Annotated in this window: 38 protein-coding genes and 2 pseudogenes; 20 read left to right on the forward strand and 20 right to left on the reverse strand. The window is 69.4% G+C overall.

The features are described from left to right. The first annotated feature begins 42 nt into the window (after positions 1-42). The 9 genes and pseudogenes from ACSNOH_RS05965 (at position 43) to ACSNOH_RS06005 (ending at position 8,913) form a co-directional block, all read left to right on the forward strand. Positions 43-1,074 carry a response regulator transcription factor gene (locus ACSNOH_RS05965; RefSeq protein WP_436720129.1) on the forward strand — a complete coding sequence of 344 codons (1,032 nt, stop codon included), beginning with the start codon at positions 43-45 and terminating at the stop codon, positions 1,072-1,074. Positions 1,075-1,849: 775 nt separating this feature from the next. Next, positions 1,850-2,269: an NUDIX hydrolase gene (locus ACSNOH_RS05970; protein WP_436720130.1), complete on the forward strand. Its 420-nt coding sequence runs from the start codon at positions 1,850-1,852 to the stop codon at positions 2,267-2,269. 21 nt (positions 2,270-2,290) lie between these two features. Beyond that, on the forward strand, positions 2,291-3,217 hold the full coding sequence (locus ACSNOH_RS05975; RefSeq protein ID WP_436720131.1) for a helix-turn-helix domain-containing protein: 927 nt from the start codon (positions 2,291-2,293) through the stop codon (positions 3,215-3,217). Positions 3,218-3,660: 443 nt separating this feature from the next. Next, positions 3,661-4,800, forward strand: coding sequence for a polyprenyl synthetase family protein (locus ACSNOH_RS05980; protein WP_436720132.1), 1,140 nt, complete (start codon positions 3,661-3,663; stop codon positions 4,798-4,800). A gap of 42 nt (positions 4,801-4,842) precedes the next feature. Then, positions 4,843-5,706: an SAM-dependent methyltransferase gene (locus ACSNOH_RS05985; RefSeq protein WP_436720133.1), complete on the forward strand. Its 864-nt coding sequence runs from the start codon at positions 4,843-4,845 to the stop codon at positions 5,704-5,706. Between the two features lie 35 nt (positions 5,707-5,741). After that, on the forward strand, positions 5,742-6,788 hold the full coding sequence (locus tag ACSNOH_RS05990) for a polyprenyl synthetase family protein (protein WP_436720134.1): 1,047 nt from the start codon (positions 5,742-5,744) through the stop codon (positions 6,786-6,788). Positions 6,789-6,867: 79 nt separating this feature from the next. After that, positions 6,868-7,827, forward strand: coding sequence for a terpene synthase family protein (locus tag ACSNOH_RS05995; RefSeq protein ID WP_436720176.1), 960 nt, complete (start codon positions 6,868-6,870; stop codon positions 7,825-7,827). Beyond that, positions 7,733-8,275 (forward strand): annotated as a pseudogene (locus ACSNOH_RS06000) (class I SAM-dependent methyltransferase); the annotation flags it as partial. The gene ACSNOH_RS05995 and the pseudogene ACSNOH_RS06000, both read left to right, overlap by 95 nt. Before the next feature lie 71 nt (positions 8,276-8,346). Continuing rightward, a complete protein-coding gene (locus ACSNOH_RS06005) occupies positions 8,347-8,913 on the forward strand; it encodes a hypothetical protein (protein WP_436720177.1) in 567 nt (188 codons plus the stop codon). Here ACSNOH_RS06005 and ACSNOH_RS06010 read toward each other — a convergent pair. The 7 genes from ACSNOH_RS06010 to ACSNOH_RS06040 all read right to left on the reverse strand — a co-directional run bounded on the left by ACSNOH_RS06010 (position 8,888) and on the right by ACSNOH_RS06040 (position 20,026). Beyond that, positions 8,888-10,195, reverse strand: coding sequence for a flavin monoamine oxidase family protein (locus ACSNOH_RS06010; protein ID WP_436720135.1), 1,308 nt, complete (start codon positions 10,193-10,195; stop codon positions 8,888-8,890). The genes ACSNOH_RS06005 and ACSNOH_RS06010 overlap by 26 nt on opposite strands. Positions 10,196-10,241: 46 nt before the next feature. Then, positions 10,242-11,477 carry a beta-ketoacyl-[acyl-carrier-protein] synthase family protein gene (locus ACSNOH_RS06015; RefSeq protein WP_436720136.1) on the reverse strand — a complete coding sequence of 412 codons (1,236 nt, stop codon included), beginning with the start codon at positions 11,475-11,477 and terminating at the stop codon, positions 10,242-10,244. Beyond that, entirely contained in the window at positions 11,474-11,740 is a 267-nt protein-coding gene (gene acpP, locus ACSNOH_RS06020) for an acyl carrier protein (RefSeq protein WP_436720137.1), read from the reverse strand. The genes ACSNOH_RS06015 and acpP overlap by 4 nt, the downstream gene beginning before the upstream one ends. Continuing rightward, positions 11,737-14,283 carry an aminotransferase class III-fold pyridoxal phosphate-dependent enzyme gene (locus ACSNOH_RS06025; protein ID WP_436720138.1) on the reverse strand — a complete coding sequence of 849 codons (2,547 nt, stop codon included), beginning with the start codon at positions 14,281-14,283 and terminating at the stop codon, positions 11,737-11,739. The genes acpP and ACSNOH_RS06025 overlap by 4 nt, the downstream gene beginning before the upstream one ends. 53 nt (positions 14,284-14,336) lie before the next feature. Next, complete coding sequence (locus ACSNOH_RS06030) at positions 14,337-16,817, reverse strand: hypothetical protein (protein ID WP_436720139.1); 2,481 nt, start codon at positions 16,815-16,817, stop codon at positions 14,337-14,339. 225 nt (positions 16,818-17,042) lie between these two features. Further along, positions 17,043-19,298, reverse strand: a complete 2,256-nt coding sequence (locus tag ACSNOH_RS06035) for an MMPL family transporter (RefSeq protein WP_436720140.1) — start codon at positions 19,296-19,298, stop codon at positions 17,043-17,045. Between the two features lie 152 nt (positions 19,299-19,450). After that, positions 19,451-20,026 carry a TetR/AcrR family transcriptional regulator gene (locus ACSNOH_RS06040; RefSeq protein ID WP_436720141.1) on the reverse strand — a complete coding sequence of 192 codons (576 nt, stop codon included), beginning with the start codon at positions 20,024-20,026 and terminating at the stop codon, positions 19,451-19,453. Positions 20,027-20,212: 186 nt separating this feature from the next. Between ACSNOH_RS06040 and ACSNOH_RS06045 the strand changes: the two genes are divergently transcribed. Together ACSNOH_RS06045 and ACSNOH_RS06050 are read left to right on the forward strand one after the other, a co-directional pair. Next, positions 20,213-21,349 carry an MFS transporter gene (locus ACSNOH_RS06045; protein ID WP_436720142.1) on the forward strand — a complete coding sequence of 379 codons (1,137 nt, stop codon included), beginning with the start codon at positions 20,213-20,215 and terminating at the stop codon, positions 21,347-21,349. A 50-nt stretch (positions 21,350-21,399) separates the two neighbouring features. Further along, positions 21,400-22,482 carry a sugar ABC transporter permease gene (locus tag ACSNOH_RS06050; protein WP_436720143.1) on the forward strand — a complete coding sequence of 361 codons (1,083 nt, stop codon included), beginning with the start codon at positions 21,400-21,402 and terminating at the stop codon, positions 22,480-22,482. On the opposite strand, the gene ACSNOH_RS06055 is transcribed toward ACSNOH_RS06050, so the two are convergent. The 4 genes from ACSNOH_RS06055 to ACSNOH_RS06070 all read right to left on the reverse strand — a co-directional run bounded on the left by ACSNOH_RS06055 (position 22,443) and on the right by ACSNOH_RS06070 (position 29,203). Beyond that, complete coding sequence (locus tag ACSNOH_RS06055) at positions 22,443-23,678, reverse strand: acyl-CoA dehydrogenase family protein (RefSeq protein WP_436720144.1); 1,236 nt, start codon at positions 23,676-23,678, stop codon at positions 22,443-22,445. The genes ACSNOH_RS06050 and ACSNOH_RS06055 overlap by 40 nt on opposite strands. 89 nt (positions 23,679-23,767) lie before the next feature. Then, positions 23,768-25,420 (reverse strand): class I adenylate-forming enzyme family protein, encoded by a 1,653-nt coding sequence (locus tag ACSNOH_RS06060; protein WP_436720145.1) that lies wholly within the window; start codon positions 25,418-25,420, stop codon positions 23,768-23,770. Beyond that, positions 25,417-27,384, reverse strand: a complete 1,968-nt coding sequence (locus ACSNOH_RS06065; RefSeq protein WP_436720146.1) for a CoA transferase — start codon at positions 27,382-27,384, stop codon at positions 25,417-25,419. Before ACSNOH_RS06065 ends, ACSNOH_RS06060 begins: the two co-directional genes overlap by 4 nt. A 151-nt stretch (positions 27,385-27,535) precedes the next feature. Beyond that, a complete protein-coding gene (locus ACSNOH_RS06070) occupies positions 27,536-29,203 on the reverse strand; it encodes an AMP-binding protein (protein ID WP_436720147.1) in 1,668 nt (555 codons plus the stop codon). A gap of 371 nt (positions 29,204-29,574) precedes the next feature. On the opposite strand from ACSNOH_RS06070, the gene ACSNOH_RS06075 reads away from it, so the two are divergent. The 3 genes from ACSNOH_RS06075 to ACSNOH_RS06085 all read left to right on the forward strand — a co-directional run bounded on the left by ACSNOH_RS06075 (position 29,575) and on the right by ACSNOH_RS06085 (position 34,780). After that, entirely contained in the window at positions 29,575-31,038 is a 1,464-nt protein-coding gene (locus tag ACSNOH_RS06075) for an MFS transporter (protein WP_436720148.1), read from the forward strand. A gap of 753 nt (positions 31,039-31,791) precedes the next feature. Then, entirely contained in the window at positions 31,792-33,132 is a 1,341-nt protein-coding gene (locus tag ACSNOH_RS06080) for an alpha/beta fold hydrolase (RefSeq protein ID WP_436720149.1), read from the forward strand. Between the two features lie 13 nt (positions 33,133-33,145). Beyond that, positions 33,146-34,780: an alpha/beta fold hydrolase gene (locus tag ACSNOH_RS06085; RefSeq protein ID WP_436720150.1), complete on the forward strand. Its 1,635-nt coding sequence runs from the start codon at positions 33,146-33,148 to the stop codon at positions 34,778-34,780. A 36-nt stretch (positions 34,781-34,816) separates the two neighbouring features. Here ACSNOH_RS06085 and ACSNOH_RS06090 read toward each other — a convergent pair whose 3' ends face one another. Beyond that, positions 34,817-38,446, reverse strand: coding sequence for an nSTAND1 domain-containing NTPase (locus tag ACSNOH_RS06090; RefSeq protein ID WP_436720151.1), 3,630 nt, complete (start codon positions 38,444-38,446; stop codon positions 34,817-34,819). Between the two features lie 234 nt (positions 38,447-38,680). On the opposite strand from ACSNOH_RS06090, the gene ACSNOH_RS06095 reads away from it, so the two are divergent. Beyond that, complete coding sequence (locus ACSNOH_RS06095; protein WP_436720152.1) at positions 38,681-39,118, forward strand: hypothetical protein; 438 nt, start codon at positions 38,681-38,683, stop codon at positions 39,116-39,118. A 144-nt stretch (positions 39,119-39,262) separates the two neighbouring features. Beyond that, positions 39,263-39,886 carry a hypothetical protein gene (locus ACSNOH_RS06100; RefSeq protein WP_436720153.1) on the forward strand — a complete coding sequence of 208 codons (624 nt, stop codon included), beginning with the start codon at positions 39,263-39,265 and terminating at the stop codon, positions 39,884-39,886. Positions 39,887-39,947: 61 nt separating this feature from the next. On the opposite strand, the gene ACSNOH_RS06105 is transcribed toward ACSNOH_RS06100, so the two are convergent. Further along, positions 39,948-41,180, reverse strand: coding sequence for an FAD-dependent monooxygenase (locus ACSNOH_RS06105; RefSeq protein WP_436720154.1), 1,233 nt, complete (start codon positions 41,178-41,180; stop codon positions 39,948-39,950). Continuing rightward, positions 41,177-44,164: a LodA/GoxA family CTQ-dependent oxidase gene (locus tag ACSNOH_RS06110; protein ID WP_436720155.1), complete on the reverse strand. Its 2,988-nt coding sequence runs from the start codon at positions 44,162-44,164 to the stop codon at positions 41,177-41,179. Before ACSNOH_RS06110 ends, ACSNOH_RS06105 begins: the two co-directional genes overlap by 4 nt. 851 nt (positions 44,165-45,015) lie before the next feature. On the opposite strand from ACSNOH_RS06110, the gene ACSNOH_RS06115 reads away from it, so the two are divergent. After that, positions 45,016-45,402, forward strand: a complete 387-nt coding sequence (locus ACSNOH_RS06115; protein ID WP_436720156.1) for a hypothetical protein — start codon at positions 45,016-45,018, stop codon at positions 45,400-45,402. A 480-nt stretch (positions 45,403-45,882) separates the two neighbouring features. Here ACSNOH_RS06115 and ACSNOH_RS06120 read toward each other — a convergent pair whose 3' ends face one another. Continuing rightward, positions 45,883-46,950 (reverse strand): YihY/virulence factor BrkB family protein, encoded by a 1,068-nt coding sequence (locus ACSNOH_RS06120; protein ID WP_436720157.1) that lies wholly within the window; start codon positions 46,948-46,950, stop codon positions 45,883-45,885. A gap of 199 nt (positions 46,951-47,149) precedes the next feature. Here ACSNOH_RS06120 and ACSNOH_RS06125 point away from each other — a divergent pair, with 199 nt between their 5' ends. Both ACSNOH_RS06125 and ACSNOH_RS06130 read left to right on the forward strand, forming a co-directional pair. Continuing rightward, positions 47,150-47,524, forward strand: coding sequence for a VOC family protein (locus ACSNOH_RS06125; protein WP_436720158.1), 375 nt, complete (start codon positions 47,150-47,152; stop codon positions 47,522-47,524). Positions 47,525-47,733: 209 nt separating this feature from the next. After that, complete coding sequence (locus ACSNOH_RS06130) at positions 47,734-48,159, forward strand: peptidase inhibitor family I36 protein (protein ID WP_436720159.1); 426 nt, start codon at positions 47,734-47,736, stop codon at positions 48,157-48,159. A gap of 86 nt (positions 48,160-48,245) precedes the next feature. Here ACSNOH_RS06130 and ACSNOH_RS06135 read toward each other — a convergent pair whose 3' ends face one another. The 5 genes from ACSNOH_RS06135 to ACSNOH_RS06155 all read right to left on the reverse strand — a co-directional run bounded on the left by ACSNOH_RS06135 (position 48,246) and on the right by ACSNOH_RS06155 (position 56,408). Further along, complete coding sequence (locus ACSNOH_RS06135) at positions 48,246-48,986, reverse strand: hypothetical protein (RefSeq protein ID WP_436720160.1); 741 nt, start codon at positions 48,984-48,986, stop codon at positions 48,246-48,248. A gap of 138 nt (positions 48,987-49,124) precedes the next feature. Then, the gene (locus ACSNOH_RS06140; protein ID WP_436720161.1) at positions 49,125-49,715 is read right to left on the reverse strand and encodes an EF-hand domain-containing protein; all 591 of its coding nucleotides are present in this window, start codon (positions 49,713-49,715) and stop codon (positions 49,125-49,127) included. A gap of 599 nt (positions 49,716-50,314) precedes the next feature. Then, a complete protein-coding gene (locus tag ACSNOH_RS06145; RefSeq protein WP_436720162.1) occupies positions 50,315-50,974 on the reverse strand; it encodes an EF-hand domain-containing protein in 660 nt (219 codons plus the stop codon). Further along, positions 50,934-56,159 (reverse strand): type I polyketide synthase, encoded by a 5,226-nt coding sequence (locus tag ACSNOH_RS06150; protein ID WP_436720163.1) that lies wholly within the window; start codon positions 56,157-56,159, stop codon positions 50,934-50,936. The genes ACSNOH_RS06145 and ACSNOH_RS06150 overlap by 41 nt, the downstream gene beginning before the upstream one ends. A gap of 15 nt (positions 56,160-56,174) precedes the next feature. After that, positions 56,175-56,408: a DUF5988 family protein gene (locus ACSNOH_RS06155; protein WP_436720164.1), complete on the reverse strand. Its 234-nt coding sequence runs from the start codon at positions 56,406-56,408 to the stop codon at positions 56,175-56,177. Between the two features lie 401 nt (positions 56,409-56,809). Between ACSNOH_RS06155 and ACSNOH_RS06160 the strand changes: the two are divergent. Beyond that, positions 56,810-57,130: pseudogene (locus tag ACSNOH_RS06160) on the forward strand (transposase); the annotation flags it as partial. Positions 57,131-57,671 lie beyond the last annotated feature (541 nt).

Consider the following 57,671-nt stretch of genomic DNA (forward strand, 5'->3'; position numbering starts at 1 on the left):
CCCCCGTTTGACGCCCTGCCCCCGGGTGATCATTCTGACCGGATGAAAGCCGAGCCGACGACGCCCATGACAGCGCAGCCGAGTACCACGGACATCCTGAGCGCCGCCCTGGACGTGCGGGAGGCCGCGCGCCACGCCGTCCGCGGGAAGGGCGCCGCCGACAACGTCCTGGCGGCGCTGTCCGCGGTGATCGACCACGACCACGCGTCGCTGTCCCGCTGGGACCCGCTGCTCCGCCGCCACGTCACGCTGGCCGGCAGCTACCCGGCGGGCCCCACCCGGTACATCGAGACCCGCCTGCACGACGACCCGGCCTTCGCGCTCATCCGGCACACGCCGGGCACCACGAGCTGGTGGCACGACGTGCCCGCGCCGGTACGAGGCGCCTCCACCGGTTTTCAGGAGGTGCTCGAACCCCTGGGCGTGCAGGACGGCGTGGCCCAGTGCCTGTACTCCGCGGACGGCCGGTACGTGGGCATCCTCAACCTCAGTACGACCCGGGCTCGGTGCGACCAGCCGGCCGTCCGCGCCGTGATGACCCTGCTCGGCGAATGCCTCGCGGCCGTCGCCGACCCGCTCGCCGGGCACCGCTCCCCGGGGCCCGGCAGCTCCGGACACACCTGTGCCGTACTCCTGCCGGACACCGGGGACGCCGAGGGCGCCGGAGATCCGGCTCCGGTGACGGTGAGCGGGGAGCCGCTGCCCGGCCTCACCGAGGCCGGCTCCCCGCTCGTCGCCCTGCTGCGGCGCACGGCCGCCCGGCGGACGCTGCCGGCCACGGTGTTGGTGCCGTACCGGCAGCGGATGCTCGAACTGCACCTGTCCCGCCAGGGGGACCGTACGGTCGTCGTATGCCGTACGGTCGCCCGGCCCGCGGCCCTCTCCCCGCGCGAACTGGAGGTGCTCGCGGAACTCACCCAGGGCCGTACGAACCGCGAGATCGCCGACCGCCTGTACGTCAGCCCGCGCACCGTCGCCACCCACATCGAGCACATCCTCGCCAAACTGGACGTCCCCAACCGCGTCGCCGCCGCGGGCCGGGCCGTCGCCTGGGGCCTCGAACCGGCGCCCTGATATGAGTTGATCATGAGTATCGAAATTCTTGACCCGATGGAGCGTCTGCTCGCCGAGCGGGGGCTGAAGCGGGCGAGGCCGTCGAGCCTGAGCCGCACGGACACCCGGCCGTCAGGATGTTCGGTGAACACCTGTGCCGGGTGACCGTCTCCGCCGCCGAAGAAGGCCGTGCGCTCCTCGCTCAGTGCGACGATGGCTTCTCGGCGGCGTGCCGCGATATCGGCGTAGACCGCGCGGCCGTCGGTGAGCAAGCAGTCGCCGCCGACGGGGGGCGGGGGTGCCGCAGACCAGCAGCATGAGCCGGGGCGGGCTCGGGACGCTGGAGCGTTCGGTGTGCGGGGCCAGTTCGCCGTTGCCGAAACCCCCGTATCCGGCAAGGTGGGTGTGGCGTCGGGTGTCGCGGATGGTGGTCAGCCCGTCGGGGTTGCTGTCCCGGTGCGGAGTGATGTCCATGATCCGGGAGTGCGCAGTCGCGGACGGTACGGGAGGTGAAGCCCGTCAGGGCGATCAGCCCGGTGTCGCGTAACTGCTCCCGGACCTCGCCCTCGGCCCGCGGGGACTGAACGTCGACGTAGGGCCGTGAAGGGCTGGGCCTCTCGTATCGGCGTACTCCTCTCGTCATGGACAGTGCGGCCAGGGTCAGCGGCTTCGGGCGGTGGGGTACAGCGACGGATTGTCGACTCGGACAATTCGCTCAACCCAATGGCCAGTTGCCTGTCACGTGCTAGGTTCCGCACGGCCGTGGACCGGCGATGCACCGCGAAGGACAGCAGCGATGACCTACACGCCTCCGACCTGGCCCGTCTCCATCAAGGCCGTCGCCCTCGACATCCGCCAGCGTGTGCTGCTGCTGAAGAACGAGAGGCAGGAGTGGGAGCTGCCCGGCGGCCGCCTCGAGTCCGCTGACGACAGCCCGGAGACGACAGTCGAGCGGGAGCTGCTGGAAGAGACCGGCTGGGAAGTGAAGACCGGACCGATCATCGACGGCGGCGTATGGATCTACGAGCCGATCCCCGGCCGGCGGGTCCTCATCGTGACCTACGGCTGCACCGTGCTCACCCCGGACCGGACACCGGTCATCAGCCACGAGCACAAGGCGATCGAGCTGTTCACCGCCGACGAGGTACCGGGCCTCAACATGCCCGACGGATACAAGCGCGCGATCGCTACCTGGTACGGACAGCGGCAGAGCTGACCGGGCTCCAGGACTGACGCCATGACGCTGCCGACGCCCCGACCCGCCGCCCCTCATGTGGTGTGGCACTGGGCGACGCCGCAGGCTGAGGCCGTGCTCGCGAGCCGTGACCTTGGGACCATCTTGCGGTTCCACCGAGCGGTGCACCGGCTCAACCAGACCGAACTCGGCGAGACCCTGGGATACGACAAGACGTACGTCAGCGCGTTGGAACTGGGCAAACGCTCTCTGGATGACGTTGGCTCCCGGCGTCGCGTCGCGGCATCCCTCGGTCTGCCGCCACATGCCCTCGGGATGACCGACGTCGCCGACACCGACCACCGGGCGATGGTGCAGTTCGGCGAGTCCACCGTCCGGCTCGCCGAGATCGCCCGCCAGACCGGCCACGCCTCCGAAGCGATGGCCGAGTTGTGGCCGCTGGCCGCCCGCCTCGAAGCCCGCGTCGAGGACGGGCACAGCGCACGCGACGTCGTACGCCTCCTCGCGCACGCCCGTCTGGGCCTCGGAATCGCGCTCGGCAATGTACCGCCTGAAGAACGCCTGGCGACCGCTGCTCGCTGGACCGCCTGGAGTCTCGAAGCGGCTCGCCATCTCGGTGATGACCCGGCCCTGATCTCGGGCGTCCTGCGCATGCACGGCAACGAGATCCGCAAGGCCCGCGTCCGTGGCGCTGCCGTCGAACGCCTGCGCCAGGCGGCGGCCATCGCGCCCACGATCGACGACCGCGCCGCTGGCGCGCTTGGCGACCGGGAACTGTTCGACCGGGTGATGCGCGAGGCCGACGGCCTTCTCGACCGCTCTGTGCACACCTCGCTGTTCAACCCGTACTCGCTCCACGAGATCCGCCTGCGCGGGCTCCTGGCCACCGGCCGCGCGCAAACGGCCATACGGCTCGTGGAGGAGCAGCCGGCACCCGATCAATGGCCTGAACCGGCCCCCGCTGAGTAACCGCCTAACCGCTCAGCGTTGGATCAGCTGCGGCCCCCCTGTACTGGTCGGATGGTTTCCGCCCGGGGCATGTCCGGTCCCGCGCCTCTGCCATTCTCGTGATGGCGCCGGGTGGCGAACTGGTCGAACAGCGCACGGAGTGGTGCCACGGGAGCGTTGTCGTGCCACACTGCCATGGCCGTGCCCGAGTCGATTGACCGTTCGGGGGTGCTGCGAAGTGCTCCTTAAATGATCTTGTTCCTCGGTTGCTGGATGAGCTCAGCGGCTATGCCGCGTTCAACGCCGGACGTGACCAAGGCGTTCGCCGGATCGAGACATTTTTGCGGGGCAGTTGCTGTTGGTTGACGATTCCCGCGTACGCTCCGGAGCTTCGTCGCAGTGTCGCGGCTGATCGGTATGCGATGGGGTTCCCTCCGTGGAATCGACCAGGTCAGGGGGCGCGTGTGGCTCAGGAATCTGCACATGGGCGTCGCCCGGTTGAGCTCGGCCTCCTCGATGCGGGGGCATCCGCCACAGTGGCCGGCGACCTCCCCGGTCTGGAGATCGTGCGCGCCGCAACGAGCCGGCTCGTAGGCAGCCTGGTCACTGGTGAGACGGAGCGGCTTGATCGTCTGGGACTGACGGAGCACTCCGCGACGCTGCGCTCGTTCCTGCTCGGCGGCAGAGGAAAGCACATGCGGGCCTTGTTCTGCTATTGGGGCTGGCGAGGGGGCGAGGGCAAGGGGCCACGCGAAGCGGTCGAAGCCGTCGCGGCAGCCTTGGAGCTGAACCACGCGGCCTTCCTCATCCACGATGACATCATTGATCGCTCGGACACGCGTCGCGGCCGGCCTTCCGTGCACCATCGCTTTGCCACCCAACACGCAGCGCATTCATGGTGCGGAACGAGTGCCGCCTTCGGTGATGGCATGGCCCTGACCCTGGGGGACCTGTGTTTTGACTGGGCCAGAGGGCTCATGGCCCAGCACACGCCCACCGGGCACCTGCCCGTGGTGATGGACATCTATCACCGCATGGTCACCGATGCCTGCTACGGCCAGCTGTTGGAGGCACAGATTCAGGCGGACCGAGGGTACGAGGTGGACCGGTGTCGAGCCGTCGTCATGCACAAGGCCGCCCGTTACATGGTCGCGCCGTCACTGTCCGTCGGAGCAGCTCTTGCCAGTGCAGACAGAGAAGTGCGCAATTTTTACTGGGAATTCGGTATGGCGCTCGGGGAGGCATACCAACTGCGCGATGACCTTCTCGGGATGTTCGGTGACCCAGAGGTAACCGGCAAGTCGAATCTGGACGACCACCGTGACGGAAAGCCCACAGTGTTGTTTGCAACAGCGCTTGCACAGGCCAGCGCTGCCCAGCGAGCCAGGCTGCTGGCTCTGTACGGCTGTCGCGATCTCGATTCAGCAGGAGCGGACGAACTGCGGGCTCTTCTTCAGGAGACCGGGGCTGCGGAAAACATCGAAACAGCGATCTGTTCTCTCAGCCGGCAAGCTTCCCGTGCCCTGGAGGCCGCGGCAGTCAGTACGGAAGTGAAATCCGCGCTTGGCAGGCTGGCCGCATACGCCCTCTTTCGCGATCGGTAGATGAATCGCAGCGGCAGGCTTGCACGTCCATGGAGGACTCATATGCCCGTCGGCCCCGGACCACATCTGCGAACCCCACGTGAGCAGGCGGCCTTTGCCTACTACGACAACAAGCGCAACGATGCGCTCAACCTCGGCCTCGGCGAAATCGACGGCTTCTACCACCATCACTTCGCCGTCGGCGACTTCAACCGTCAAGTCCTCCAGCTGACAGGCGAAGAACGCGAACGATCCGTCAACGCCGAGATGCACCGGATGGAAACCCGACAGGTCCAAGCTCTCGTCGAAGCCCTCAGACCGGTCTCACCTCAGGAACGCGTCCTGGACGCAGGTTCTGGCAGAGGTGGCACAGCGTTCCTGCTCCACCAGGAGTTCGGCTGCCGCATCGACGGCGTCAACATATCCACCTATCAGAACCAGTTCGCGCGGGAGCAAGCCGTCCGGCACGCATGCGCAGATCGCGTTCGATTCCATGATCGAAACATGGCCTTGACAGGCTTCCCCGAAGGATCCTTCGACTACGTGGTCACCAACGAGACCACCATGTACGTCGAGCTGAACGAGACCTTCGCCGAGTTCACCCGACTTCTCAAGCCCGGCGGCCGCTACGTCCTGCTGACGTGGTGCATCAACGACGCCGTCGCGCCGCACAATCCGGAATCCGAAGCGATCGACCGGCACTACCACTGCCATACCCACCGCCGCAGCAGTTACCTGCGAGCTCTCCTCAACTCGCGGCTCATTCCCTACCAAATCGATGACCTCACTCGATCCGCCACGCCCTACTGGGAACTACGCAGTCACTCGAGTCTCGCCACCGGCATCGAGAAACACTACCTGGACGGCTACCGCAACGACCACGTCAACTACATGCGCATATCCGCCCGGAAAGCTATCGACTCATGACGGATCACACCACAGAGATCCCTCCCGTCCCCGCAGTGATCACCCGCGCCCGCGAATTCGTCCGCCCTTCCTTGGAGCTGGCGGTCAGCCGGTTGCATCCTGACCTCGCGAAGGTCAGCGGTTACTACTTCGGCTGGTACGACGCCGAAGGCAAGGCCATCAAGGGCAGAGGAAGCCGCTCGCTACAGGCATGCATGGCGATGCTCGCCGCGGAGGCCTGCGGCGCGAACCCTCAAGCGGTCCTTCCTGCTGCCGTCGCCGTCGAACTCCTCCACAACCTCTCTCTCCTGCACGACGACATCATCGACCGTGACGCCATCCGCCGCGGACGGCCTGCGGCCTGGGTCGTCTTCGGCACCGGAACCTCCCTCATCGCCAGCGACGCCCTGTGGACCGCCGCCATCGAGGAGCTCCTCAAGGTTCCGCAGCCGGACATGGCCCTGAAGGCCGTGACCGAACTCAACACCTCCATGAGCCGGATCATCCACGCAGCGGCCAGCGAAGCCACCTTCGACCGCACAGCAGCCACCGACATCGCCCTCAACGAATACATGGACATCTGCGCCATCAAAGGAGGCGAGCTCCTGGGAGTGGCCGCCGCCACCAGCACACTGCTGGCCGGCGGGCCGGAAAGCACCGCCGAGGGCCTTCGCAGGGCCGCACACCACGCGGGAGCCGCCTGGCAAGCCACCAATGACCTGGAAAACATCTGGGGCGACACCACCCTGGTCGGCAAACCGGGATTCCAGGACCTACGCCAGCGCAAGCACACTCTCCCGATCATCGCGGCCCTCAAGAATGACCATCCGGCGGCACGGGAACTGGCTCGCCTCCTGGCGAGACCCGACCTCGACGAGGCCGGTATGAACCAGGCCGCCGAGATGATCGAAGAACTCGGCGGCCGGGCAACAGCCGAACAAGAGATACAGAAGCACCTCACCTACGCCCTGCGCGAGCTCGGTCAACTCGAGTTGGATCCATCCGCTCACCAGGACCTGACCGACCTCTTGGAATTCGCAGTCACACGTCACTCCAAGGGAAATGAAGCGACCGCGAGTATGCCGAAACTTCGCACGTTGTGACCACTTGTTATTTGATCTGCACTCTCGCCCCCGAGAATCACACCAAGGGTACCGAAATTTCCTGATCCGGACGGTGACCATGGAAAAACAAGCCTTCACCCTAGCCGATTTGGATGGCGCGCAGCTTCCCGCCCTGCGACCGCCATGCCCTGTCCGGAAAAACCCATTCCATGAGTCGGTCCGTGAAGAGTTCCATCACTGGCTGTTCTCTCACGGCCTTTTTACGCCTGAACAGGCGAGGCGATTGAAAGAGTACGACCTGCCCCTGGGTGCAAGCCTGATGTGGCCAGCCGGAGACCGTCGGAGCTGTTGGGCGGTCGCTGCCGTCACCGTCATCGTGAGCCTGCGTGATGACGAAATAGACAGCTCTTATCAGGCTAACCTGCCAGCGCTGGAAGATTGGCTAGCTGAAGCGCAGAATGAATTTCACACCGCTCTCGATTCCCGCTGGGGCCCTATTTTCTCGCATGTGTGGAGACGGCTGGCCGAGCATCTCTCAGCATCTCACATGCAACGTTTGTCCGATGCTATGATTGACTATTTACAAGGATGTCTAGGCATGGCCGGCCGCCTGGCCGTCGAGCGAGGATTCGACGACGTCCAAGACTACATCCGCCTGCGCACCCGCTGTCTCGGCATGCGAATGGCTTGGTTATTCGTAGAGATTAGCCGAGGTGTCGACATCGGAGACGTGCGTGATCATGACTTGCTTCAAGACCTCGTTCGGGCTGATTCGGAGCGGCATGTTGCCGCACAGGACATACTTACTCTCCGCAAAGAGCTCGCTCACGGAAATTACGAGGAGAATCTCGTCGTCATCACAGCCAAGATGGAAAAATGCCCTCTCGTGGATGCCGTCGGATCAGTGCATCGTATCTACCAACAAGCTTGCGCCCGCTACACAGGTCTTGCTGCCGAGATTGCAAATTCCGAACTGGGGAAGCATGCAGAGGTTCGGGAATTTATTTCCGGAGTGGACGAAATGGCTGCGGGGGTCCTCGCCTACTACAACTCGTCGCCTCGCTATACCAGCTCCTGAGGTAGCTTGTACTACTTGCCCCAGGCCGAGCCTCCGTGCCGTCTCCGGCCGAACGCTTGTGAAGCCGCATGCCCATGAGGCACCCTCGGCACGGAGAACGCCCGCAACTCCGCGTCCTCTCCGCCCTGGTAGCGCCTGCCGCAAGCGGGCTTCCTCGGGGGCATCGGGGTTACGCAGCGGCGAGCGTGTGCTGGACATCGGCTGCGGCGCGGGCCAGACCTCACGGCTGGCCGGGCGCCGAGCGGCAGGCGGGCGGGTGCTCGGCCTCGATCTGTCCGGCCCCGAGCTCCGGCTCGCCCGCGAACTCGCCGATCGCGAGGGGCTTGCACACCTCACTTTCGAGCAGGGGGACGCCCAGGACCACCACATCCCGCAGGGTGAGTTCGACGTTGCCATCAGCCGGTTCGGCATCATGTTCTTCGCCGACCCCGTCGCTGCCATCGGCAACATCCGCCGCGCCCTGCGACCTGGCGGGCGACTCGCCTTCGTCACGACGGCCGAGCCGGCGACAACGACTGGGTGCGGGCGGTCGGCGTCCTGCGCGAGCACCTGCCCATGCCGTATTTCCATGCCGGCGCCGACGAGCCCAGCATGTTCTCCTTCGCCGACCCGGACCGCATCCACGACGTCCTGGGCGGTGCCGGCTTCCGGGGCGTGACCGTCGCCCCGGTGGAGGCGCCGCAGGACTGGGGCTGCGATGCCCGGGACGCGGCGGACTTCATCCTCGGCTCGGGGCCCCTGCGGTTCCTCCTGGACCAGGCCACCCCGCATATCGCCCACCGTGCCCCGGAGTCGCTCACTGCCGCTGTGCGGCCGTTCACTCAGCCGGACGGTGTCCGCATGCGCGGCGTCGCCTGGCGGCGGCCGGCCGCCGCTGGGCTCAGGCAGGAAGCGTGCGGGTATCACAAGCCACCTTGCTCGAGGCGCGGTTACTTTGCCTCCAACGGTCTCTCCCGAGGTATCCCTGTCACTGACGTCGCGGAGTGGATGGGTCACTCGAGCATCCAGCCGACGTTCAAGATCCGCCGTCACCTGATGCCGGCGTCTCTCGACCAGGCTGTCAGGGTCCTCGGTGAGGGGCTGTAACCCCTGCCGCTTGCCGGGCGGCGCGCAGCCCTGATTCCACGGCTCCGTCGATACAGCCGGCCCACCCACCGGCGATGTCCGCACCGGCGAAGACGATCCGGCCGTGGGGCTCCTGCAGCCCTCGGTGCAGCGTGGTCAGCTGGCCGGGACGCCGGATTCCCCAGCCACCCTGCGAGAAGGCGTCGCGGCCCCAGTCGTGGGCGCGGTAGTCGATGAGCTCGGCGTCCGGCACGAGGTGTCGCAGGGCCTTCCCGACCTCCGAGGCCTCGGCGATGTCGAATGCGGGGTGGACGCTGAACCCGGTCACGAGCTCGCCGTCGCCGAGTTCGCAGTGGGGCAGCAGGGTCGACAGGAGGGAACCTTCGGCGCCCTGCGCCATGAACCGCCCGGGCCCACCCTTGATGTGGAGCCACATTTTGATGCTGTTCGGCACCCCGATCCCCATGGCCCCCGCGGCAGCGTGCGCGTCGGGCAGCGTGGGCGAGAAGTCGATCAGTGGCCACATGTTGACCGGCACCGCCACCACCACTGTGCCGGCCGAGAAACGCTCACCTGCCCGGGTCGTCACGTGGACGCGCGCGCCATCGTCGCTGATCGCCGCGGCAGGCGTGTTCAGACGCACTTCGGGCCGGGCATCGGCCAGCATGGCCTCCAAGACCGCGAGCGTGCCCGGCTCGGGGCGCAGGCTGACGAGGGAGTGGTAGCCGTTCCGGTCCAGTCCGCCCAGGGCCCACCACTGGGCCAGCATCGACGCTGCTCCCCGGTCGGCGGAGCCTCCCAGCTCCGTCGACAGGGCGCTGGTGACCATGTTCCGCTCCTCGGCGGTGAGGTTCGTTCGCTTCAGCCAGTCGGCCAGCGACAAGCTGTCGAACTCTGCCAGCAGGTCCTCGCGGAACAGCGGATCGTAAGGCCGGGGAAAGTAGGTGTCGGCTCCTTTGAAGACCTTGTTGAGCAGGTCGCTGACCATGGAGAGGACATCGTCGGCCGGGAGCGCCAGCGGTTCCTCCTCCGTGGGTGCCAGAGCTTCCTCGGGCTCGGCGTCGGTGACGACGGGTATGCCGTAACGGGTCAGCTCTGCCCAGATGTGAGGCTGGTTCCAGTGGATCCATGCCCCGCCGAGCTCGATGCGGCGTCCCGCGAAGTCGTCGGTCCATGTGCGTCCGCCGAGACGGTCACGTGCCTCGAGCAGCAGCGTTCTCCGTCCCCGGGAGCACAGTTCTCGTGTCGCGGTCACGCCCGCGAAGCCCGCACCCACGACGATCGCGTCGAACTCGGTGCTCATGTTCTCTTCTCCCTCGGCGGAGTCATGGGCGGAGCAGTGCGTGGAGTCACGGGCGGGTGAGGGCTAGAACGACGTTGTGGCCGCCGAAGGCGAACGAATTCGAGAGAACGGCCGTGACATCGGCCTTGACGGGCTGCCGGCCGATGACGGTGAGGTCTAGCCGGGGATCCGGCTCGTCGAGATTCGCGGTGGGAGGCAGCACTCCGTGCATGATGGCCTGCACCCCGGCCACGGCTTCGATCGCGCCCGCGGCGCCCAGTGCGTGGCCGGTCATCGACTTGGTGGCGGACACGGGAATGCCGGAGGCGTCCTTGCCCAGAGCGGAGTTCAGCGCTTGGGCCTCGGCCGCATCGTTGAAGGCGGTGCCAGTGCCATGGGCGTTGACGTAGGAGATGTCCCGTGCGCTGAGCCCGGACGAGCGCATGGCTGCTGTCACGGCCCGGGCCGCGCACGCGCCGTCCGGGCGGGGCGCGACGACGTGGAAGGCGTCGCAGGAGCGTCCGTAGCCGCTGAACTCCGCCAAGGGCGTGGCGCCGCGCGCTGCCGCGTGTGAGGCCTCTTCCAGGACCAGGACGGCCGCGCCCTCACCGAGCACGAACCCGTCCCTGTCGGCACTGAACGGCCGGCTGGCCCGCTCGGGGGCTTCGTTCCGTGTGGACAGTGCCTTCATCCGGGCGAAGCCCCCGACGATGACGGGCGTGAGCGGTGCCTCCGTCCCGCCTGCGAGGACCACGTCGGCCTCGCCGGCAGTGATCATTTGATGGGCGGCGACCAGTGCGTCCGAGCCGCTGGCACAGGCCGTGACCGGGGTGGCGCAGGGGCCGGTGAGCCCGTAGCGGATGGCTATCCAGGATGCGGTGCTGTTGGCCATGGACATGGGAACGAATCTGGCTGTCAGGGCGGTCAGACCCCGTTCGATGAAGGCGCGGGAGTTCTGTTCGATGCTCTCCGCTCCTCCGCAGCCGGTGCCGATGGACACCGCGACCCGGCTCCTGTCCTCCGTGTCGAGATCGATGCCGCTGTCCCGCAGCGCCAGCTGTACTGCCGCGGCGGCGAGCTGGGTACATCGGTCGGTCGCCTGCACCTCCCGCCGGGAGAGCACCAGCTCTTCCGGCAGGTCCACTTCGGCCGCGATCCGTGCGGGCAGACCGGTGGCGTCGAAGCGGCTGATGGTGGTGATGCCGCTGAGGCAGTCCAACTGGGCCGCGTGGAATTCCTTGGAGCCGACACCGATCGCGGTCACCGGGCCCAGACCGGTGACGACGACACGGCGGGCGGTCATGCCGCGGTCCCGTCGGCGGTGCTCCGGCTCTCGATGAACGCGAGCACATCGCCGAGTGTGGTCAGCGTCTGGGCGGCCTGGTCGTCGACCTCCGTGCCGAGTTCGCCTTCCAGGATGGTGACGAGTTCGACCATGTCCAGCGAGTCCAGTTCCAGGTCCTCTTTGAAACGGGCAGTGAGGGTGATCTCCTCCGGCTCCATGCCCAGCCGGTCCACCATGTAGGTGACGATCTGCTGCCGGATGCTCTCGGTGTTCGTGCTCATGGCGTGATGCTCCTCTGAGGGGTGTTGTGCGCGGGGCGCCAGACATCCAGGTCGGCATGGAGGGCGAGGTCGTGACAGACGGCTGCGACGCCGGCGACGAACCGGTCCGCCTCAGCGGTGTCGAGGATGAGCGGCGGCTGGATCCGCATGACCCGGTTGTGGTTGGCGGTGACGAAGGTGAGGATGTTGTGGTCGCGAGCCAGGGCGCTGACGAAGCGCAGGCTCATGAGATCGCCGATGGTGGTCTCCAGGGCGGTCCCGGCGCGGGACAGAGCGGTGCGCAGCTCGTCCGGCAGCGTGTCGGTCAGCGCGCGCAGGTCGCCGGGGAGGCGGGTGAGCAGTTCGTCCGTCGCCGAGCGGACGGCTCCGGAGAAGTCACCGTCGAACTCGATGGCGTTCATCAGTCCGATGCCGCGCACTTCCTTGACGAAGCCGTACGGTGCGCAGGCCTCGCTCAGCGAGCGGCGAAGGTGCTCCCCGACGGTACGGGCGTGCTGGGGCAGCTTCTCCTCGGCCAGGACGTCCAGGGTGGCGAGACCGGCCGCCGCGGCGAAGTTTCCGCCGCCGAACGTCGAGGAGTGAAGCATCGCGCGCTCACTGCTGCCGTAGGCCTCGTCCCACAGCTCGCTCCGGCAGAGTGTCGCCGCAATGGGCACCAGTCCGCCCGACAAGGACTTGGCTATGCACAGGACGTCGGGGTCGAGCTGGTCGTGCTCGGCGGCGAACAGCGCGCCCGTGCGGCCCAGACCGGTCTGGATCTCGTCCAGGATGAAGGCTGCTCCGGCCCGGCGGCACAGTTCGCGCGCCTCCTTGAGGTAACCGGGTGGCGGCAGGACGACTCCCCCTTCACCCTGGACCGGTTCGACGATGAACGCCGCTGCCCCGTCGATGACCGCCCTCAATGCCTCGATGTCCCCATAGGGGACGGCGACGGTGTCCGGCAGCAGTGGTCCGAAGGGTTTCCGGTGCCGCAAGCGCCCCGTGACCGACAGCGCGCCGAGTGTCTTGCCGTGGTAACTGTTGTCGGCGTGGACGAGACGGGTCCGCCCGGTGCCGGCCCTGGCGACCTTGAGCGCGGCCTCCACCGCCTCCGTACCGGAGTTGCTGAAGAAGACGCGCTCCAGCCGGCCGGGGGACACCTCACTGAGCCGTTCGGCCAGCTCGGCGGCCTGCGCGGGCATCGAAACGTACTGGATGAAGGTGGGCGAACCGTGGTCGAGGAACTGCCGCAGGCGTTCTGTTACCCGGGGGTGGTTGTGGCCGAGGTTGAGGCAGCCGTATCCGGCGACGAAGTCGAGATACTCGGCGCCGTCGGCGGTGGTCAGGGTGCATCCGCGGCCGCGGGTGAAGACCCGGTCCATGCCGTGCGCGCCGAACAGCCGGGCCATCGGCGGGTTCACTCTCTCGCGGAACCGCCGTTCGGTCGCCGCGGCGATGTCCTTCGTGCCGGTGTCCGCCGGGCGGCCGGGCCCCCGGAAGTACCGGGCCAGCCGGGCGATCGCCTCCTCCCGCACCGGTCGGCCGAAGGAGGCGAGCGGTGTGGGGAAGAAGCCGTGCCGGGCCGCGAGCTCGCCGATGGCGTGGACGTGTCCGATGTTGAGTTCGCGGCCCAGGGAGAACGATTCGGCACGGCCTTCCAACGCCAGCACCATGGTCTCGGCCAGGCAGCCGTTGAGCTGCCGCGTCGGGCCGGGCAGCGAACCGTCGCCCACCGTGACGTCGTCCCCGGCACTGACCAGGCCGCCGTCGACGATCAGGACGTCGTGTCCCTCGGGCGGCGGCGCGGTCACGTCGCGGGGGAGCGCCACGTCGATCACGATGCTGCCGGGGGCCAGTCGTTCGGGATGCACGAGGCCTCCGACGGAGGAGGCGCAGACGAACAGGCGGGTGTCCGCGGTGCACTGGTCGACGCTGTCCACGAGCCGCACCTGCTGGTGCGCGGAAGGCTCCAGGTGCCTGAGGAGTCTGTCGGGAGAACGGTTGACCTGGCGGCACACCAGGTCGAGCGGGAAGCCGTCGGCCAGGAGCAGTTTCGTCACGGCCAGGCCGATCGAGCCGGGGTAGCCCAGGACGGCGACCCGGGTGTGCTCGGGGGACAGGTCCAGGAGCCGGACCACATGCAGCAGTTCCTGATGAGTGGCGTAGGCCGTCAGGGAATTGCCGCTGGTGACCGGGGTGCCCACCGTGCGTGCGGTCCACAGGCCGCGGTCACCGACGATGGACGTGGCGCCCCCGAGCCCGATGAGCTGAGCACCCCGGTCGCGTAGGGCCGAGGCTTCGGCGGCGACCATGGCCCGAGCGGTCGTGGGGCGGCGCAGCATCTGTTCCGCGGTGTACGACAGATAGCGGATCTCGCCTTCGCAGCGGGCTCCGGTGGCCGAGGTGACCGAGCCGAAGAGCGGGAAGGGGATGCTGTGGCGCGGCCCCGGGGGGCGTTTGATGCCGCGGTGGTCGTCCAAGAGACGGGTGAAGAGGTCCAGCCCGCGGATTTGATTGCGGTGTCCGGTGCTGACCGGGTGCGCGAGGAAGCCGAACGTGGTCACGGATCGCTCCGGTGTCGGTGGATCGGAAGGAGGCCGGGTCGAGTCGCGAGGGTCTACGAACCCGCGGTGGCAGAGGTGGTTCGCTGCCCGGCCCGGATCACGGCGAAGGTCAGATCGGACAGCTCGTCGCGCTGCCAGCCGTGGGAGGACAGCAGACTGAGGCCGTCTCCCTCGTTGTTGTGGGACAGCAGCACGGAGCAGAGGTTGACAGTCGCCGGCTGCCGCAGCCACGCACGCACAGTGGCGGGATCGACGTCGTTGACATGGCGGTGGTGGACGGTCAGCTCGCCGAAGGACCTGGTCCATTCCGGGTCGAGCAGGTGCAGCACCTGTGTCTGCCGGCTCAAGTCAGCGCCCGACCGGCCTTCGTGGTAGGTACGGATCACGGAGTGCCCGCCGTCGATCAGCCGGAACACGGTGAGGTTGCGCCGGAGCCGCTGCCCGTACAGGCACACCTGCTGGACGAGTGTGGGCAGGATGTCGGGCACCAGTGCCGAGGCGCCGTCGCCGATGAACGCGAGGACGTTGTCGTCGCGGGTGAGCGCGATGGCGGGAACAGCCTGGAGCGCGTCGCCCATCAGCGCGCGCCCGTACCAACCGGAGAAGCCGGGGCCCGTCCTGGGAAGGTTGCGCACGGCGGACAGGCCGCCGCGGCCCACGTCGTACACGCCGGTGTAGGTGTAGCCCTCCTTCGAGATGAGGTGGTCGAGCACCAGGTGCAACTGCCGGAAGAAGTAGTTGGCGCTCATCGGCAGCACGGGAAGTTCGTGCACGGCGTCGGAGGCGCTGTCCCGGGTACGGGCGATGGCCTCGGTTCGCGCGGCGAGAACGTCCGGGTCCACGTCCAGCCGTTCCCGTACGGCGCGGAGGAAGGCATGGGCATCGGAGAGCACGGGGTGATCAGCGAACGGAGCCAGGTGCTCCGGTTCCCGGGTGACCTGCACGATGCGCAGGGAGCGCTGCAGGACGCGTCGAGAAAAGGGCGTGGCGGATTCGCCGATGCGGCTCTTGAGGAAGAACAGGCACTGGTCGCTGCGGGGACGGAGCCTGCCGCCGTGGTGAAGGAAGTCATGGACGCGTGCGGAGAAGCCGTACAGCCCGAGGGTTCCCAGGTATGCGTCCACCACGTGGCCGCCACGGTACTTGGCGACGCTGCCCGGCCGGGTCAGCGAGTCGGCCAGCGCTATCCCTGCCCGCCGGGCGATGTCGTGGACGAGGCCGGATTCCTCATGATTCAGGTGCCCGCACTGCCACAGCAGTCTGCTGGGTCCCTGGTTGATGATGTCCATGACCGGGGCGAGAGTGTCCTCCCGGACATCGAGTACCGGTGCACGGGGTGTGTCTTGATCGGTGGTGGGTGGTTCGGGAACCGCCGTGGCGTCCAGCACGGCAGGGGTTGTGAGCAGGACGACCGGTCCGCGGTCCTGCGCGTAGGCGGCACGGGCCTCGGCCAGGCCGGCCTCCAGCCGGTCCGGATCGTCCAGATACACATGGGGGATGCCCCGGGCTGCGAGCACGGTCCGCGAGTCCTCGGCACCGTGGACAGTGCCCTGAAAGGGGTACCAGGCCGAGACGGGTGAGTCGGCGCAGACGATGAATCCCCGGGCGCGGGCATCCCTGAGGTTGGCCAGGGTGCCGCGGAACTCGTCGACCATGCCGCTGGTGACGACGATGACGAACGGCGCCTCGTCGAGTTGCCAGCGCGCCAGCGCACCGCAGGCGAGGCTGTGTTCGCTCGGGCCGCGCAGGACGGGATTGCCGGACTCCGCCGCGAGGAGGTCGAGGTCCCGGATGAGAGAGGAGACGACGGAACCGGTGTAGTAGTGCAGCCCCCAGGATGCTCCCGCCTGTTCGGTGAGGAAGCCGTGGAGGGAGCGGGCCAATGCGGAAAGGTTTCCTCGGGAGGCGGCGCGCAGCGCCGATCCCGTGAGCAGGTGCTGTATGCCGTCCGTGAACAGACACACGATGTCCGCGGCGAGGGCCGAGCGGTCGTCCGGCATGTGGCGTAAGAGGTAGGGCCGTGCCACATGGACCTCATGCCCGGTGCTCTCGGTGTAGACGGCGGTCCGGCGCGCCCCGAGGCCGTCGCGCAGGCGTTCGGGCAGTGCGGCGGTCAGTGCCTCGAGGGCGTCGGCGACGGAGGTTTCGAACGGTGCGGTGCTCAGGCCCGCACCCTCCGCGTCGAGGAGTACGAGCGCGATGGACTCCGCGCCCGCAGGCTCGATGGGCAGTGCTCCCGCCGTACGGGCGGCGCGGGCCGGTGTGTCGGCGGTGACGAGGTGCACGTCCGCTGCCGGGAGGGCGCCGTTGAGGAACCGGCGAGCCTTGGCCACGATCCCCGCGTATGCGGGGATCGAAGGGTGTGCCGGAGTGCGGTGCCGAGGCGCGGCCGTCCGGTCGGGACAGGCTGTGACCAGACGGCGCTCCGAGTCGTCGGTCAGGTCGGACAGGGCATGGAGCACGGCCGTGTGGAAGGCCGCGCGCTTTCCTATGGAGAAGACGAAAATGTGGTGCTGCGGACTGACGGCCGCCATGCGAGAACCCCCGTTGCGACGCGATGACGGAGCCGGTCGGCGCAAGGGTGCGCAATCGTGCGAGTGATCGACCGGACGATCTCCGTATCGAGAAACCCCCTGTTGTTCCGGGGTGCGCGGTGTGGTGGGTGTGGTCGGGCGCACCTCCGAGAACTGACTGTATTCTCGCTCTAGTTGAACACTCTAGTCAAGTTGATCTGACGGAGCCTTGTGGTAACCGCATCATCAACTGTCGTGCAGACCCGCCTTGTTGTGCAGCTTTCGCAGTGGACCCGGGGCCCACCAGTTCGCGCGGCCGATGAGCTTCATGAAGGCCGGCACGAGGATGCCTCGTACCAGGGTGGCGTCGACGAGGACGGCGAGAGCCAGGCCGGCACCCAGGAGCTTGAGCAGGCTGAGTTGTGAGGTGGCGAGAGCAGCCAGAACCGTGGCCACGACCGCGGCGGCGGCGCTGATCAGGCGGCCGGTGTGCTCCATGCCGAAGACCACCGCACGGGTGTTGTCCCCGGTGGTCAGGTACTCCTCGCGGATACGGGAGAGCAGGAAGACGGTGTAGTCCATGGAGAGGCCGAAGGCCACGCACAGCATCAGAAGCGGGACGGTGACCTCCAGCTGCCCGGTGTGAACGAAGTCACCCACCAGCCACTTGAGATGACCGTCCTGGAAGACGTAGACCATGGCCCCGAACGAGGCCGTGAGGCTCAGCAGATTGAACACCAGGGCCTTGAGCGGAATGACGACGCTGCCCGAGAAGAGGAAGAGCAGGACGAGCATGCTCAGCACGATGAGCGCGGCTGCCCAGGGGATCCGGTCGGCGAGTGCCGCCTTGGTGTCCACGAGTGATGCCGCCTCGCCGCCGACCAGGGCGCGGGACGGCGCCTCCACCGCGCGTACGGCTCGCGCGTAGTCCTCGCCCGCGGCCGAGTTGGGGTTGACGGTGGAGACCACCGAAAGCCATGTGCCCTTGCCGCCGGTGTAGAGGGCCGAGGTCTCTCCGGGGGGCGCGACGAGCTTGCCCGCGGCCCAGCTCCCCAATGCGCTGTCCACGCGTTTGGTGTGCTCGACACGCGAGATCGCGATGGCGTACTCCTTCAGTCGTGACTCCTGGGCCTTGGGATCGAGGTCCGGGAGGACGACGGTCACCGGAGCGGTGGAAGCGCCGGAGAAGTCGCTGCGGATCGCATCGGCGGCTACCTGGGCGCTGCTGTCCCGCGAAAGGATCCGGTCGTCGGTCAGGCCGAACCGGGCATGGCCGAAGGGTACTGCCAGAAGAAGGAGCAGGACGACCACCGCTCCGCCGGTCAGCACGGGGCGGCGCATCACGCTGGTTGACAGCCGGTGCCAGACGCCCACGCCGTCCGGCCGGGCGCCCGGCAAACGCCGGCGCAGGGGAGCGAACAGATCGAGCCGGTCGATGCGCCGGCCGATGACGGCGAGTACCGGCGGCATGATCAGTAAGGTCGCCAGGGCCGCCAGCAGGACCACCGCGATGCCCGCGTAGGCCAGGGACTGCAGGAAATAGACGGGGAAGACCAGCAGCGCGGCGAGCGAGAGGGCGACGATGAGCGAGGAGAAGAGCACCGTTCGGCCCGCCGTGCGCAGGCTCTCGGCGACGGCCTCCCGCACGTCGCGCCCGCCGGCGAGCTCCTCGCGGTAGCGGGTGACGATGAACAGGCTGTAGTCGACGGCGAGCCCGAAGCCGAGGGCAGTGGTGACGTTCATCGCGAAGAGCGATACGTCGGTGACGGAGGCCAGCAGTCGCAGGACGGCGAGCGTGCCGACGACGGACACGATGCCCACCAGCATCGGCAGGGACGCCGCGACCAGGGAACCGAACGCGGCCAGCAGGATGAGCAGGGTCAGCGGCGCCGCCAGCAGCTCGGCGCGGGTCAGGTCCTCCGCGCTCTGCTTCTCCAGCAGATCGTTGACCGGTGCCTGCCCGGTGGCGGTGACGGTCAGCGGCCCCTGGGCTCCGGTGATGCGGGGGAGGAGATCGTGTGCCCTGCGCGTGGCCCGGTCCTCGTCGCCGGCGAGTTTGACCAGGACCAGCGCCGAGCGGCCGTCCTTGGAGCGGAGTGAGGGATCACCCGTGGTCCAGAACGACTCCGCGAACACCACGCCTGCGGATGAGCGGATCTGCTCGGTGAGCTCTCGCCCGGCCCTGGCTGCTGCCGTTTCCTCCACCTGCGCCTTCGCGTCGGCCAGCAGGACCATGTTGGGGGCACCGGCGCCGAATCGCTCTTCCAGCAGCCTCTCGGCGCGGGCGGATTCCGAATTCTCGGGCGTGTATCCACCGCTGGACAGATGCTTCTCCGCCCCCGCGCCGAAGAGGGCAGCGGCTACGGAGAGGGCCGCGACTAACAGGAAGACCGGTGCTTTGCGGCGTACGAGCAGCCGGGCGAGCGCCGCGAGACGGCCATGAGGCGGGGCCGGCGGTGTCTGGCCACCGGGCTCGGGGCGGGTCTGTGCCGAAAGAGCCATGGGCTCTCTCCCCTTAAGGATCTTGGGCGGGCGCCGGCGCGTCACCGCCCCGCCGTTCTCGGACGCGTCCGGCGTCGGGCCGCCGGACGCCGCGGTGTGTGAGGGCGGCCCCGATCCCTTGGGTTGAGCGGTCGGTCGTCGAGCGCCGTGTGTCAGCGCTCTCCGATGAGGTGGTGGCACAGGGCGGAGTGCACCCAGTCGGCCCACTGCTGGGAGGTCCAGCCCCGCTCGGTCACCAGCAGGTGGTACATCTCGGGGCCCAGCAGGCCGTAGGCGATGTCGACGGCCCGGTCCAGCGTGAGCCCCGGAGGCAGTGGACGCTTCTCGGCCAGGGCCTTCATCAGCTGTGCCTGGACTTCGAATCGCTGCTGCTTGTTACGGGCCCACAGAGGGGCCACGTCCTCGTTCGACGACGCCGCGGTGCGCAGCACCTCCAGCAGTTCGCCCACACGCTCGTAGATCTCCCGGGCCGCCGCCACCTGGTGCCGCAGCTGTGTGGACACGTCTTCGGCCCGGATGGCGTCACTGACCCACTGGCGCTCCAGGGTCGGCACCGGCTCGTCGTCGCCGGCCACCCGCACGTCGACGAGCTCCTTGAGGATCGTCTGCTTGTTCCCGAAGTTGAAGTAGATGGTCTGGACGGCGACTTTCGCCTCTCGGGCGATCGAATCGATCGTGGTGCCGTTGTAGCCGTGCTCGATGAAGAGACGAAGCGCGGCGTCGAGCATGCGCTTCCTGGTCTCCTGTGCTCGCTGACGCCTGACCCCGGGTTTTCCTGCCACGCCTGCACCATCCGTTCATTGGAGCTACTATCTAGAGTAATACTACACAGCAGTGGAGTTGGGGGAGGCGGCATGGCCGGACAGTCGGCGACAGGCGTTGCCCAGCGGAAGGAAGGGGCGCCCAGAGGGCTGGTGTCGCTTCTCACGGGAAGCATGGGCCTCGCGATGTTCGTGCTCTTTGCGCTGGGCGCCCTGGGCCCACTGCTGCTCGATGAACTCGACATCACACGCTCCCAGTTGGGGACGCTGACGGCTCTCGCTTTCGGTGCCGCCTCCCTCCTGTCCCTCTACACCGGGCACATCACGGACCTCCTGGGGGGACGATGGGCTCTGGTGGCACTGCTGGTCACCGTGGCGGCGGCGTTCGCCGTCCTCTCCGCGGGAGGCACCTACGGCTGGCTGCTGTTCGCCCTGCTGCTCGCGGGAGCCGCCCAGGCCTTCGCCAACCCCGCCACCAACCGGCTCATCGCCGCTCATCTGCCACCCGACCGGCGGGCGGCGGCCGTCGGGGTCAAGCAGTCGGGGGTCCAGGTAGGGGCGTTCGTCGCGGGGCTGGTCATGCCCTCACTGGCGGCGGCGACCTCGTGGCGGACCGCTCTTGCCCTCGTGGTCCCCGTGGCGCTGGTCGCCGCGCTGACGGCCGCTGTGCTGCCGCATGACCGGCCGAAAACCGAACGGTCCGCGGGGGCCCTGCTGCCCAAGGCGCCCAACGCGGCCGCGGGCTGGCTCATCGTCTACTCCCTGGGCATCGGTACGGGAATGGCCGCGCTCAACACCTATCTCCCTCTCTATGCTCACGAAGAACTGGGTATGGGCGAACGGGCTTCCGGCGCGCTCATCGCGGCGATCGGCGCCGCGGGCATCGTCGCGCGCGTGGTGTGGACCCGCTTCAGCGGCCGCCTCACCGATGTGTCGACGCCGCTGCTGTTCCTGGCGGGAGCGGCCGCGTGCTTCGTGATCCTGATGCCCCTCGCCGACTTGCTGCCGCCGCTGGTCTGGATCGGAGCGATCGGTCTCGGCGGGTCGGCTGTAGCGGCCAACGCCGTCTCGATGGTCGCGGTGGTCCGCAGCCCGGCCTTCGGGGCCACCGGACATGCCTCGGCCCTGGTCTCCATGGGCTTCTTCGGCGGGTTCGTCGTAGGCCCCATCGGCTTCGGGCAGCTGATCGAAACCGGCGGAGGCTATCCGGCAGGCTGGGCTCTGGTGGGCGTTGCCTTCCTGACCTCCGTCCTGTGCGGGCTGCGGGTACGCCGGGCGGTGCGCCCATGACGGGGTGGCCCGGGGCTCGGGACACCGGGCGTGAAGAGGCCGTGGATTTGATGCTCCGACGGGTCCGCATGACGGCCGCCGAGGTGGGAGACCGCTTCCCTCTCCACGCCGATCCGTCCACCGGCCGCTGGACGACCACACGGCGCGGCTCGTGGGCCGGGGGCTTCTGGGCCGGGTTGCTCTGGCTGGTGGCCGCACGCTCGGGCGAGGAGGAAGACCGTGAGCGGGCCGGCGCATGCACTGCCCGGTTGCGCGAGAGGGTGGGGGACGACACCGACACCCGGGCCTTCACCTTCTGGTACGGAGCCGCTCAGGGGCACTTGTTGTGCGGGCAGACCGATGCGGCGTCGGTTGCGCGGGAGGGCGCGGCGGCCCTGGCGGGCGCCTGGGATGTACACCAGCGGTTCATACCCGCCGGGACCGCCCTGGGGCGTGGCCCGCTCGGAGCGCAAACGCTCTCCGTGGACACGGCCGGCGCCGTGGTCGCGTTGCTCTCATGGGCCGGCCGGGCCTACGGACACCCGCAGTGGATCACGTATGCGCGGCAGCACATCGCCACAGTGCTCGAGCACTGCCTGGACAGGGGCGCCGCGGTGCGCCCGTCCGCCGTCCCGGGCGGTCGCGCCCACGCGGTGACGGCGGGGGAGTGGCCGCGCGGCCAGGCCTGGGGCATGCTGGCGTTCGCTGTCGCGGCCGGGCTCACCGAGGACGGACTCGCCCGGGACGTTCGAGACGCGGCTTGCCGTGCCACCGATCTCTGGCTGGGCAGAACCGGTGGTGGCGTGCCGCCATGGAGCTTCACCGATCCGTCCGGCCCCAGGGACACCTCCGCCGCCGCCATCGCGGCCGAGGCCATGCTCCTCCTGGCCGGTGCGGTGGACGAGCCCAGGAGCGCGGCGTACCGGGCGGCAGCGACCCGGCTGCTCGACGCGCTGGTGACCCGGCACCTGACGCTGCCGGGCACCGGTGCCGGGGCGCCCCCCGCCGGCATGTTGCTGGACGGCTGCTACGACATGGCGTCGGGCACTGCCGTGGCCAACGAGCTGGTGTGGGGCGACTACTTCCTCTTCTCGGCGTTGCTACGACAGCTGGGTCAGAACACGTCCACCATGGTGTCGGGGCCCGGCGCGTAGCGCTTGAGCAGGCGCTTGGCCACCATGTGGGTGTGCAACTCGTCCGGCCCGTCGTAGATCCGGGTCGCCCGCGCCTGCCGGTACATCCGGCTCAGCGGAGTGTCGTCGATCAGCCCCTCCGCCCCGTAGACCTGCACAGCCCGGTCCAGCGTGTTGACCAGAGCCCGGGCACCCAGCACCTTGGCCGTGGCGACCTCGATGTACGCCGCGCGACCGGCGTCCACCGCCGCAGCGGCGCGCAGCACCTGCGAGCGGGCGGATTGAATGTCCGTGTAGGAGTCGAAGACGTGCTGCTGCAAGAGCTGCTTCTCGGCCAGCGGCTCCCGGAACGCGGTCCGCATGTGCAGCCGGTGGCACATCAGATCGAAGGCGCGCTTGGCCTGACCGAGCCAGTGAACGGCACGCAGGGTGCGGCCGAGATCAAGCCGTTCGTTCGACACCGCGAAGCCGGCACCACGGTCACCGATCATGTGATCGTCCGGCACGTGCACTCCGTCGAAGCGGACCTCGCGGTGGCCGCCGTCGGTGCCGAGTACGGACAACTCCCTCGTGATGGTGAAGTGTTCGGTGTCCGTGGGGACGAGGAACATGGTGAACGCCTGCCGGTTCGGCATGCCCATGGACTCGGTGCGGCACATGACGGTGATGAAGTCGGCGCCGCCGGCGCGGCAGAACCACTTGCCGCCGCGGATCGACCAGCCGTTTCCGTGGGGCTCGGCTTTCGTGGTCATCAGCGAGGGATCCGACCCGGAGCGCCCGGGCTCGGTCATGCCGAAGCAGGGCACCACCTCGCCGGTGACGAGCCGGGACAGGTATCGCTCACGCACGGCCGGCCTGGCGTGCCGGTACAGCATGAGGGCATCGAGGAGGTGTTCGGATCCCAGGACGGCGGGTCCGTACTCGGACTCGCCCGCCACCTCACCGATGTGCGCGTAGTCGGTCAGTGAGAGTGCCTGCCCGCCCAGCTCCCTCGGGTGGGCCAGGGCCCACAGACCGTTCGCCCGGGCCTTGCTCCGCAGGGTGTCCAGCACCTCCTGAGCCCGCGGTCCGCCGGCGTTCAAGGCGGTCTCCGCCGGAATCACCTCTCCGCGGATGAAGGACCGGGTCTGCTCGCGCAGCTCGCGTATGCGGTCCGGAGGGTCGAACAGGTCGTGCGTTGTGTCGTCGTGCAGGTGGGGCGAAGCCGCCCTGTTCATCTGGCAGTCCCTTCGTCGGGTGGGGGAGGCGTTGTGCGGAGAGCGGAAAGGTGCCGGGCCCCGGCGGGGGCCCGGAGCCCGGCACCGGCTCATCGGTCGGCCGCCGACAGGTTCATCGAGGCCTTGAGGGCGTGTTTGTCGACCTTCCCGGCGGGGCTGATCGGCAGCTCGTCGCGTACCTCGAGGAGCTCCGGCAGCTTGGCCCGTTCCAGGCCGTGGTCCTCGTAGAGGTATCGGCGCAGCTCGTCGAGGTCAGGCACTTCGCTGCCCGGCCGTGGCACCACCCACACGCACACCTGCTCGCCCAGCCGCTGGTCAGGGATCCCGAGGCAGACGGCGTGCTGAACGGCGGGGTGAGTGTGCACGAGGGCTTCGACCTCGGCAGGGCTGATGTTGAGGCCGGCTCGGATGATGATCTCCTTTTTGCGCCCGGTGATGTTCAACCGGCCCGTCTCGTCGATTCGTCCCAGGTCTCCGGTGCGCACCCACCCGTCCTGCGTGCGGTATTGGGCGTCCAGCTCGGGGGCGTTGACGTAGCACAGGGGGCTCATCGGGCCGCGTGACCAGATCTCGCCGACCAGACCGTGCGGGACTTCCCGGCCGTCCTCGCCGGTGATGCGGATGGTCGTGACGTCAGGGTTGGGCCGGCCTGCCGTGGTCCGCACGGTGTGGAGATCGTCCTCGATCTGGGTGTGGCAGTTCACGCCGTCCGCCGAGCCGTACAGGTTGACGAACGCGCAGCCGAACGCCTGTACACAGTCGTCGACGGTCTTCGGGTCCACGCCGGCACCACCGCAGACGAGCGCGGTGAGCGAGGACGTGTCGACCCTTTCCGCGGACTCGGGCACAAGCCGTGGGTCCGTCAGCATCTCCTGGAACATCGTGGGCACGCCCATGATGTGCGTGGGCCGGTGCTTCTCGATCAGGCCGACCGCCTCGGTGGCACTGAACCGGGGCATCAGGACCAGACTGCCGCCGAGCACGGCCAAGGTGACCGAGGTTCCCGTAGAGCCGAAGGAAGAGGCCAGGGGCACCATGAACATGATGCGAGGCGGTGTGTCGCCGCGCACCAGCGACCGGACGAACGCACCGCGGCCGCCGGCCAGTGCATTGTGCGAGTAGGCGACCATCTTGGGTTCGGCCTCGGAGCCCGAGGAGACCAGAATGCGCGCGGCCGAGTCCGGGTGGGGCTCGGCCACCGGGTCCAGCGGCTCCGGCAGCCGGGACAGAACGGCGTCGAGCGAGCGCATGCCCGGCAGCGGCTCTCCCAGTACGAAGATTTCGCGCAGCGCGGGGAGCTCAGGGGCGAGGTCGTGCACCATCTGTCCGTAATCGGTGCCACCGACGTGCCGGGTGATGACCGCCGCGGTGGCGCCGGACCGGCTGAGCATGGACAGGGTGTCCTGACGGCGACGGCCGACAGGGTAGGGGAGTGCGACCGCGCCGAGGGCGGCGACGGCCAGGTCGACGGCGCAGGCGAGGCGCCCGTTGGCCAGGTTGACCGCCACGACTTCCCCTGGGCGGGTGCCGGCGTCCGCGAGCGCCCGGGCCAGGCCCAGGGACATCCGCAGCAGCTCCGCGTAGGTGATCGTTCCCTGGTCGTCCAGCACGGCGGGCGCGTCCGGCCGGCTGTGGGCGTGCTCCTGGAAAAGCGCGAACAGGGACTTGCCCGGATAGCGGCCTTCCGTGGCCCAGTGGTTGCGCAGGGCCGCGGGTATAAGATCGTGGAAGACGGTGGTCATGCGTCGAACCTCCAGGGGGCGGTGACGAGCGTGCACTCTTCGCGGACCAGGGCGTGACGGGTGACGTGGTTGCGGTCCAGCTGCCGCAGATCGGTGGTGACCTCGGTCGAAGCGACGCCCGCCGCGGCCAGTTCGCCGGTCCAGATCGCCGTCGGCCTCTTCGCAAGCCGGACGGTCAGCTCGGCACGCAGATCTTCTTCGGGGGCCGAGGGGTCGAGGCCGAGCGACCGGCACAGGCGTCCGACCGCGGTGTGAGAGCGGGCCGAGAGGGCCAGCCAGCCGTCGGCGGTCTTCCACGGGCCGTCGAGCAGAGGAGGCATGGCCGCGCCGCATCCCCTCGCCTTCTGATTCCGGGGCTGCTCCAGCGCCTCGTACTGCAAGACGGTGGAGGCGGAGAGCAGAGAGGTGTCGACGCGCAGCCCGCGACCGGTCTGTTCGCGCTGCAGCAGGCCGGCGAGTAGACCCTCGGCCGCGACCAGACCGCCCAGCACGTCCAGCAAGGTCATCAGAGAGGGCCGGGGGGTATCTCCGGAAGCCATCAGATCGGCCAGGCCGGAGTGTGCCTGCGCCATGAAGTCCGTGCCCAGGGGAGGCTTCTCGCCCAGGGCGTGGCCCCAGCCGGAGGCATAGCCGTAGACGAGACGGGGGTTGACCGCCTGCAGGTCCACGGCATCCAGGCCGAAGACCGCGGCCTTGCCCGGTGCCCAGTTGTGCAGGAAGACGTCGGCGTCGCGGATCACGTCGAGCACTGCGGCGCGGCCGGCCGGAGACTTCAGATCGGCCGGCAGCACTTCCTTGCCCTTGTTCAGGGCGATGAAGCGTGCCGAGCAGTCACCTGCCATGGGTGGGATGCCTCGCAGAGGATCCCCCTCCGGCGGCTCGATGCGCACGACACGGGCCCCGAGCAGGTGGAGTACGTGGGCGGCCATCGGTGCCTGAACGCGGCGGCCCGCTTCGACCACGGTCAAGCCCTGCAGCGGCAGGGAGAGTTCAGGCGCCATGAAGTGCCTGGCGGAGCGTTGTGCCTGGCCGGCGGGCGGCACCGGCGTTGTGGGCGGTGTGAAATCCCAGGGCGCGGGGACTGCCCCGTGGCGGACTGCGTCAGGGTCGCCGCGGCGCTCCGCCATGGTGCGCACGCGGCACAGGCTCATGCCGGTCCGTCCTGCGACCTCGGTGATGGCTTCGAAGGGCAGTGCAGCGGCGGCCGCGGAGAGTGACTTCGGCAGCGGGCAGGTGGCCTGGGGGTAGCGCAGCACGAAGGGCCGCCAGGCGCGGCCGATGTCCGCTGGTGCCACACCGAGTTCCGACCAGAACGCCAGCCAGGGGCCCGGCTCCAGGGCTTCCACCTCGAACAGAACCCCGTCCCGGCTGCGGAACGGAGGACCTGCCTCCGGAGTGTCCTGCGGCAGTACTTCCTCTTCGTCACCGGTGGCGGCGGCCAGATACTGCGAGACCGTCAGCAGCGCGGCGTGCGTGACGGAAGTGCCGGTACGTGTGATGGCGGTGCCGCGTCCGCGTGCGATCAGAGAGGCGAGTACACCCTGTACCGCGAGGACTCCCGCGCATGTGGACGCGTAATCGAGGGGGAGACGGGTGGGAACGCCGCGCCGCCGCCCATGCACGGCCATCAGGCCGGCCACAGCCTGCACGGCGGTCTCGTCCGCTGTTCCCGGGGCGTCGCGGCACGCCCAGCCGATGTGACAAGTGAGTCCGGACTCGTCGGTGCCGGGCGGAAGGAGGTGCAGGTTCCCGTCCTCGGGGTTCCCCTCGGGGTGCCTCTGTAAAGAGGCGCCGAGACAGGAGAGATGACGCAGTGCTATGTCACCGGCTGGGAAGCGGCCGGAGTGCAGCGCTGTCCAGCCGGCGAGGACGCCCGAAGCCTGCTGGTTCTGTCCGGGGTGTACGGATTCCGGTGATGATGCACCGGACACGCGGGTGGTGCGGGATGCGGCAGTCGATTGCATGCTGATCTCCTTGGCAGCGCTTCGCCGCCCTGTCGGTGTGAGGACAGGCGGCAAGGCGTCACTGGTGACGTGAGGGCCGTAGGGAGGAGCGACGTTGAAGAATCGTTTCGGCCGTGTCGGCTTGTTGGTCCGGCCCCGTGGGCGGAGTGCTCTACGGCCGCGAGGGCCGAACGGTCACGGGCGCGAGGGCGGCGCTGGTAGGCCTCGTATCGCCGAGTGGGGCGGAGGCCGGCCCGGCAGCCGTGTCGCCGGAGGAGGGGGATACGAGTTCCAGCGAGCCGTCCATCCGGCGTACGGCGATGCGGCTGGAGCGCAGGAATTGATCGGTGCTTTGCTGCGCCGCACGCGTGTAGGGAGCGGCCGCATGCGGCAGAGCGATGCCCTCGGCGCACAGTTCGCCGGGCAGACCTGCGGGCAGCCTACGTCCCGATCGGTCCACAATGTGCACGTGAACGTTGGGTGATGGCCGGCCGATGCTCGGTGCAAGCGCCTGCTCGGCGTCCGCCGGGTGAAGCTCGGTGGCCGTCCACGGCAGCGGGCCGCCGTCGCCGCTGTATTCGGTGAGGAGGCGGGTGCCCGGCCCCCGGCCGAAATGCCGCCGCACCAGGTCCTGAGGACAGCGGTCGCCGGTCAGGACAACCGTTCCGGGTCCGGAAACGGCGGTCGCCTCTGCGGAATCGAGGAGCTGCCGGTACTGCGGCGGGGTGAGTAAGGAGTCCGTGCCTGCGTCGCCGGGGTGGCGCGTCGCGTCCGGGCCGGTGGCCTCGGTGGGAAGGGCCCGGCGGAGTGTGCCCCCGCAGGTGAAGGCCCACCACATGGCGGAGAGGAAGACGCCTTCCCAGGGCTGACCGTAGACCCTGACTTCGCCGGACGTCCGGCCCACGCGCCGGATCCGGGAAACTATGGCCGATACCCAGGCGGCGTGGGTGGAGTACTGGGCTCCGGGCTGGTGCCCGGTCCCCGGGGCGACCAGGAGGTAGGCTTCATCGGTGAAAACGGAGCGTGGCTGAGGGTGAGGGATGGGCGTCCCGCCGGGCGAGCGCTCGGTTCCGGGGTCGTCCGGAACCAGGACCTGGCAATGCCGCTGCCACACCGAACGAGCGGGGCCGCGCACGACTGCGTGCCGTGTCCGGGTCAGGGCCGCGATGGCCCGGGCCCGCTCAGGGGGAACGTGCCCGACGGGGACGCACGTTCCGCCTGCCTTGAGCACGGCGAGTTGATCGATCGCCGTATGCAAAGGATGGACGCTGAGAACCACGACCGGTTCGCCGGTCCGAAGGCCCCCTCTGAGCAGGGACGATGCCAGCCGTCCGGACAAGTCCTCTGCCTGTCCGTAGGTCAGACGGTCCTGGCCGACCGCCACCGCGACCTTGTCCGGCTTCTCCCGAGCGGTACGGGTGAACAGCGCGTCGAGAGTGGTGGCGGGTACGGGATCGAGATTGTGCTCCCAGCTCCGTAGTTCCTCGGCGTCGGCCGGGCATAGCAGGGGTACGTCGGAGACGAGGGCGGCGGGTGCGTACGCATGGCACCAGGCGTGGATCAGGCGTGCCGTCTGGCGCTCGACACAGGTGTCGCGCACGGTGAGGCTCGCATCCGTGCGTTCGTGGATTTCGAGCTCGACGCACCCCGGGAGCTCGGATGTGCTGTTGTGGGTGTCGACGACGAGCGCCGTCGCATCACCGGCGAGTCGAGCGATCGCCTGTACCGCCTCGCGCAAGGGCATCTCCGGCGAGAACGCCGGGCGGCTGCCCTCGTTCCGCTTGGTACGGATGCGGACCACACCGTCCACTGCCTGCTGTCCGAGAACGATCAGTGCCACCGTCTGCAGGACGTGACGTCGTGCGGCGCCCCACTGTGCGGATAAGTCACCGATCTTTTCGGCATCTTCGCCGGATATGTCATAACAGTGACCCGGAGCGTCTTCTCCCCAGCCCATCGGGCAATCCCCCCGCTGCCGCTAGAAACATGCGCCTGCGCCACGAAGGGCCGTCACTGGCCGCGTGAAGGTGGCGCGCACTCCCCCGTGGAGTAGCTAAATCACTACTCTAGCGTCTTGCTCTAGTCAAGAACTTTGAAAAAAGTGCTCTACAGACCTCGCCGCCGTAGGTGGCTCCCATTGACTAGAGTCTCCATCTAGATGCATCCTTCAGTGAGACTTCTGATGGTTCGGTGGCCCGGTGGGGGAGAGGCATGGCCAGTGTGCTGCACGGGAGGAGGGCAGCACTGCTGCTGCTCACCTCGGTCGAACTGGTGGTGTTCCTTGACGTTTCGATCGTCAATGTGGCCTTGCCCGCCATCGGCTCCGGTCTGGGGCTGACGGTCGTCGGCCTCGCCTGGGTCGGCACGGCCTACCAAGTGACGTTCGGCGGCTTCCAGCTGGGGGCGGGTCGCGCGACCGACGTGCTGGGCAGGCGACGGTTGTTCCGGGCCGGGCTGGCCGTCTTCACCGTCGGCTCCCTGCTTGCCGGGCTGTCGGCGTGGCCCTGGATGCTGATCACGGCGCGGGCTCTGCAGGGTGTGGGAGCGGCGATTCTCGTGCCCGTCGAGCTGTCTCTTCTCACCGCCATGTTCGCTGAACCCGCCGCCTACCGGCGGGCGTTCGGCTGGTGGAGCGCCATGGGAGCCGTGGGCGCCGCAGGCGGGGTGGTGCTGGGTGGTCTCATCGTCCAATTGCTGAGCTGGCCGTGGATCTTCCTGATCAATGTGCCGATTGGTCTGGCGGGGCTGCTCATGAGCGGCCGTCTGCTGCCTGCGGACGACCTCACCGCGACCGCGCGGGTACGCAGCCGCCTGGACCTGCCCGGCATCGTCACCGGAACGGGAGCACTGTTGCTGCTCGTCTACGTCGTGACCGTCGCGGCCGAGGACGAACTGGACCTGCTGACGGTCCTGCTGGGGCTCGCCGGGCTCGCTCTGGGAGCCGGGTTCGTCGCGGTCGAGCTGCGCTCGGCGGACCCGTTGCTGCCCTTCCGGTTCTTCCGCCGCCCTGACATCACCGGATCTACCGTGGCGAGCGCGATCGTCGGGGCCGCACACGTCCCCGCCTTCGTCTTCCTCGCGCTGTACTTCCAGGAAGTGCAGGAGTATTCGGCCCTCGCCAGCGGGCTCGCGGTGCTGCCGATCGCTGTCGTCAACCTCGCCGTCTCCCGTCTGCTGATCCCCCCGGCGCTGGCGGCCTGGGGCCCCCGGGTGGTGCTCACCCTCGGCATGGCGCTTCTGGCCGTCGGTCTGATGTTGATGAGCAGGCTTCCGGTCCGGTTCGATTTCGTGACGGATTATCTCCCCGCCGCGCTCGTGTTCGCCGTGGGGCTGCCTGCGGTGTTCGTCGGGTCGACCATGCCGGCTGTGAAGGCGGTGAGTGAAGGTGAGACCGGGGTGATGTCCGCCGTCGTCAACACTGCCCAGCGCATCGGTGCCGGCCTCGGTGTCGCCGTCCTGGCTGCCATGGCCGACGCTCGTACAGCCTCGGTCGCCGGCTCGCGCGCCGAAGCGCTGGTGGAGGCCTACGGGCTCGTCTTCCTCGGAGCTGCCCTCCTTGCCGTAGCGGGTGCAGCGATCGGCCTGTGGCTGGTCTGGCGCGGCCGGGGCTTGGGAGGGGCGCGCGGGAAGAGTGTGTCCGAGGGAAGTCAGAACGCGGAACCGGCGGACGCCTGAGCGGGCCCAAGGCTACGCGGCGACACGGCCAAGAGTCCCTTCCTCGGGAGTCCATGGGCTGCTCGTTACGCGGACCACCTTCCTCTCCTTCGCCGGCCCCACGGAACGCCTCGATGCTCCGGGCCGGTCGTGACGTCGCTCCTGTGTCTGCGCCAGGGCGAACCGACGGTCCGTACCCCTAGGCCATAGTCCGTGTGCGAGCTCTCGCACTGCCCGGTATCGTCCGCAATGCGTGATCCACCCGCATTGCTGCGACATTGTTCTGCCGGGCAGCCGTAGAGGTCGGCAGAGGAACGGGACCACATGGCAGAGCCCAGCAGCAGCACTCCCGCGGGCAGCTCATCCTCCGTACGGGAGGCTCTGACGCAGCCGGGCGGGAGGGGCGAGCCGGTACAGGCCGGAGCAGCGGGCCGGTGCATCCGGTTGCTCTCCGGCCGTGTGCCCGCGCGGCTTTCCGGGCGTGTGCCCGCGCGGCTTTCCGGGCGCGCGCACGCCCGTCGCTTGGGCCGTCTGCCCGCCCGGCGCTCCGGCCGCGTGTCCGTACTGCGCTTCGGCCGTGTGCCCGCCACCGTGGTGGCTGCCGCCGCTGCCCTGGTCTTGCTGACGGCAGCCGCCCCGGCACCGAACAGTGCCGGGGCACCACCCTCCCGCGCGTCCCGCCCGGCGGCTCCGCCGCGGTTCGTGCCCGGCCCCTGTCCGGCGACGCCTGAGCCGATCGCCGCGCTGAGCGCCGCACGGTGCGGTGTCCTGGAAGTGCCCGAGAACCGTGCCCACCCCGGCCGGCGGACCATCCGCCTGGCCGTAGCGGTCATTCCGGCCGCCTCCGCGAGGCCTGCCGGTGACCCGGTGGTGTTCATGGCGGGCGGTCCCGGCGGCGACACGTTCGACGACATTCCCTTCCTGACAGCCTCCGGCCTCAACCGCGATCGCGAATTGATCATCATGGCCCAGCGCGGCAATCGCTACTCCCGGCCGGACCTCGCCTGCCCGGAGGTGGACCGGTTCAACGCGAAGGCCGTAGGGCTGCGCTACGGCACGCCGTCGACGGGACGGCTCCTGCTGCGCGCCGTAAAGACCTGCCGGGACCGCCTCGTCTCCGGCGGGATCGACCTGAGCGCCTACAACACCGCCGAGAACGCCACGGACTTCGCCGACCTGCGCAAGGCCCTGCGCATCGCCCGGTGGAACGTCTACGGATACTCCTACGGCAGCAACCTGGCCCTGACCTACCTGCGCAAGCACCCCCGGGGAATCCGCGCGGTCGCGCTCGACTCGGTCGCGCCTCCGCAGGTCGTGAGCCTGCCGTGGACGTGGAGCAGCGCCCGGGAGGGGATCGGCGCCGTCCTCGCGGCGTGCGCGGCCGAGCCCCGCTGCAAGAGCCGCTACCCGCACCTGCCTCGTACGCTGACGCAGCAGGTGCGCAGGCTGGAGGCCCGGCCCCTGACCCTGAACGCGCGGCCACCGCGCGGCGGAGACCCGGTGAAGGTCGTCCTCGACGGGGGTGCGGTCGCGGACCTGCTGGTCGCCAGCACCGTCCGGCCCGTGGACGTGCCGGCGGCGATCGACGAGCTCGCCCACGGCCGCCCGGAGCGTTTCGCGCAAGCCCGCGCGGCCGGGTCGGTTCCCGTCGTCGGCGAGACCGCGCACGGCCTGGCGCAGTCGGTGGCGTGCAGCGAGTGGGTCCCCGGGCATGCGGCGTCCGACCTGCTCAAGGCCGGACGCCGGGCCTTCCCCGGATGGCCGGACCCGGTCCTGGCCCAGGCACCGCAGCTGCCCTTCCAGAAGGAACTGTGCCGCGTCTGGGACGTTGCGGACCGGACCCGCTCCCAGCGGGTGGCGACTTCCAGTGCCGTGCCGGTGCTCATCCTGTCGGGGACGTTCGACACGAAGACCGGGGCGCGCTGGGGGCGGTACGCGGCCCGTACGCTGCACCGCTCGACCACCGTGCTGATCCCCGGAACCGGCCACTGGGTGGTTCCGCAGTCGCCTTGCGCGCAGCGCGTGCTGGCCTCGTTCCTCGCGCGTCCGACCGCGCCCGACACCGGTTGCGCAGCCGGTCTTGCACCGAAACCGTTCACGATCAGCCCGAAGTGACTGGGAGAGCCGGATGGCACTCGACCGCACGACGCCCACCCGTCGCCGCCGCACCGCGCGACGGTCGCGAGCCGCATCGACCGGCGTGGCGGCCGGGCTCCTCATCACCGGACTGCTCGCAACGCCTGGTCACGCGGAGCACGGCACCGGTTCCGGCTCCGGTACCGGCGCCGGAACCGGTACCGGAGCAGCGATCGGCACGGTCGCCCGAACGGCCGGCGACGCCCGCTTCGTACCGGGCCCCTGCCCCAGGACGGCCGACCCGGTCCCCGCGCTCAAGGGAGCCCGCTGCGGCACGCTCACCGTGCCCGAGAACCGTGCCAGGCCGAACCGCCGGACGGTCTCCCTCGCCGTCGCCGTCGTGCCGGCCGCCACGAGCAAGCCCGAGCCCGACCCGGTCGTGTGGTTCGCCGGCGGGCCCGGCGACGACGCCGCCGGGGAAGCACAGATGGCGATCGACGGCGGCCTGAACCGCGACCGGGACGTGATCTTCATGTCCCAGCGGGGAACGTACTCGGCCCGGCCGGCGCTCACCTGCCCCGATGTCGACGAGTTCAACGCACGCGTCGTCGGCCTCGTCTACGACGCGCCGTCCACCGGGCGCCTCCACGTCAAAGCGACGCGGGCCTGCCGCGAGCAGCTCGCACGCCGCGGAGCCGACCTCAGCGCCTACAACGACACCGAGAGCGCCGCCGACTACGCCGACCTGCGCGTCGCCCTGGGTATCGACAAGTGGAACGTGTTCGGCATCTCCTACGGCACCGACCTGGCGCTCATCTACATGCGGCAGCATCCGAAGGGGATCCGGTCGGTCGGTATCGACGGGATCCTGCCGCCGTCCACGGCGGGGGCGGCCCTGGCCTGGAGCAGCGCACGGCAGGGCTTCGACGGCCTGTTCCGGGCCTGCGCGCAGCAGCGTGCGTGTGACCGCCGCTATCCGCACCTGGCGGCCACCTTCACCCGCCTCGTCCGGCAGCTCGAAGCCCACCCGGTCACCACCACCGTCACGGTCCCCGGCCACCCGCGGCCGGTGAAGGTCGTCCTGGACGGCGGGGCGTTGGTGACGTGGCTGACCTCCGCCACCCACCTGGCGCCCGGGGTCCCTCGCTCCCTGGACGAGCTGGCCCACGGCAAACCGCAGCGGATCGCCGAGCAGTGGGCGAGCGGCAAGGTCAGCCCCCAGGCCGTCGGGAGGGTCTCTCACGGACTCGCCTACGGCGTCTTCTGCAGCGAGTGGGTGCCGTACGAGAAGCAGGGCGACGTGATCCGGGCGGGGAGGCACGCATTCCCCTCCTTCCCCCGCTCGGTACTGGCCCAGGCTCCCCAGCTCCCCTTCCTCCACGCGGACTGCGACGCCTGGCACGTCCCCGCGGCGCCGCGCTCGATCCGCAATGCCACGCGCAGCAGCATCCCCACCCTCGTCATGTCGGCCGGGTTCGACGCGCAGACCGGGGCACGCAGCGGGGCGTACGCCGCCCGTACGCTGAAGCGGGCCACCGTCGTCACGGTCCCCTACGTCGCCCACGTGGCCTTCGCCGCGTCGCCCTGCGCGCAAGCGATCACCCGCTCGTTCTTCAACGCCCCGGCCGCCCCGAAGACCGGATGCCTCAGCAGCCTCAAGCCGCCCCGCTTCGAGGTCGGGCCGTGACGGCGGCCGAGTCCGGCGGTGCGTGGACGGCGCACCTCACCCGCAGCCGGCGGGCGGCTGAACGCCGGGCGCGTAGCGTTTCCAGTCCTTGAGGCCGCGGCGCAGATTGCGGGTGCACAGGGAGCGGGCGACACGGTTTTCATCGAGGTCCCACAGGCGGACGGTACCGTCGTCGCTCGCGCTGGCGAGCCTCGTTCCGGTGGGCGCGAAGGTGACGGTGTCGATGAGCTGTTCGTGACCGGTGATTACGGCGTACGGCTGGTAGGCGGGCGTCTTCCACAGCCTGATGGTGCCGTCCCCTCCCGAGGCTGCGAGCAGCGTCCCGTCGCGGTTGTAGGAGAGTCCGTGGACGACGTCGGAGAAGTCGGTGATCGTCCGCTCTTCCTGGCGGTGTGACCGGACGTTCCAGATCTTGAGCTGGTTGTCGTTGGAGGCGCTGGCCAGGGTCCGGCCGTCGGGGGTGAACGCCAGCCCGCGTACGGAATCACTGTGGTGCCCCAGACGGACGGGGTGGGCGGCCGGGTCGGTGAGATCGAGGAGGTGGATCCAGCCGTCGTCGGAGCCGAAGGCCAGGGTCTTCTCGTCCTTGCTGATCGCCATTGCACAAGGCGCGGCATCGGCGGGCCGGTAGGTGAGCGGCTTGTCGCGCGGGGGATGCCAGACATAGACGGTGCCGCCTGCTTCACCTGCGGCGAGGATGCGAGCGGTGGGCCCGAGCGCGAGCCCGCACACCTCCCTCTGCGTGGCGTAGGCGTCGCGCTGACGCCGGGTGGTGGTGTCCCACAGGCGCACGGTGGCGTCGTTGCCGCTGGTGGCCAAGGTGGTGCCGTCGGCCGAGGCGGCGGTGCGATAGACATGGGCGCCGTGGCCGGCGAAGATCCCTTCGCGGTGCCGTGTCGTGACGTTCCACAGGCGGGGCGTGCTGTCGGCGCTGGAGACGAGGAACGCGCCGTTGCGCAGGAAAGTGACGGAGTGTGCTTGGCTGCCCTGGGCGCCGGGCAGGAAGCCTTGCGCCAGATCCCACAGAGCAGTGCTGCCGTCCTCGGCGGTGCTGACCAGTGTGCGGCCGTCAGCGGCGAAGCCGATGCCGCGTACCGGTGCGGTGTGGCCGGGCAGGGTGATGGCCGTGGTCCGGTTGGGCACGCTCCACAGGCGGACCCTGAGGTCCTTGCCGCTGGCCGCGAGCAGCGTGCCGTCGCGGCTGAAGGCGACGGACGAGAGGTTGTTGGTCGCCCCCGTGAGGGTGGCCACCGCGGCGTGGTCACCGGTCATGCGCCACAGACGGGCGGTGTTGTCGGAGCTGACGGTGGCCAGGAGAGCGCCGTCCCCGGAGACTGTGGCGGCCGCGACGGGCTCGCTGTGCCCCTCGTACGTGTGGACGAGCCGGTGGTCCGCGACGGACCACAGCCGCGCGGTCCGGTCTTCACCGCCGGAGACGAGACATGCGCCGTCGGGGCTGAAGGCCACCGCCATCACGACTCCGGTGTGGCCCCCGTGCAAAGGGCTGCGCCGAAGGTCTCCTGTGTCGATGAGAGTGATGCCGGCGGCGCGGTCGGCGACGGCAAGGGTGCGTCCGTCGGGTGAGAGGGCGAGGGATTCGACGGGCCCCTCCATGGCGACGGTGGCGGTCCTCGCCCCCTGCCGGAGGTAGACCTCCGTGCCCCGGGCGGCAGCGACGGTGTGCCCGGCCGCGTCGAGCGCGACGGTACGGAGGGGGCCGCTGCCGGTTTCCCAGGTGCGCAGGCTGCGGCGGTGGGCTACGTCCCACAAGCGGACTCCGCCGGCTGTGTCGTGGGTCGCCAGCACCTGCCCGTTGCCCGAGAGGGCTTGACCAACGGGCCGCGGCGCGCCGGCGGGGGGTTCGAGCCGGCCCGCGAGGAAGTCGTTCTGGGCGCTGAACAGGGCACCGCGTGAGCGAGCGTCCGGGTAAAGGTGGTGCGCTTGGTAGGCGAGCAACGCGGCGACCTCCGGACGGCCCTGGGCCCGGGCGTCGGCCGCGAGTTCCGCGAGTTGTCCGGACCAGGCACGGTCGGTCTCCTGCTGCGCTCGAGAGCTCTGCTGCCCTGCGACGAAGGCTACGCCGCCGAGCAGCAGGGCGAGCACGGTCAGCGTCGCCGTGAGCAGCCGCAGGCGGTGTACCCGGCGGCGCTCGGCGCGGGAAGTCGCCTCCTGCTGTTCCACGGACGCCCGGAGGAAGGCGAGCTCGGGCTCCTGCAGGCGGCAGCCGGTTTCTGCCAGGTCCTGGGCGGCGAGCAGCCGGGTCCCCTGGTAGAGCAGGTGGGGGTCCTTTCCTTCCTCCTCCCATGCCCGGGCGGCCGAGACCAGCTGCTGGTGGGCCCGGAGAGAGGTGCGGTCCTCGTGGATCCATCTCCGCAGCCGCGGCCAGGCACGCAGCAGTGCCTCGTGGCTGATCTCCACATGGGAGGCGGTTGCCGTGAGCAGCCGCGCGCCCGTGAACGCCTCGACGACAGCCAGGGCCTCCGGGGCCACGGCCATGAGCTCCGTCTTCTCCACGCGCCGGCGTGTGTCGTCCTCCCCGTCGCCGACGCGCACCAGCCTCAGCATGACCTGGCGGGCGACCTCTTGCTGGGGGGAGCCGAGCCCGCTGTGGACGCTTTCGGCGGTGGCGGCCACGGCGCCGCCGATGCCGCCGGTGCGCTCATAGCCCGCGACGGTGAGCACGCCGCCGGTGCGGTGCTGCCACGTCGCGCGCAGCGCGTGGGACAGCAGGGGCAGGGCACCCGGCTCGCAGGTGCGGTTGCCTCCGGCCGCACTGTGGGCTCCCAGGTCGCGCAGGAGCACCTCGACGAGACCGGGTTCCAGGCTCAGCCCCGCGGCCGCTGCGGGGCGGTTGATCGCCTCCCGCAGCTCCGCCTCTGTCATCGGGCCCAGAGGCACGGTCCGCGCCCGCAGCGCGGCCACCAACTGCGGGTGGGCCAGGCAGTGACCGTAGAAGTCGGCGCGGATGCCGAGGGCTACGGACTGCCCCGCGGCGGCCCTGCGGCACAGCTCGTCGATGAACCGTTCGCGCTCGTCCCCGTCGGTGCACAGGGTGAACAGCTCCTCGAACTGGTCGACGACGACCAGGGCCGGGGCGCCCTGCGCCAGGTTGCGCGGCACCGCAGCGAGTTCCTCCACCGGCCGGGAGGTCGGAGTCAGGCACCTGACCTCGACGGTGCCCGGATGCTGCCGGGGGAGGGCACCGTCCAGCACAGCCGGTGCCAGGCCCGCTTTGAGCAAGGAGGACTTGCCCACACCCGAAGGCCCCATCAGCACCAGGGGGTGACCGGCCGTCCGGGCGTCGCCCAGCACGCACACCAGCTCGGCCACCGCCCGGTCACGACCGAAGAACCAGCGGGCGTCACGCGTCGCGAAGGACGTCAGCCCCGGATACGGGCACTCGTCCGGTGCCGGCAGACCGAGGAGGGCGAGCAGCGCGCCGCCCGCGTTCAGGACGTGATCGCACGCGCGGGCGAACTTCTCCGTGGGCCGCTTCTCCCCGTTCTCGATCCGGCTGATGTGGCTCCTGCTGTACGGCGTGGTTGCCTTCAGCCGCGCCTCCAGCTGGGCCAGCGACATGCCCCGGTCCGCGCGCATCCGCCGCAGTGCGCGTCCGAAGGGCGTGCCGTTGCCCGTCACGTCCGTCTCGTCCGTCACACCCGCCACGTCCGTTATGAGCTGCTCCGCTCCCTGCTGCCGGCCACCGGCACCCCAGCCTCGGGAGGCGCCCGTGACCTGGCTTACCAGAGCGGAAAAGCGCAGGTGGCAGCGTTGTCCCTTGTCCATCTCTTTGGGCGACGGACAACTCCTTCACCGGCCCTCGCTCCCGGCCGAAGGATGTGATCGGCGTCACCGGCGGGCACTCCGTTCCGCCGGGGCCCCTTACGAACAGGAGCTTCCATGCGCGCATTTGCCATCGCCTCCGCCCTGCTGGCCGCGGCCGCCCTCACCACGTCGGTCGTCCAGGACACGGCGGCCGCCGCCCCCGCGTCCGTGTCACCGGCGGCCCGGGCCGGCGTCCAGGCAACGAGGACAACGGTCTTCAACTGCGTGGTGGGCGCCACGGCCGACGAGGACTGGTGCGGCGACGCCGTCAAGGTGGGACCCGGCGAGACCCTGCGGGTCACGCTCGACTCCTCCGGCGGGTACAACGCCGTCTTCAAGGCGCAGGACGGCTCGGGTCACGAGCTCGGCCGGAGCGGGACCGTCCACCCCGGCGGCAAGAACAAGCACATCTGGCAGAACCACACCAGCGACACCGTGACGGCGAAGATCATCGCCGACGTCGCGTTCCACACGGTCGCCGTCCGGCTGAAGGGCAAGTACGAGGTCTCCTGACCGACTCCCGCTCGCCCCGGAAGGCATCCCGGCCTGCCCGCCGGGATGCCTTCGGGGGCCGCCGTTGCGCTGCTGCCCCTCCCTCCTGACGAGACGAATCCCTCCTGAATCCCTCCTGAACGAGACGAAAGGACACACCTCGCCATGCCGGACTTCTCCGCCGCGCGCCGCCGGTTCGCCGTCGCCGCCGCCTGCCTCGGACTGACCCTCGCTCTCGCCCCGGCCGCCGAAGCCCGGAGCACCTCCCAGGCCACTGCCGCACCGGCCCCGGCCCCGGCCGCAGCTCCAGCCCCGGCCGCAGCCGGAGCCGCCGGCGCCGGGCGCGTATGCCTCTTCCTCGCCCCGCGCGCCGTGGGCAACCTCGGCCACGTCGGCTGGGCCGTGATGAACGGCGACGGCCGCTGGTACTCCGGAGCCACGGAGACCGACGACGTCAAGAGCGTCAACGGCAACTGGGTCCACGGCCCGGACAATGTCAGCGTCATGCTGCACCACTTCAAGACCAAGCGCGTCGACGGCCCGTACAAGAGGTACCGCTGCACCGGCACGCCCACCGGGGCACCCCTCAACGCCGTGAACACGTTCAAGCGTCTGATGAAGACCGAATACCGGCTGCACGACAACAACTGCCTCACCCGCTCCGTCGCCACCTTCAAGGCCTACAGCGGCGCCCTCAACGGCCTCGACAACGGGAACTGGACGCCCCCCAACCTCTACTTCGACCGCCACCTGAGCACCTGGCACTGGGAGACCGCCCAGGACCTGTGACGCGGCAGCTCTGCCACCACGCCGCACGGCCGGCCGTCGGGTCCACTGCGACGGCCGGCCGCTACGTGGGGTTTGCCCGGGCGGCTGCCGGCGAGGTGACGCGGCGCCTCCAGAAGGGGTGTGCCGGCCAGCGGCGTTCCTGGCTGTAGGCGTGCGCGTGGTGGCCCCGGTACGCGTCGGCGATGCCGTCCAGGAACGCGGCGTAGTCCGCGAGGGCCTCGGTGACGGCACCGCGCAGGCACAGGTCGACCGTGCGGCCGGCGCGGGCGCCGGTGTGCAGGGCGGTGAGGATGCCCTGGGAGGAGAGCGGGTCGAAGGAGAGCGCGGCGTCTCCGGTGGCGAGCCACCCGGCCCCTGCGGGCGGCGAGAGGCGCAGCCCGTGAGCGGCGGCCCAGCGCGGAGCAGTCGCGGGCGGGGCGTACCCCTTCAGCCGGCTCTCCAGGTGCCGGGTGCGTACGGCATGGGCCAGGAATCCTGCCGGTGTGCGCAGCGCGGGAGGGACGAGGTCGGTGTCGGTCAGATACGCCACGATGCGCCCGGCGGGAACCCTGACGGTGTACCACCAGCCGTCGGGCACGGCTTCGACGAGCGTGCGCAGCTCCTGGTCCTCGCCTCGGCCGTGCAGTGCGCGGCGGTCGAGGAGGGCGTAGGAGGCGATGAGCCGGTCCTGGCGGTCCCGGGCGGCCCGGCGGCGGCCGATGACGCAGCGGCGGCCGGTCGCGTCGACGACCCAGTCGCAGAGGAGTTCCTCGGCCTCGCCAAGGAGTTCCTCGGAGTGGCCGAGGAGTTCCTCGGCGACGCCCGCCCGGCGCAGGGTGACCCGCTGGGTGGGGCCCTGGGGGAGGTGGCGGACGACGGTGGCCCGGCGGAGCTCGCAGCCCGCGGCCACGGCGGCACTGCGCAGAGCGGCGTCGAAACGGACCCGGTCGAGGTGGTGGCCGTGCCCGTTCGGGTCGAGGACGTCGCTGCGGTCGTAGAGCTCCGGCGATCCCCAGGAAGCGAGGACGCCGGTGGACCGCAGGTGCCGGCCGGCCGGGAGGACGTACGGCCAGAGCCCCAGGTCGTGCAGGAGCGGCCGGGCCGCGGGCGGCAGCGTCTCGCCGATGGTGAGCGGTGCGGTGCCCGTGGGCGGGTGGGCGTGGTCGTCGAGATGGTTGTCCGGATGGTCGTCGACGAGGAGGACGCGGCGGCCGGTCCGGGCCAGGACCAGGGCCGTCACGGCGCCCGCGGGGCCGCCTCCGGCCACGATGACCTCGAAGCGCCTGTCCGTCGTGGGCGCCGGGCGGGTGTTCACCGCCGGTCCGGGTAGCGGACGGTCTTTTCGAAGTAGCCCGCCAGCACCTCCTCACCGGGGCGGCCGGTGGCCTGCACGGCGGCGTCCACCGCTTCGTCCCGGCGGGCGGGGTCGGCCGCCTCGGGTACGTGGAGGCACAGCAGGTTGCGCTGGTCGGAAGGGGCGTGCTCGGGCGTGAAGCTCACTTCGGACTCCACCAGCATGGTGCGGGGGAGCTGCGGGTCGTCGGTCGCTCCTTCGCGCCGTTCGACGAGGCCGAGCTTGCCGAAGTCCTTGACCATGGCGTTCATCTGGGCGGCAGGGGTGGTGGCGGGCAGCCACCTGTCCCACACGGCCCGGTTCTCGAAGGCGGTCCGGCGCTCGTCGGGGGTGCGCGTGGTGTCGACGGCGGTCCGGTAGCCGGCTTCCGTGAGGACGTGGTTGGGGACCCGTGCCGGCCAGAACGTCGGCAGGTAGGGGTCGTACCGGGCGGCGTAGCCGGAGCGGCAGCGGGCGGTGTCGGTCTGCCAGGGCACGGCCATCCACCGGGTCAGGTCCCCCGGCGCCTGGGCATGCAGCGGACCGTCGTCGGCGAGGGCCTGCTGGGGCGTGAGGACCGGCCCGTAGGACGGGTCGGGCTCGGCGGTGTCGCGGTGCCGCAGCCGGAAGGGTGCCGCGTACAGGGTGGGCTGGCGCATCGGCCAGGTGAACTCGCAGCCCGGGTGGAAGGCGTCGGCCAGGCAGAAGGACAGGACGGCCCGGTCGAGCGCCTGCGGTTGCTCGGCCAGGGGCAGTTCGCCGAGGGACGCGGGCAGCGCGGCGGCCGGGTCGTGGTCGGCGTCGAAGTCCCCGTCGGCCCAGCGTCTGAGCAGCCGGTACTGCAGGGAGGTGAGGGCCAGGTGCTGCCGTGGCGAGGGCGGCCGCGTGCCCATCGCGTCCCCGTAGATCGCGGGCCAGGGAACGGGGGAGGCGGCGTCGCGGTCCATGTCCCGCATCGCGGCCCAGATCTGGTGGCGCAGTTCGGCGTTGCGGGGGTGGGGGTCGGCCAGCCGGGCCAGCCGCTCGGGTTCGAGGAGGTGCTCGCGGCCGGCGTGCCCGAAGTGGGTCGCGAAACCGTGGTTGACCCACTGCAGGTCGCACAGGCGCCGCAGCAGCGGCAGCACCTCGCGGGTGAAGGAGACCCGCTGCGGGGCCGCGAGCGCGCCCGCGGACACGAAGGTGTCGCGCAGCAGGTCGTACATCGTGCGCACCGACTTGAGCTCCGGCGCGTAGTTCGGGGGAGCGACCACGACCCAGGCGGGGTCGACCGGTACGCGGCGCCCGTCGATGCGGACTTCGGCGGTCACGGGTCCGTCGGAGACGTCGTCGTGCCAGGTGTCGTTGTTGGCGAAGTGGCCCGCCGGGGTGTTGTCGTGGGAGGCCGAGACGCCACGGCCGCCCAGGAAGACCAGCCGGCCGGCGGCGTCGGTGCGCAGCTCGCCCAGGTAGACGGGCTTGTCCATGAAGGTGCCGGTGTCGAAGACGTACTCGGGCCTGCCGGAGCGGTTGCTGCCGCGGATGGACCGGGGCCCGGGGTTGATGACCAGCCGGTGCCGCTGGTCTGCGGGCACGGTGGCGTTGCGCAGCATGGTGGCGGGGGCCTGGGCCGCCTCCGGGATGTCCAGGGCCAGCTGGAACTGGTACCAGGCGGCCTTCTTGTTGACCACGTGCACGGTCCACAGGAGGTCGGCGTTGTCGGAGGTGATCTCGGCGACCACCTCGCCGGCGGCGTTGTAGCCGTACACGCGGAAGCGGGCCGCCTGGCGCTTGAGGGCGCCGGTGGCGTCCTTGTAGCTGCCGGTCGGCAGCGCAGGGGCGTCCTCCACCTCGGGGCCGAGGAAGAACTCCTCGGCGCTGTCACCGATCCGGGCCACCCCGATCGCGGGGTGGATCGCGGCCCGGACGATCCGGGTGTCGCGTCCGGGCGCTTCGGTGGACGCCGGCCGCGCTGGTCCGGGCTCCACCACCGGGACGCCGTTCGCGTCGCGGCGGCGCGCGGCGGAGGCGGCGTAGACGACCTTGCGGGCTTCTCCGAGGCTGCCGACCGGCTGATGCTCGGAGAGAGTGTGCCAGGGGTTCCAGGCGAGGTTGTCGGCGTAGGCCTCCTGGCCGCGGGCCGTGACGTCCTGCTGGTGCAGGGTCAGCCGCGCCACCTTCACCGGAGCGCTGAGCGACTCCTCCCAGCGTACGGTCGCGCGGTCCAGCGGCATGGCGTCCGGATCCGTGCGGAACTGCAGCATGAGATCGAATACGGCCTCGCCGGCGGCCAGCCGGTGCCGCAGGTCGCCGCGGAAGAAGGAGGGGTTCTCGTCCGGCGGAGCCGCCTGCGGATCGCCGTCCGGGCAGCCGCCCGGCACGAGCTTGTACTTCACGTGCCGGTCCGCGCCGAAGGCGTACGGCAGGACGCCCCAGTACGTGGCCGTCAGCACGCTCTCCTCGGGTTTGCGCATCTCGCGCAGGATCCGGTCGGTGAGCGGATGGTCATTCCGGTAGGCCACGGGGTCCTGCTGGAATTCGCACATGTCCCGGGCGGTGTCGACGAAGAAGACGTCGTGGTTCTGCAGGATCAGGTCCTGGGTGCCGGCCCGGCTGTCCTGCTCCAGGAGCTTGGGACCGGGCACCCCGAACAGTTTGATGCCCACACCGACGGTCCTGCGCAGATCCGGCCGGTCGGGGAGGACGTCACTGGAGAACCGCACCCAAGCCGTCAGCCCCTGCCGCTGCTCAGCGGCCCGCAGGAACCCGATGCACAGCTCCGGCGGGAGAGCGGGATCGACGGTGAGGACGCCACGGGCGGCGCCGTGGCACTTGACGAAGACCGGCCGCAGGACCGGGTCCTGCCCCTGGGCGATCCTGCTTCCCATCCGCTTGTCCACGAACTCGGCCACGAGGGGCGCGACGGGGTCGGCGGCACAGCCGGGGAGCGCCTCCGGGGAATCCCCCGGGACGGCGGATGTCCCGCTCATGGGGTGACCCTTCTGTCGGTGGAGCGGCGGTTTCGTGGTTTCTGGCGGAGACGGCTGGCGTATGACTCCCCGTTGGTTGCCCGCCGTAACACGAAATGCGGATAACGGATGAATGGGCGGGTGGAAGGTCACCCAGGTGCGGCGCGGTGACGGCGGCCCTCGCCGACGGTGCCCGCCTGGCTCTGCTGCCTGCGGCGACGGGCGCCGTGCACGCGATATCTGCCGGGAGCCGCGTACGGTCGGGCCGGCTTCGGCCGCATCCGGCCCGGGTCCGTCCCGACTGCGGACTGAGCGGAATCAGCCCGGCGTGAGACAGGCTTCGAGGGCGGCCCGCTGCTGCTCGGGCAAGTGCTCTCCCAGGGGAGCCCGGCGGGGGCTGTCATCGCCTTCGCAGATCCAACTACGCTCGCCCGGGTCGAACCACCAGTCCTGGGCGTCCCACCCGGGATGCCCCTGGAACAGAGACCCGGCCAGCGATTCGTTCGCCTCAGCGCGAACTCCGCCTTGCCCTGGCTCTTCGTCACTGGTCATGCCGGCTTACTACCCGGCAGCCGCTCGACGGCGGGAACAGCGCACCACCAACCGCCGAACCATGGCGATCTCCTGTCCGGGAAGGAGCAGAGGCCGTGCGATGGGGCGGCTTCCTCGTTGCCCGGGAACCCGTGCCCGGCACCGTAGACCCCTCGCCACAGCTCCCGCATTCACCCGAACGGGTCGCCTGCCCCACACAGGCACTCACAGGGACCGGGCGCATGATGCTATGTGGGTATTGGCACATCTGGTCATGCCCCACCCACGGGGCCCACTCAGGCTCAGCCCCAACTGGGCTGACCTTGCTCATCCGAAAGGATGTGACCGCCGTGCTCCGCCTACGCGTTGCGGGAATCGCTACCGCGCTTGCCGCCGCTCTGAGCACCACGCTGATCACCGCCACCACGGCTCACGCCGGCGTCGGGACCGTGAACATCGAGTACTTCAACTCCTCCAACACCAGCACCGGCGGAGATGTTGACGTCTTCGCCAATCTGCTCGCGCCGCAGTGCGACAACAACTCGGTCCCCTCCGGAACCGCCACGGCGAGAATCACCAACCACACCGACCAGACCATCACCACGGGCAGAGGCTCCTGCGGCAGCGTTTCAGGAGAGCAATTGGTCCCCCCGGGGCAGTCGATCACTATGTTGATCCAGGCGGTTCCCGTCACCACCATCCACGTCACCGAACCAGCGGGACTGTGAGAACCGACCGGCCTTCCCACCCACGCACTCCCTGCTCACCGAGGTGAGCAGGGAGTGCGAGGTCGCTGATCTTTTAACTGGCCGGTGCATGAGAGCCGGGCCTCCCGCACAGCTCGTGCCTGACGAATCACAACCGAGCGGCGGGAGGCTTGGTGCTGCAATCCCAAGTCGACGTGATGTCGCCCGCCTCAAGCCGTTGACGCGTGATCGCCTCGCGCACCACTCCAGTAACAGCGGGCATGGGCCGTACAGGCAGCCGCTCCGGCATTGCTCACATCGGCAGGGGATGCCGAGCCGGTGGGAGGGTTGAGGAGTGCCATGGCCGCGTTGTGGTTCGGGATGCCGCTTGTGGCATCCACGCCCCACCGGCTGGCGTCCGCGTCGTCGTAGGGGAAGAACAGCACCCCGTTTCTCGGCGGCCTCTTCCACCGCTGAGAGCACCCCGGTCATCGCCGTACACCCCAGTTCATAGGGTGCGCCTCACGCGTCCCCCACGAGGCGTCGGTCCTCCTCGTCCCACTTTCGGGTATCCCGGGGCTGGGTGTAGGGCTCGGTCTCGGGCGGCAGGCCGCCGGCGATTGCTCGCTGGCGTACGGTCTCGGCGTCGAACTCCAGCCCCAGCAGGACGGCCAGGTTGGTGATCCACACCCAGAGGAGGAAGACGATGACACCGGCCATGGTGCCGTAGGTCTTGTTGTAAGAGGCGAAGTTGGCGACGTAGAAGGCGAAGGCGGCGGAGGCGATCATCCAGATCACCAGGGCGAGGAAGCTGCCGGGGGTGATCCACCGGAAGCCCTTCACCTTGGCGTTCGGGGTCGCCCAGTACAAGATCGCGATCATGAGGGTCACGAGGACGACGAGCACCGGCCACTTGGCGATGGACCATACCGTCACAGCCGTGTCCCCGACACCCAGCACGGTCCCGGCCTGGCGGGCCAGTCCGCCGGTGAACACCACGATCAGGGCGCTGACGACGGAGAGCACCATCAGCACGACCGTCACGCCCACGCGCAGCGGAAGGACCTTCCACGCCGGGCGGCCCTCCGGCATGTCGTAGACGGCATTCGCGGCGCGGATGAATGCCGCCACGTACCCGGAGGCCGACCACACCGCCAGCGCGAGGCCCGCGACCGCCATGGTGGAGCTGACGCCGGCGTTGCTCTGCAACTGCTCCACAGCCTGCATGATGATGTCCCTGGCCGGGCCGGGAGCAAACTTCTTGATGTTGGCCAGCACCGACTCGGTCGCCGACTTTCCGGTGACACCCAGAAGTGACACCAGCACCAGCAGCGCCGGGAACAACGACAGCACCCCGTAATAAGTCAACGCCGCTGCACGGTCGGTCAGCTCATCGTCCTTGAACTCCCGCAGGGCGCCCTTGAACACGGCACCCCAGGCCCGCTTGGGTAGCTCCGTCGGCGCGTCCGGTGCCCGGCGCTCCACGTCGGGCCCGGGCCCGGCATCCTCGGGCGCGGGCGCCTCGCGTGCCCGGTCACCATCGCTGCTGCCGTGATGTGCTTTCCACCCTGGAAGATGCAGCTTCGCCATATTCCCCGGGTGCCCTCTCCGGCTCCGCCTACGCCACCAGGACGCGCGGCGGACACGGCGGCGGCCACTCGGACCGGTGCCGGACCGACCCTGATGCCGCCTCCGGCGTGCCGCCGCGCATGCACGCCGCGGTGGCGGGTACGACCCCTCCCGTACGAGGGACGTCGCGGAAGCGGCAGAAGAACGAGGAGTGTCGCAAGTGATTCGAAAGCTGCAGGCGGTCGCGCTGGACTGCGCTGATCCGGTACGGCTCGCGCAGTTCTACGCGGATCTGCTCGGCGGCCGGGTGGTAGTAGACCCCGAGGATGCCGGCTGGGTCGAGGTGCACGGGTTCGAGGGCACACCGCTGGCCTGCCAGCGGGTGGACGGCTACCAACCGCCCGACTGGCCCGGCCAGGAGCGCCCGCAGCAGCTCCACCTGGACTTCGACGTGGACGACCTCGACGGAGAGGAGAAGCGGGCACTCGCCCTCGGCGCGACCGTGCTGGAGCGGACGGACCAGATCCGGCCGGGAGCCAACTGGCGGGTCTACGCGGACCCGGCCGGCCATCCGTTCTGCCTCTGCCTCCACTGAGTCCACCGGGCCCGCTGCGCCGACTCAATCGCTGAATAGGTGTCGGAACTGCTCGACGATGCCGGACCGCGCTCCGAACAAGCATCCCCTAACGGGTGAATCGTGTGACCGTCGGCGCCATGACATGGGGAATCCCTGCTGTCCTGGGGGTGGCCCCATGCCATGGCGCCGCAGGTAGCCAGCCGTTCCTTTCGATGAAGGAGGACCGGATGCGACGTATCGCCGCTGGCTCGACGCCCACCGTCAATACACCGGACCAGCCGTCCGGCATCACCCGCGGGGAGCCTCACATGCCACTGCGCAAGCCGATCACGGCACTGTTCGCGGTCATGACACTCGTTGCCGCAGCGCTACTCGGATTGACCGCCCCTGCGGCCGCCGCCGACTGTCCGGCCGGCAACTTCTGCATGTTCACCGGAACCGATTTCACCGGCACTCAGTTCAATCTCTACCGGTGTGACACGTACGCGCTGTCGGACTGGGAGGGCTACGGATCCTGGATCAACAATCAGACATCCGGGACGCGCGCCCAGTTCCTGGGCCAGAACCACAACGTCATCTACACCACGCCTGGCGCTTACTCCGCCAGCTCCAGCCACGACTGGACGCCCGTCTGGTACGTCCGCAACTGTTGAACCGAGACCCGGGGGCCCGCCCGGGCTCGCGCCGACACCGCGTATTGGCCGGGCGCGCCCCTCAACCAGCACGCAGTGCCTGACCATCAGGAAGCACCCTCCTCGACTGCGGTGTTGGGTAGCAGCCGGACCACGACCGAGAACATCCCCAATGTGAGGGCCATGCTCAGCGCACCGAGCAGATTCGTGACCACCGGCGGGAGAGACACTGCCACCGCAAGTACGACGGGCCACGATGAGAACACCAGGCCCGCTAAGGTGACACCTCCTGCCATGGGTAGCAGGAACAGCTTCTGGTAGCCCGTAAGGCGCGCATGCAGATGAGACAGGATCAGAGCAGTCGCGAGGCACGCCGCGGCCATGTAGACCGTCAGGTGGAATGGAATGCGGCCGAACACTCTGAACGGCCAGGGCTCGTAGTAGGTATAGATTCCGGCATGCATGAGAACCAGCTCGCCCACGATGTCGGCAGCCGAGCATGCCACAAGGAGCTTCCACATGCGGGCCCTGGGACTCCTGCTGCGGGCAACCGTGAAAGCGGTGAAGCCCATAGAGCTGAACCACACGATCCACGCAGGAAACAAGAACGGCACTTCGTTGTGCCCCCAGAACACGTAGACCTTCGGAGTGCCCGCAGCGGGGAAGAACTGAACGAACGTGAGCGCGTCATAGATGACTTCGGTGAACGCGCCGACGAGGGCAGAAGCCACCATCCAGAGGTGAAGCCCTGACCGCTTCGTGATCAGGACTAGCAGTGCCCGGATGATAAAGGCCAGCGCGGCCACGGTCAGGGTCGCGGTGGCAACGTAGTAGGTCTCCGAGGGCACGAGAGGCCCTTGAGGCGGAGCGGTCATCCGGTCCTCCCAGCTGCAGTTGTGTTGTGGGCAACTGCTGCGGCGCTCCCGCCCACCGATTCATGTCGTCGGCGAGTTGCCGGCTGTCCCTGACCCTGGCTGTGCCGTCGTTCAGTGCACTTTGCCGACGACCCACGCGGCCGGCGAAGACGGGTCATCGCCGGCCATGTACTCGGTGGCGCCGCGCAGGAAGTCGTCGTGGGTGATGCGGTGGTCGCCGTCGGTATCGAGGTAGCGGAACACCTCACGGGAGGTGGCTTCGGGTACGAGGAAGCCGCACAGCATGCCGTGGGTGTACTCGGCCTCGCTGATCAGTCCGTCCTGGTCGCGGTCCATGAGCGTGCAGGCGAGTTCACCGGTGCGCAGAACGGCCGTGAATCCGGGGTGGTTGGCGGTGGCCAGCATTTCGTGCCAGCTGTCGATCACGTTGGCGGGGGTCGCGCCGGTCTCGTCGTAGCGGCCCTGGGGCGAGATGATTTCGTCCCACACCTCGCGGAGCGTGGCGCGCAGCCGGAGGGCGAGCTCGTGATCACCGGTGAGGCCGACGGCTGCGCTCCAGCGGTCAGCGGCCAGGGCGAAGTCGTTGCGGGTGACGAGGAAGTCGCGGTCAGCGTCAAAGCAGCCGAACCACTGCCGGATCTTGCACGCGAAGAAGCTCTCCTGCTGCGCTGATGGACTGGCGGTGTCCGGAGGTGTGTCCATCTACTGGCCCTTTCGCCGAAGAAGGATGATGCCGGCTGCGGTTGTCCATGCACACGGCGGCAGAACCGGACGTTCTCGGTTCGTGACTGCGATGGCCGCCCATGCGCATCCGAGTGGCACCAGGCTGACGGTGTACGTGACCTGAAGGACATTCCAGGAGCTGGTCACGATCAGAAGCCCGGCGCGATCCTCGCGGAATCCTGGATACGACTGACCCATCATGACGATGTTCAGGTAGGGGCCGGACCCACACGATGCACGTGATGGCGAAAGCCATGCCACCGCCGATCATGGTGAGGGACGGAAGGCAGAGCTTTCCCTTCCTGGAGATGATGGCCAGGGCGAAGAGCCAGAGGAACAGCGTGATGGACAGCTCGAAGACGAGCGCGAGGATGGACTGGATCTCTCCTCGGGGGACGGCGTAGTCCACGTACGTTCGTCCGTGGAGGTTGTCGTCCGGGTAGGGGAACCCGTTGCCCAGAGCAACACACGGGATGATGGTCAGGGGGAGAAAACCCACCATCCCGGCCCATCGCAGGTAGCGGTTCTCGGCCATGGGTTCCCTCCGTGGGTGCCGGGCGGTTGTGTGCGGAGGCGGGCTAGCGGTTGTGCAGCTGTCCTACGAGGGAGGCGGCCGGCGAGGTGGGGTCGTCGGTGGAGAGGAATTCGAGCGAGACGCGCAGCAGGTCCTCGGCGGTGATACGTCCATCGCCCTTGGTGTCGGCATAGCGGAAGGCCGCGATGGCCGGCTCGCGGGCCACGAGGAGGCCGTGGTGCCAGGGGGTGACGAACTCGGCTTCGCTGATGTAGCCGTCGCCGTCCCTGTCGCACATCAGGAAGCACAGGCCGGCGAAGTCGATGAACGTGGCGGTGGCCGGGTGGTTGGGAGCGGCCAGCACTTGGCGCATGCTGACGACGACCTCGTCGATGCCGGCGCCGCTGTTGTCGTAGCGGCCGTCGGGGGATACCGCCGTGTCCCAGACCTTCCGCAGCGTGTTCCTCATCTGCACGGTGAGTTCGGCGTCGCCGGGAAGACCGACGGCGGCGCTCCAGCGATCGGCGGTGCGCGCGAAGTCGTCACGGGTGAGGTGGAAGTCGCGGTCGGCGTCGAAACAGCTTGCCCACAGACGGAATTTGCGGGTGAAGAGGTCTGGTTCGTGTGCTGCCGGCGTGCTGATGGCGTTCATGACGGTTGCCTCCGGCTTGATGTGGTGGCCTTCACGAATCGAGTGGTTCACCGTCTCCGGGCGCGGGCTCATCAGCGGGTTTGTGGCCCATCTGTTCGATGAGCCAGTCGGTGATGCCGGCGGCGGTGGGCTTGGTCCACAGCACGGCCGTGTCGATGGTCAGACCGAGTGAGTGCTGCAGGCGCTGGCGTAGCTGCATGGCGGCCAGGGAGTCGAGGCCGAGCATCACCATGGAGGTGGTCGGCGTGATGTGCTGCCTGGGTGCGTTGAGGATTTCCCTCAGGGTGTCGATGACGTGGGCGTGCAGCAGTGTCCTGCGGTGGGCGTCATCGGGAGCGGCCAGCAGGTCGGCCAAGCGGTCCGGGGTCCGGTCACCGGGTGCCGAGCGGGTGGTGGTGTCGGCGAAGAGGGCGGATGCCGCGGCCTGGGGGTACGGCGCGAGCCACTGGGCGGGGTCGATGGGTGAGTAACTGATGTGGGTGTAGCCGGCGGAGAGGATGCGGTCGAGGGCGTCGATTCCGTCGGCCGGGTTGATCATGGCGAATCCGCGGCGTTCCATGTCCTGTCCGGCCCCGACCTCGGACCAGGCTCCCCACTGGACGGCAGTGGCGGGCAGGCCTTGGGCCCGCCGGTGGGCGGTGAGGTCGTCGAGGAAGGCGTTGGCGGCGGCGTAGGCGGCCTGGCCGGGGGATCCGATCAGTGCGGCGAGGGAGGAGTAGAGGACGAAGAAGTCCAGTTCGTGGTCGAGAGCGGCCCGGTGGAGCTCCCACGCCCCGGTGGCCTTGCCTCGCCAGACCCGGTCCAGCAGGGCCTGGTCGAGCTTGTCCAGGAGGGCGTCTTCGACCACGCCGGCACTGTGGACGATTCCTCGCAAGGGCATGTTGTTGCTGGTCGCGGTCGCGATGGCCTCGCTTGTCGTCTCCGGGGCAGCGATGTCGCCCAGCACTACGCGCACATCACACCCCTGCTTACGCAGGGCCTCGACCTGGGCAGTGGCTGCAGGGGCCGGAGCGTGGCGTGAGCACAGCACGACTCGGCCGGCGCCCTTGTCGGCGAGGTACCCGGCGGTCAGCAGCCCGAGCCCGCCCAGACCGCCGCTGATCAGGTAGGAGCCGTCTGCCCGTATGCCGGCTGCATGATCCTGTGCTGGTTGCGGTGATGCCAGGGTCAGTCTGCGCAGTTGCCGCTGCCCACCGCGGAGCCGTACTTCCCGGATGACAGGATCGGCGGCCAGGAGTTCCAGTGCGGCCTTCTCCGGTCGGTCGGCTTCGAGGAGACTGGGGGCGAGCCGGGGGTATTCGAAGGCGGCCGTGCGCAGTACCCCGCGCAGTCCGGCGATGCCCAGCCCAGTACCTGGGGTGAGGGTGGCCAGCCACAGCCGTGGGGGTGCGGAGAGGCAGGCGAGCTGCCGCAGCAGGGCGCACAACCGGCCTACCCGGGCACGGGCGGTGCGTTCGGCCTGTCCCGGAGCCCCGCCGCCGGGGACGTAGACCACCGTCGGATTCATCTGTGCTGTCAGCAGTTTCTCCAGCATCGGCGGGTCAGCGTCGGGCATGGGCAGCAGGTGGCAGGCGGCGCCTTTGCCGGTCAGCGCGTCGGCGAGAGGCTGGGCCCTCATGCGGTCCTCGGCCACCAGCACGAACAATCCCGCTGGGGCACCCGTGATGCCGACGGGCTGGTGTTCGCTCCAGGTCAGGTGGGCCAGTCGCGAGACGAACCGTTCGTCCGGCGTGGTGATGTTGGCGACCCGCAGTCCTTCGACGCGGGCTGCCACGGCGCCGTCGTCGGTGGCGAGCAGCAAGTTCGCGGTGCACCCCAGGTCATCGGCCCCGGTGAGCTCGGCGTGGCAGGTGCGTACAGCCCAGGTGGACGCGTAGATCTCCACGTGGTCGAAGCCGGCCACGACGACCGGGCCGGGGGCCAGCTGGTAGTGGTGGCGCCAGACGGCAATGGCGGCTTGCACGGCGGAGTCCAGCAGCGCGGGATGGATGCGCATCATCCACGACGAGACCCGTGCCGGATCGGGGATGCGCAGCCGCGCCCGGGCCCGGTCTTCTTCACTGTGGACGTGGAGGGATTCCAGGCCACGGAAGGCGGGGCCGTGTACCACTTGGTGCCGGTTACGGAAGTACGCATAGAGGTCTGACGGTGCTACCGGCTCCCACAGGCGCACATCAGGTTGCGGGCAGGGAGGCGCTGCTCCCTCAGGTGCGGCGATGGTCGCCCGGCCATGGACAACGTGCGCGTTCCCGGCCTGGGAGAGCACCTCGGCATGGACAACGCCTTCGATGCCGGTTTCGGCGCGCACGCTCACTACGGGTTCCGGCTCGAGGAGCAGGGGGGCGAGCAGCCGCAGCCCGGTGACGGCAACGTGATCGGTGCCGAAGACGGTGGCGGCGGCCGCGAGCATCATCTCGCACAGCCCGGCCCCGGCCATGACAGGGGCACCGGCCACCTGGTGGTCTTCCAGCCACGGCAGGCGCTTCGGGCCGAGAGGGGTCTGCCACAGGTGACGGCCGGGGTGTTCGGGGTCGTGAACATGGCCGCCCAGCAGGGCATGCTGCGTGGCGCCGACCAACTGCGGAGCGATGAGCTCGTACGGCGGATCGAAGCGCTGATGAACACGGTGCCAGGTAGCGGTCGGCACATCGACCAGTTTCCCCTGGTACCGGGCGGCCCAGTCCACGGCGGCACCCGCGCAGTGGGCAGCGCCCACGCCTTCCGCAAACGCCAGCTCGTCGTCCGTATCACGGCGCAGGGTGCCGACCGCGATCACGTCGTCGATGCCGACGGCCCGGGCGGTGTCCTGGACGGCGCGCACGGCCAGGGGGTGGCTGGTGCATTCGACGAACAGCCGGTGTCCGTCGGACAGGGCCGCGGCAACAGCCTGCTCGAACCGCACCGGGGCCCGCAGGTTCGCCGCCCAGTAGGGGCCGTCCAGCCGTATTCGCGCCCGAGGATCCTCATCGACAGTGGTGTAGAACCGCACGTGCGGCTGCTGCGGGTCGAGATCGGTCAGGGCATCGGTGATGGGAGCCACGAGCTTTTCCATGTGCGGGCTGTGCGAGGCGTAGTCGACCCTCACCAGACCCGTGCCCTCCCCGCGCTCCTGCCACCGGCACACCAGGTCCTCCACCTGGTCTCGGTCACCGGCGACGACCACTGAGGAGGGGGAGGTGAATACCGCGATGTTCACCCGGTCCGCACCAGCCGCCGCAAGGTCAGCGGCGACGGTTTGCGCGTCACAGGTCACCGAGGCCATCAGCCCGCCGGTCGCATCGCGCAGCAACCGCGCCCGGCGGCAGATCACCCTCACTCCGTCGCGCGTCGACAACCCTCCGGCCACCACAGACGCCGCGACCTCGCCGAGGGAATGACCGATCACCGCCGCAGGTTCGATGCCCCATGCGCGCCACAGGGCGGCGAGCGCGACCTGCACGGCGAACAGCACCGGCTGGATCCGATCCACCCCGCTCAGCTGGTCCGGATCCTGCAGCACCGCCCGCAGGGAAAACTTCCCTTCGGCGGCCATCAGCGGCTCGATCTCATCGATGACCGCCGTGAACACCGGATCGCGGTCCAGCAGCCGCCGGCACATGCCCGGCCACTGCGATCCCTGCCCCGTAAACACCAGGACCGGACCCGGCTGCCCGGGCCCCAGCACCGGGCGGCCCTGTACCGTTCCCTCCTCGTTGCGGCCGTCGGCAAAGGCCCGCAATCGGTCAGCCAGCTCACTCCTGTCGCGGGCAATGACCGCCAACCGCTCATTGCTGGCAGAGCGGCGCACCGCCAGCGTGTGCGCCACATCCTGCAGCGCAGCCCCTGGGTGGCCATTCACCCAGTCCGCCAGGCGGCGCGCCGCCTCCGGCAGCGCCTGAGGGGAGAAGGCTGACACCGCGAATACCCGGTACCTGCGCTCACGTCCCCGGGCCGGTTTCCGCCGCGGTGCGGGTGCGGGTGCGGGGGGTTCTTCGACGAGGAGGTGGGCGTTGGTTCCGGCAATGCCGTACGAGCAGACACCTGCCAGCCGCGGCGCGTCCTTCACCGGCCAGTCGGTGACCGTCTCCGTCGGCACGAACAGTCGCGACTCCGGATCCACCGGGATCGACGGATTCCATCCCGAGAAGTGCAAGTTCGGCGGGATGACCCCGTGCTGGACAGCCAGGATCGCTTTGATCAGGCCGGCCACCCCGGAGGTGGGTTCGCTGTGCCCGACGTTCGTCTTGACCGATCCCAGCGCACACCGCCCCCGGCCGCGCCCGTAGACCGCATTGATGGACGTGTACTCGATCGGGTCCCCATGAAAGGTGCCCGGCCCGTGGGCCTCCACGAAGCCGACATCCCCCGCATCGACCCCGGCACCCTTCAAGGCCAGACGGAAAGTCTCCTGCTGCATCAACGACGACGGTGCGGTCATCCGCTCCGACTGACCGTCCGCCGTGACCGCCGACCCGCGCACCACCGCCAGCACCCGGTCCCCATCAGCGAGCGCGTCCTCCAACCGCTTCAGCAGCAGCATGCCCGCGCCCTCGCCGCGCACGTAGCCGTCGGCGCGCCCATCGAAAGCAAAGCACCTGCCCCGTGCCGAAGTCAGCCATTTCGCCTCGTAGTGCAGCGTCTCCGGCGACACCATCAGCAGTACCGCGCCCGCCAGCGCCATCTCGCACTCGCCACCGGCCAGCGCCCGGCATGCCTGGTGGACGGCCACCAACCCCGAGGAACACATCGTCTCGATCACCATCGCCGGACCCCGCAGATCCAGCGCGAACGTGATCCGTCCCGGCGCATTCCCCGCCAGGTTCCCGAACAGATACATGCCGTCGACCCAGTCCCGCACCGGCCGGGCCGAACGAAGCAGACCATCCGGCGCGTACAACCCCACATACACCCCGGTACGCGACCCGCGGATCCGGCCGACGGGAATCCCCGCGTGCTCGACCGCCTCCCACGCCACCTCCACAGCAAGGCGGTGCTGCGGATCCATCAACATGCCCTCACGCGGCGCCACCGACAACGCGGCCGGCTCCCACGCCCAGACATCTCCCTCGATGAAGCAGCCCCGGTCGTAACGCTCCGCGTCATCAGGATGCTGGAACCCCTTCAACCGCTGCGCGTTCCACCGGCCCGGAGGCACCGTTCCCACCGTGTCCCGACCCTCAAGGAGCAGCTCCCACAAGTCATGGGCAGACTGCACTCCTCCAGGGAACCGGCACCCCACACCGATCACCGCTATCGCAGAGCCACGCCGTGCTGACATCGTTCCCCCCAGCCCCTACTCGGCGATCGCCGTGCTGTAGCTGAACCGGAACACCGGCACCGGCCGCCCCTGAACCAGACGCATCTCGTCCGTACGTTCGAAGTGGTGATGTCGCCCGTAATACGCCACCGTCAGCCGGGCGGATCCTGAAGCGAAGCCCGGCGGCAGCCGGTACGGGCTCGGTAGGCCGGACGGGCCGCCCAACAGCACCGCCAGCCCATCCATATCAGTCGCGTGGTTGTCGGCCATGAGGCACACCTCCTCCGATGCCGCGGCAGTCAACACCTCCCGCGGACCCGGGAAGCGGGCTGAAAGTCGACCCGCGCAATTCAGTGAGCCCCCGGGCGCCGTTTGCCGCCAGAGCACGCGCAATGGCGCCCGGAGCGCACAACGAAGCACCCCACACGTCGTGCGCCCCCGCACACACGCCGGAGTGCAGCCGAGGCGCCCTTCACCCGCCGGGGGAACCGTTCCGCAGGTTCGGGTGTCCGGGGTCGCCGGCAGACCGGACGGCGAAGAGCTGCTGGGGACCGGCGGGGCCTGGTCAACGGTCATGCTCGGCAAGAACCCCACCTGCCACAAGACCAGGATCTTTGCCACAGGTGGCGACGCCGTTTCGGCTGCTGGAGGACGTCGAGGAGCATGGGTGCCGTCCGTTGTCACTGCTGGTCTCAGCCGGACACCGCCACGACTCTCTCTACTTCGAGGCGGTCATGGCCGGCATCCGCGTGCCCGGAATCGGGAGCGGCAGACCCAGGACGGGACCGGACAGCTGAGCGCGGATCGCGCGTACTCCTCTCGCGCGATCCGCGTCTATCTGCGCCGTCGCGGCATCACCGCGGTGATCCCGGAACCGCTGATCAGATTGCTGACCGCAAGCGGCGCGGCGCGCGGCGGCCGCCCCCCCCAGCTTCGACCGCCAGGCGTACAAGCACCGCAATACTGTCGAGCGATGCATCAACCGGCTCAAGGTGCGACACGAAGTCGCACACGTTAAGTGGGAAAGCCACGAAGGAAGGAGAAATGTGCTGACCCCGGATTAGTGTCCGCAATCCGTTCCCGCGCTCACATGCGTCGCCGGTAACAGCGGGGTGTGAAGCTGAGCGTTCAAGCCCAAGGGTTCCCTGGCCATCGGGGAACAACAGGCGAGGGAAAGGCTGGACGGGTGAACCGCGTGAACCCCCGTTGATGTCTCGTAAGGTTGAAGCCGCCCGATGGTTCGCAATCAGTGGCTACAGAACCCGGCGTCGGAAGACGTCAGGCGACTTCCGGAGATTTGAGACCGGGAGGAGGACACCGCCGGTTCCGGGATAGAGGGGGCACCCACCCCAGCCGCAACTTACGTGTGTGGAACGTGGAAACCCCGTTGGAGTCCGGGCTCGCCCGGTAAGCCGACCGTAAGGAAGGCCCAACTCTCCAGCGGGAACAGGACGGCCCAAGAAGCGAATGCCGGTCGACTGAAAGGTCAGAGGAAACCCTGGAGTCCTTCAACCCAGGCCATAACTCGCCGGA

This window comes from Streptomyces sp. URMC 127 (assembly GCF_051386535.1).
Taxonomy (GTDB): Bacteria; Actinomycetota; Actinomycetes; order Streptomycetales; family Streptomycetaceae; genus Streptomyces.

What these genes read in the sequence shown, in the direction of transcription:
- ACSNOH_RS05965 (WP_436720129.1), top strand. Translation starts at nt 43, where the DNA reads ATGAAAGCCGAGCCGACGACGCCCATGACAGCGCAGCCGAGTACCACG.
- ACSNOH_RS05970 (WP_436720130.1), top strand. Translation starts at nt 1,850, where the DNA reads ATGACCTACACGCCTCCGACCTGGCCCGTCTCCATCAAGGCCGTCGCC.
- ACSNOH_RS05975 (WP_436720131.1), top strand. Translation starts at nt 2,291, where the DNA reads ATGACGCTGCCGACGCCCCGACCCGCCGCCCCTCATGTGGTGTGGCAC.
- ACSNOH_RS05985 (WP_436720133.1), top strand. Translation starts at nt 4,843, where the DNA reads ATGCCCGTCGGCCCCGGACCACATCTGCGAACCCCACGTGAGCAGGCG.
- ACSNOH_RS05995 (WP_436720176.1), top strand. Translation starts at nt 6,868, where the DNA reads ATGGAAAAACAAGCCTTCACCCTAGCCGATTTGGATGGCGCGCAGCTT.
- ACSNOH_RS06010 (WP_436720135.1), bottom strand. Translation starts at nt 10,195, where the DNA reads ATGAGCACCGAGTTCGACGCGATCGTCGTGGGTGCGGGCTTCGCGGGC.
- ACSNOH_RS06015 (WP_436720136.1), bottom strand. Translation starts at nt 11,477, where the DNA reads ATGACCGCCCGCCGTGTCGTCGTCACCGGTCTGGGCCCGGTGACCGCG.
- acpP (WP_436720137.1), bottom strand. Translation starts at nt 11,740, where the DNA reads ATGAGCACGAACACCGAGAGCATCCGGCAGCAGATCGTCACCTACATG.
- ACSNOH_RS06030 (WP_436720139.1), bottom strand. Translation starts at nt 16,817, where the DNA reads ATGGCGGCCGTCAGTCCGCAGCACCACATTTTCGTCTTCTCCATAGGA.
- ACSNOH_RS06035 (WP_436720140.1), bottom strand. Translation starts at nt 19,298, where the DNA reads ATGGCTCTTTCGGCACAGACCCGCCCCGAGCCCGGTGGCCAGACACCG.
- ACSNOH_RS06040 (WP_436720141.1), bottom strand. Translation starts at nt 20,026, where the DNA reads ATGCTCGACGCCGCGCTTCGTCTCTTCATCGAGCACGGCTACAACGGC.
- ACSNOH_RS06050 (WP_436720143.1), top strand. Translation starts at nt 21,400, where the DNA reads ATGCTCCGACGGGTCCGCATGACGGCCGCCGAGGTGGGAGACCGCTTC.
- ACSNOH_RS06055 (WP_436720144.1), bottom strand. Translation starts at nt 23,678, where the DNA reads ATGAACAGGGCGGCTTCGCCCCACCTGCACGACGACACAACGCACGAC.
- ACSNOH_RS06060 (WP_436720145.1), bottom strand. Translation starts at nt 25,420, where the DNA reads ATGACCACCGTCTTCCACGATCTTATACCCGCGGCCCTGCGCAACCAC.
- ACSNOH_RS06065 (WP_436720146.1), bottom strand. Translation starts at nt 27,384, where the DNA reads ATGCAATCGACTGCCGCATCCCGCACCACCCGCGTGTCCGGTGCATCA.
- ACSNOH_RS06075 (WP_436720148.1), top strand. Translation starts at nt 29,575, where the DNA reads ATGGCCAGTGTGCTGCACGGGAGGAGGGCAGCACTGCTGCTGCTCACC.
- ACSNOH_RS06085 (WP_436720150.1), top strand. Translation starts at nt 33,146, where the DNA reads ATGGCACTCGACCGCACGACGCCCACCCGTCGCCGCCGCACCGCGCGA.
- ACSNOH_RS06095 (WP_436720152.1), top strand. Translation starts at nt 38,681, where the DNA reads ATGCGCGCATTTGCCATCGCCTCCGCCCTGCTGGCCGCGGCCGCCCTC.
- ACSNOH_RS06100 (WP_436720153.1), top strand. Translation starts at nt 39,263, where the DNA reads ATGCCGGACTTCTCCGCCGCGCGCCGCCGGTTCGCCGTCGCCGCCGCC.
- ACSNOH_RS06110 (WP_436720155.1), bottom strand. Translation starts at nt 44,164, where the DNA reads ATGAGCGGGACATCCGCCGTCCCGGGGGATTCCCCGGAGGCGCTCCCC.
- ACSNOH_RS06120 (WP_436720157.1), bottom strand. Translation starts at nt 46,950, where the DNA reads ATGGCGAAGCTGCATCTTCCAGGGTGGAAAGCACATCACGGCAGCAGC.
- ACSNOH_RS06130 (WP_436720159.1), top strand. Translation starts at nt 47,734, where the DNA reads ATGCGACGTATCGCCGCTGGCTCGACGCCCACCGTCAATACACCGGAC.
- ACSNOH_RS06140 (WP_436720161.1), bottom strand. Translation starts at nt 49,715, where the DNA reads ATGGACACACCTCCGGACACCGCCAGTCCATCAGCGCAGCAGGAGAGC.
- ACSNOH_RS06145 (WP_436720162.1), bottom strand. Translation starts at nt 50,974, where the DNA reads ATGAGCCCGCGCCCGGAGACGGTGAACCACTCGATTCGTGAAGGCCAC.
- ACSNOH_RS06150 (WP_436720163.1), bottom strand. Translation starts at nt 56,159, where the DNA reads ATGTCAGCACGGCGTGGCTCTGCGATAGCGGTGATCGGTGTGGGGTGC.
- ACSNOH_RS06155 (WP_436720164.1), bottom strand. Translation starts at nt 56,408, where the DNA reads ATGGCCGACAACCACGCGACTGATATGGATGGGCTGGCGGTGCTGTTG.